General features: G+C 62.8%; 55 protein-coding genes, 1 tRNA gene and 1 pseudogene (2 of these 57 cut by a window edge). 27 read left to right on the top strand and 30 right to left on the bottom strand.

What is annotated here, in order from left to right; genetic code table 11:
• The 5 genes from AC1DOG_RS08320 to AC1DOG_RS08300 all read right to left on the bottom strand — a co-directional run.
• Positions 1-286, bottom strand: partial view of a tellurite resistance TerB family protein gene (locus tag AC1DOG_RS08320; RefSeq protein ID WP_018898321.1) — the 5' portion only. The gene continues 128 nt to the left of window position 1, outside the view; 286 of the gene's 414 nt are visible here — the first part of the coding sequence; the start codon lies at positions 284-286; the stop codon falls past the left edge of the window.
• A gap of 53 nt (positions 287-339) precedes the next feature.
• A complete protein-coding gene (locus AC1DOG_RS08315; RefSeq protein WP_477927344.1) occupies positions 340-1,080 on the bottom strand; it encodes a thermonuclease family protein in 741 nt (246 codons plus the stop codon).
• 11 nt (positions 1,081-1,091) lie between these two features.
• Positions 1,092-1,757, bottom strand: coding sequence for a S24 family peptidase (locus AC1DOG_RS08310; RefSeq protein ID WP_018898323.1), 666 nt, complete (start codon positions 1,755-1,757; stop codon positions 1,092-1,094).
• Between the two features lie 103 nt (positions 1,758-1,860).
• A complete protein-coding gene (locus tag AC1DOG_RS08305) occupies positions 1,861-2,508 on the bottom strand; it encodes a response regulator (RefSeq protein WP_477927343.1) in 648 nt (215 codons plus the stop codon).
• A gap of 91 nt (positions 2,509-2,599) precedes the next feature.
• Positions 2,600-2,998 (bottom strand): hypothetical protein, encoded by a 399-nt coding sequence (locus AC1DOG_RS08300; RefSeq protein ID WP_018898325.1) that lies wholly within the window; start codon positions 2,996-2,998, stop codon positions 2,600-2,602.
• Between the two features lie 110 nt (positions 2,999-3,108).
• Between AC1DOG_RS08300 and AC1DOG_RS08295 the strand changes: the two genes are divergently transcribed.
• Together AC1DOG_RS08295 and AC1DOG_RS08290 are read left to right on the top strand one after the other, a co-directional pair.
• On the top strand, positions 3,109-3,462 hold the full coding sequence (locus AC1DOG_RS08295; protein ID WP_477927342.1) for a DUF952 domain-containing protein: 354 nt from the start codon (positions 3,109-3,111) through the stop codon (positions 3,460-3,462).
• Positions 3,459-4,547: a quinone-dependent dihydroorotate dehydrogenase gene (locus tag AC1DOG_RS08290; protein ID WP_477927341.1), complete on the top strand. Its 1,089-nt coding sequence runs from the start codon at positions 3,459-3,461 to the stop codon at positions 4,545-4,547. The genes AC1DOG_RS08295 and AC1DOG_RS08290 overlap by 4 nt, the downstream gene beginning before the upstream one ends.
• Here AC1DOG_RS08290 and AC1DOG_RS08285 read toward each other — a convergent pair.
• The 3 genes and pseudogenes from AC1DOG_RS08285 to AC1DOG_RS08275 form a co-directional block, all read right to left on the bottom strand.
• Positions 4,523-5,817: pseudogene (locus tag AC1DOG_RS08285) on the bottom strand (MATE family efflux transporter). The gene AC1DOG_RS08290 and the pseudogene AC1DOG_RS08285 sit on opposite strands and share 25 nt — an antisense overlap.
• Positions 5,818-5,905: 88 nt before the next feature.
• On the bottom strand, positions 5,906-6,403 hold the full coding sequence (locus AC1DOG_RS08280; protein WP_047507248.1) for a CAP domain-containing protein: 498 nt from the start codon (positions 6,401-6,403) through the stop codon (positions 5,906-5,908).
• 1 nt (position 6,404) lies between these two features.
• Positions 6,405-6,671 carry a DUF6460 domain-containing protein gene (locus AC1DOG_RS08275; RefSeq protein ID WP_018898330.1) on the bottom strand — a complete coding sequence of 89 codons (267 nt, stop codon included), beginning with the start codon at positions 6,669-6,671 and terminating at the stop codon, positions 6,405-6,407.
• 143 nt (positions 6,672-6,814) lie between these two features.
• Here AC1DOG_RS08275 and AC1DOG_RS08270 point away from each other — a divergent pair, with 143 nt between their 5' ends.
• Both AC1DOG_RS08270 and AC1DOG_RS08265 read left to right on the top strand, forming a co-directional pair.
• Positions 6,815-7,747 (top strand): class I SAM-dependent methyltransferase, encoded by a 933-nt coding sequence (locus AC1DOG_RS08270; RefSeq protein WP_477927340.1) that lies wholly within the window; start codon positions 6,815-6,817, stop codon positions 7,745-7,747.
• 196 nt (positions 7,748-7,943) lie between these two features.
• A complete protein-coding gene (locus AC1DOG_RS08265) occupies positions 7,944-8,579 on the top strand; it encodes a YitT family protein (RefSeq protein ID WP_018898332.1) in 636 nt (211 codons plus the stop codon).
• Here the strand turns inward: AC1DOG_RS08265 and pdeM are convergent.
• Positions 8,576-9,301, bottom strand: coding sequence for a ligase-associated DNA damage response endonuclease PdeM (gene pdeM / locus AC1DOG_RS08260; RefSeq protein ID WP_477927339.1), 726 nt, complete (start codon positions 9,299-9,301; stop codon positions 8,576-8,578). The genes AC1DOG_RS08265 and pdeM overlap by 4 nt on opposite strands.
• Positions 9,302-9,482: 181 nt before the next feature.
• Positions 9,483-11,993: a ligase-associated DNA damage response DEXH box helicase gene (locus AC1DOG_RS08255; protein ID WP_477927460.1), complete on the bottom strand. Its 2,511-nt coding sequence runs from the start codon at positions 11,991-11,993 to the stop codon at positions 9,483-9,485.
• 127 nt (positions 11,994-12,120) lie between these two features.
• On the opposite strand from AC1DOG_RS08255, the gene AC1DOG_RS08250 reads away from it, so the two are divergent.
• Positions 12,121-13,095 carry an alpha/beta hydrolase gene (locus tag AC1DOG_RS08250; RefSeq protein ID WP_477927338.1) on the top strand — a complete coding sequence of 325 codons (975 nt, stop codon included), beginning with the start codon at positions 12,121-12,123 and terminating at the stop codon, positions 13,093-13,095.
• Here the strand turns inward: AC1DOG_RS08250 and AC1DOG_RS08245 are convergent.
• Positions 13,089-13,844, bottom strand: a complete 756-nt coding sequence (locus tag AC1DOG_RS08245; RefSeq protein WP_477927337.1) for an ABC transporter substrate-binding protein — start codon at positions 13,842-13,844, stop codon at positions 13,089-13,091. The two genes, AC1DOG_RS08250 and AC1DOG_RS08245, sit on opposite strands and share 7 nt — an antisense overlap.
• Positions 13,845-14,025: 181 nt before the next feature.
• Here AC1DOG_RS08245 and AC1DOG_RS08240 point away from each other — a divergent pair, with 181 nt between their 5' ends.
• Both AC1DOG_RS08240 and AC1DOG_RS08235 read left to right on the top strand, forming a co-directional pair.
• The gene (locus tag AC1DOG_RS08240; RefSeq protein WP_111561659.1) at positions 14,026-14,526 is read left to right on the top strand and encodes an RrF2 family transcriptional regulator; all 501 of its coding nucleotides are present in this window, start codon (positions 14,026-14,028) and stop codon (positions 14,524-14,526) included.
• 21 nt (positions 14,527-14,547) lie between these two features.
• On the top strand, positions 14,548-15,009 hold the full coding sequence (locus AC1DOG_RS08235; protein WP_477927336.1) for a carboxymuconolactone decarboxylase family protein: 462 nt from the start codon (positions 14,548-14,550) through the stop codon (positions 15,007-15,009).
• A gap of 59 nt (positions 15,010-15,068) precedes the next feature.
• Here the strand turns inward: AC1DOG_RS08235 and AC1DOG_RS08230 are convergent, their stop codons facing one another.
• The 3 genes from AC1DOG_RS08230 to AC1DOG_RS08220 form a co-directional block, all read right to left on the bottom strand.
• Positions 15,069-15,653, bottom strand: coding sequence for a transglycosylase SLT domain-containing protein (locus AC1DOG_RS08230; RefSeq protein WP_209232645.1), 585 nt, complete (start codon positions 15,651-15,653; stop codon positions 15,069-15,071).
• 130 nt (positions 15,654-15,783) lie between these two features.
• Positions 15,784-16,590 (bottom strand): TIGR02186 family protein, encoded by an 807-nt coding sequence (locus tag AC1DOG_RS08225; protein ID WP_113196525.1) that lies wholly within the window; start codon positions 16,588-16,590, stop codon positions 15,784-15,786.
• On the bottom strand, positions 16,590-17,510 hold the full coding sequence (locus AC1DOG_RS08220; protein WP_477927335.1) for a sulfite exporter TauE/SafE family protein: 921 nt from the start codon (positions 17,508-17,510) through the stop codon (positions 16,590-16,592). Before AC1DOG_RS08220 ends, AC1DOG_RS08225 begins: the two co-directional genes overlap by 1 nt.
• 277 nt (positions 17,511-17,787) lie before the next feature.
• Here AC1DOG_RS08220 and AC1DOG_RS08215 point away from each other — a divergent pair, with 277 nt between their 5' ends.
• Positions 17,788-18,390: a DUF922 domain-containing Zn-dependent protease gene (locus AC1DOG_RS08215; RefSeq protein ID WP_477927334.1), complete on the top strand. Its 603-nt coding sequence runs from the start codon at positions 17,788-17,790 to the stop codon at positions 18,388-18,390.
• Between the two features lie 23 nt (positions 18,391-18,413).
• Here the strand turns inward: AC1DOG_RS08215 and AC1DOG_RS08210 are convergent, their stop codons facing one another.
• On the bottom strand, positions 18,414-19,043 hold the full coding sequence (locus AC1DOG_RS08210) for a TerC family protein (RefSeq protein WP_113239571.1): 630 nt from the start codon (positions 19,041-19,043) through the stop codon (positions 18,414-18,416).
• Positions 19,044-19,168: 125 nt separating this feature from the next.
• Positions 19,169-19,645, bottom strand: a complete 477-nt coding sequence (locus AC1DOG_RS08205; RefSeq protein ID WP_477927333.1) for an RrF2 family transcriptional regulator — start codon at positions 19,643-19,645, stop codon at positions 19,169-19,171.
• A gap of 118 nt (positions 19,646-19,763) precedes the next feature.
• Here AC1DOG_RS08205 and AC1DOG_RS08200 point away from each other — a divergent pair, with 118 nt between their 5' ends.
• Complete coding sequence (locus AC1DOG_RS08200; protein WP_477927332.1) at positions 19,764-20,663, top strand: NAD(P)/FAD-dependent oxidoreductase; 900 nt, start codon at positions 19,764-19,766, stop codon at positions 20,661-20,663.
• A 95-nt stretch (positions 20,664-20,758) separates the two neighbouring features.
• Here AC1DOG_RS08200 and AC1DOG_RS08195 read toward each other — a convergent pair whose 3' ends face one another.
• Entirely contained in the window at positions 20,759-24,586 is a 3,828-nt protein-coding gene (locus tag AC1DOG_RS08195; protein WP_477927331.1) for a peptidoglycan-binding protein, read from the bottom strand.
• A 372-nt stretch (positions 24,587-24,958) separates the two neighbouring features.
• Positions 24,959-25,393 carry an Lrp/AsnC family transcriptional regulator gene (locus AC1DOG_RS08190; RefSeq protein WP_477927458.1) on the bottom strand — a complete coding sequence of 145 codons (435 nt, stop codon included), beginning with the start codon at positions 25,391-25,393 and terminating at the stop codon, positions 24,959-24,961.
• Between the two features lie 147 nt (positions 25,394-25,540).
• Between AC1DOG_RS08190 and AC1DOG_RS08185 the strand changes: the two genes are divergently transcribed.
• Positions 25,541-26,824: a cystathionine gamma-synthase family protein gene (locus AC1DOG_RS08185; RefSeq protein ID WP_477927330.1), complete on the top strand. Its 1,284-nt coding sequence runs from the start codon at positions 25,541-25,543 to the stop codon at positions 26,822-26,824.
• A gap of 28 nt (positions 26,825-26,852) precedes the next feature.
• On the opposite strand, the gene AC1DOG_RS08180 is transcribed toward AC1DOG_RS08185, so the two are convergent.
• From AC1DOG_RS08180 to AC1DOG_RS08165, 4 genes are all read right to left on the bottom strand, one after another.
• Positions 26,853-27,224, bottom strand: a complete 372-nt coding sequence (locus tag AC1DOG_RS08180) for a hypothetical protein (RefSeq protein WP_081619891.1) — start codon at positions 27,222-27,224, stop codon at positions 26,853-26,855.
• 130 nt (positions 27,225-27,354) lie between these two features.
• Positions 27,355-28,377 carry a sensor histidine kinase gene (locus AC1DOG_RS08175; RefSeq protein ID WP_477927329.1) on the bottom strand — a complete coding sequence of 341 codons (1,023 nt, stop codon included), beginning with the start codon at positions 28,375-28,377 and terminating at the stop codon, positions 27,355-27,357.
• Positions 28,378-28,393: 16 nt separating this feature from the next.
• Positions 28,394-28,831, bottom strand: a complete 438-nt coding sequence (locus AC1DOG_RS08170; RefSeq protein WP_018898351.1) for a response regulator — start codon at positions 28,829-28,831, stop codon at positions 28,394-28,396.
• The gene (locus AC1DOG_RS08165; RefSeq protein ID WP_477927328.1) at positions 28,828-30,321 is read right to left on the bottom strand and encodes a sensor histidine kinase; all 1,494 of its coding nucleotides are present in this window, start codon (positions 30,319-30,321) and stop codon (positions 28,828-28,830) included. The genes AC1DOG_RS08170 and AC1DOG_RS08165 overlap by 4 nt, the downstream gene beginning before the upstream one ends.
• A gap of 234 nt (positions 30,322-30,555) precedes the next feature.
• Between AC1DOG_RS08165 and AC1DOG_RS08160 the strand changes: the two genes are divergently transcribed.
• From AC1DOG_RS08160 to AC1DOG_RS08145, 4 genes are all read left to right on the top strand, one after another.
• Positions 30,556-32,352 (top strand): acyl-CoA dehydrogenase C-terminal domain-containing protein, encoded by a 1,797-nt coding sequence (locus tag AC1DOG_RS08160; RefSeq protein WP_477927327.1) that lies wholly within the window; start codon positions 30,556-30,558, stop codon positions 32,350-32,352.
• A gap of 38 nt (positions 32,353-32,390) precedes the next feature.
• The gene (locus AC1DOG_RS08155; RefSeq protein WP_111561671.1) at positions 32,391-33,599 is read left to right on the top strand and encodes an acetyl-CoA C-acetyltransferase; all 1,209 of its coding nucleotides are present in this window, start codon (positions 32,391-32,393) and stop codon (positions 33,597-33,599) included.
• A 171-nt stretch (positions 33,600-33,770) separates the two neighbouring features.
• A complete protein-coding gene (locus AC1DOG_RS08150) occupies positions 33,771-35,987 on the top strand; it encodes an FAD-dependent oxidoreductase (RefSeq protein WP_477927326.1) in 2,217 nt (738 codons plus the stop codon).
• A gap of 278 nt (positions 35,988-36,265) precedes the next feature.
• Positions 36,266-36,475, top strand: coding sequence for a cold-shock protein (locus AC1DOG_RS08145; RefSeq protein ID WP_018898356.1), 210 nt, complete (start codon positions 36,266-36,268; stop codon positions 36,473-36,475).
• 84 nt (positions 36,476-36,559) lie between these two features.
• On the opposite strand, the gene AC1DOG_RS08140 is transcribed toward AC1DOG_RS08145, so the two are convergent.
• On the bottom strand, positions 36,560-37,759 hold the full coding sequence (locus AC1DOG_RS08140) for an MFS transporter (protein WP_477927325.1): 1,200 nt from the start codon (positions 37,757-37,759) through the stop codon (positions 36,560-36,562).
• Positions 37,760-37,898: 139 nt separating this feature from the next.
• Here AC1DOG_RS08140 and AC1DOG_RS08135 point away from each other — a divergent pair, with 139 nt between their 5' ends.
• Entirely contained in the window at positions 37,899-38,495 is a 597-nt protein-coding gene (locus tag AC1DOG_RS08135) for a TetR/AcrR family transcriptional regulator (RefSeq protein WP_477927324.1), read from the top strand.
• Here the strand turns inward: AC1DOG_RS08135 and AC1DOG_RS08130 are convergent.
• A complete protein-coding gene (locus AC1DOG_RS08130; protein WP_477927323.1) occupies positions 38,452-41,955 on the bottom strand; it encodes a PAS domain-containing hybrid sensor histidine kinase/response regulator in 3,504 nt (1,167 codons plus the stop codon). The genes AC1DOG_RS08135 and AC1DOG_RS08130 overlap by 44 nt on opposite strands.
• Before the next feature lie 214 nt (positions 41,956-42,169).
• Between AC1DOG_RS08130 and mscL the strand changes: the two genes are divergently transcribed.
• The 5 genes from mscL to AC1DOG_RS08105 all read left to right on the top strand — a co-directional run bounded on the left by mscL (position 42,170) and on the right by AC1DOG_RS08105 (position 47,030).
• A complete protein-coding gene (gene mscL / locus AC1DOG_RS08125; protein ID WP_018898360.1) occupies positions 42,170-42,607 on the top strand; it encodes a large conductance mechanosensitive channel protein MscL in 438 nt (145 codons plus the stop codon).
• Positions 42,608-42,729: 122 nt separating this feature from the next.
• Positions 42,730-43,896: a pyridoxal phosphate-dependent aminotransferase gene (locus tag AC1DOG_RS08120; protein ID WP_477927322.1), complete on the top strand. Its 1,167-nt coding sequence runs from the start codon at positions 42,730-42,732 to the stop codon at positions 43,894-43,896.
• A 15-nt stretch (positions 43,897-43,911) separates the two neighbouring features.
• Positions 43,912-44,553 carry an HD domain-containing protein gene (locus AC1DOG_RS08115; RefSeq protein ID WP_477927321.1) on the top strand — a complete coding sequence of 214 codons (642 nt, stop codon included), beginning with the start codon at positions 43,912-43,914 and terminating at the stop codon, positions 44,551-44,553.
• A gap of 189 nt (positions 44,554-44,742) precedes the next feature.
• Complete coding sequence (gene galE, locus AC1DOG_RS08110) at positions 44,743-45,777, top strand: UDP-glucose 4-epimerase GalE (RefSeq protein ID WP_477927320.1); 1,035 nt, start codon at positions 44,743-44,745, stop codon at positions 45,775-45,777.
• A gap of 188 nt (positions 45,778-45,965) precedes the next feature.
• Positions 45,966-47,030, top strand: coding sequence for an enoyl-CoA hydratase/isomerase family protein (locus tag AC1DOG_RS08105; protein ID WP_477927319.1), 1,065 nt, complete (start codon positions 45,966-45,968; stop codon positions 47,028-47,030).
• A 6-nt stretch (positions 47,031-47,036) separates the two neighbouring features.
• Here AC1DOG_RS08105 and AC1DOG_RS08100 read toward each other — a convergent pair whose 3' ends face one another.
• Positions 47,037-47,315: a hypothetical protein gene (locus AC1DOG_RS08100; protein ID WP_196809328.1), complete on the bottom strand. Its 279-nt coding sequence runs from the start codon at positions 47,313-47,315 to the stop codon at positions 47,037-47,039.
• Between the two features lie 165 nt (positions 47,316-47,480).
• On the opposite strand from AC1DOG_RS08100, the gene AC1DOG_RS08095 reads away from it, so the two are divergent.
• Both AC1DOG_RS08095 and AC1DOG_RS08090 read left to right on the top strand, forming a co-directional pair.
• The gene (locus AC1DOG_RS08095) at positions 47,481-47,744 is read left to right on the top strand and encodes a BON domain-containing protein (RefSeq protein ID WP_477927318.1); all 264 of its coding nucleotides are present in this window, start codon (positions 47,481-47,483) and stop codon (positions 47,742-47,744) included.
• A gap of 149 nt (positions 47,745-47,893) precedes the next feature.
• Complete coding sequence (locus tag AC1DOG_RS08090) at positions 47,894-48,154, top strand: hypothetical protein (RefSeq protein ID WP_477927317.1); 261 nt, start codon at positions 47,894-47,896, stop codon at positions 48,152-48,154.
• Positions 48,155-48,483: 329 nt separating this feature from the next.
• Here AC1DOG_RS08090 and AC1DOG_RS08085 read toward each other — a convergent pair whose 3' ends face one another.
• From AC1DOG_RS08085 to AC1DOG_RS08075, 3 genes are all read right to left on the bottom strand, one after another.
• The gene (locus AC1DOG_RS08085) at positions 48,484-48,726 is read right to left on the bottom strand and encodes a DUF982 domain-containing protein (RefSeq protein WP_018898368.1); all 243 of its coding nucleotides are present in this window, start codon (positions 48,724-48,726) and stop codon (positions 48,484-48,486) included.
• A gap of 210 nt (positions 48,727-48,936) precedes the next feature.
• Complete coding sequence (locus AC1DOG_RS08080) at positions 48,937-49,191, bottom strand: hypothetical protein (protein ID WP_047507308.1); 255 nt, start codon at positions 49,189-49,191, stop codon at positions 48,937-48,939.
• Between the two features lie 134 nt (positions 49,192-49,325).
• A complete protein-coding gene (locus AC1DOG_RS08075) occupies positions 49,326-49,469 on the bottom strand; it encodes a hypothetical protein (protein ID WP_156144778.1) in 144 nt (47 codons plus the stop codon).
• A 235-nt stretch (positions 49,470-49,704) separates the two neighbouring features.
• Here AC1DOG_RS08075 and AC1DOG_RS08070 point away from each other — a divergent pair, with 235 nt between their 5' ends.
• Positions 49,705-50,034 carry a hypothetical protein gene (locus AC1DOG_RS08070; protein ID WP_477927316.1) on the top strand — a complete coding sequence of 110 codons (330 nt, stop codon included), beginning with the start codon at positions 49,705-49,707 and terminating at the stop codon, positions 50,032-50,034.
• Between the two features lie 276 nt (positions 50,035-50,310).
• On the opposite strand, the gene AC1DOG_RS08065 is transcribed toward AC1DOG_RS08070, so the two are convergent.
• Together AC1DOG_RS08065 and AC1DOG_RS08060 are read right to left on the bottom strand one after the other, a co-directional pair.
• Complete coding sequence (locus AC1DOG_RS08065; protein WP_477927315.1) at positions 50,311-50,898, bottom strand: hypothetical protein; 588 nt, start codon at positions 50,896-50,898, stop codon at positions 50,311-50,313.
• A 202-nt stretch (positions 50,899-51,100) separates the two neighbouring features.
• A tRNA-Thr gene (locus AC1DOG_RS08060) sits at positions 51,101-51,175 on the bottom strand.
• A gap of 153 nt (positions 51,176-51,328) precedes the next feature.
• Between AC1DOG_RS08060 and AC1DOG_RS08055 the strand changes: the two genes are divergently transcribed.
• From AC1DOG_RS08055 to hisD, 4 genes are all read left to right on the top strand, one after another.
• Positions 51,329-51,523, top strand: coding sequence for a hypothetical protein (locus AC1DOG_RS08055; protein ID WP_018898373.1), 195 nt, complete (start codon positions 51,329-51,331; stop codon positions 51,521-51,523).
• Between the two features lie 104 nt (positions 51,524-51,627).
• Positions 51,628-52,920: a UDP-N-acetylglucosamine 1-carboxyvinyltransferase gene (gene murA, locus AC1DOG_RS08050; protein WP_112429160.1), complete on the top strand. Its 1,293-nt coding sequence runs from the start codon at positions 51,628-51,630 to the stop codon at positions 52,918-52,920.
• A 162-nt stretch (positions 52,921-53,082) separates the two neighbouring features.
• A complete protein-coding gene (locus AC1DOG_RS08045; RefSeq protein WP_112942809.1) occupies positions 53,083-53,520 on the top strand; it encodes a DUF2948 family protein in 438 nt (145 codons plus the stop codon).
• A gap of 38 nt (positions 53,521-53,558) precedes the next feature.
• On the top strand, positions 53,559-54,772 hold the 5' portion of the coding sequence (gene hisD / locus AC1DOG_RS08040) for a histidinol dehydrogenase (protein WP_477927314.1). 85 nt of this gene lie beyond the right edge of the window; 1,214 of the gene's 1,299 nt are visible here — the first part of the coding sequence; its start codon is at positions 53,559-53,561; its stop codon lies beyond the right edge, outside the window.

The following is a 54,772-nucleotide window of genomic DNA, read 5'->3' as shown; positions in this document are numbered from 1 at the left end:
ACGCGACCTCGACCGCCAGCGCATAGGCGGTGTCGTAAAGCTTCGGTGACAGCGTGTCCTTGACCGTTTCAAGAACGACATCGAGCCCCTCGGGACCGGACAGAAGTGCCGCGCAGTCGCGAGCAACCGAGATCAGCTTGTCGTCGTCGAAGCCGCGAAACACCGGAAGAAAGCCGATCAGCTGTCCGATACGTTCCAGCTCCCGATCATTCATCGTGCTGTCGACGGCGGATGCCATGACCATCACGTAGATCAACGCGTCGTGGGCGGAAAGCGGCTTGTTCATGTCTGCATGGTTCCTCTGCGATGTCAGCAGAGTTTAGGAACTGGCCACGCCCATTACAAGGGATCGCTCATATCTTGAGGCTGCGTCAGGTCGGGTGCATCCGTTGCGCCGGCTTGTCGGGGATCCTGCCCGTAGATACCGTTCCCGTCTCGCTTGGCCTTGGCTCCGGCATCCGCGAAATCGGAGCCCGCCGCTGCCTCGGCCCAGCCATTTTCGACCAGCCACTCGGAAAGATCCTGCCCGCCGATCTTGCAACTCGCTGTCGCGGTGCCGCTCCAATTGGCGTCGCTAAGATCGCAGTTGACGGTGCGAAGCCGCAGGAAGAGCCGGAAATTGGTCTTCGCCAGCATCCCGCAGGGCCACTCCGTGCCCCCGGCGCCGGCGCAGCTCTTATCCACCGGCGTCGGTGTCAGTCCGGCCAATTGCAGCCGCCGTTCGCCGAAGCCGAGGACGCCGGCGCTTTCGGCCACCGGGCGCGGCAGGTCGATACCCTTCTCAGCCACCACGACAGGCTTTTTCTCGGGCTCCGGCGCCTGCTCGCGCTCCAATGGCTTGCCGTCGACCGAGGCCGGGTAGAATTGGCTGGCGTCATCCACCGGCCGCGCCATCATGCTGGCATCGGGGTTCGTCGTCGGCTGCGCGGGCGAGGGCGTTTGCTGCGCGGCCGCCGCTTGTGCCGATGCCGCGATCTCGACCGCATCAGACGCAGCGCTCAACCGATGCTCGCCGGCGGCGATCAGGCCTATGACGATCGCTATTCCCGCAGTCGCTGTCAGAAGTGCCGCAGGCTTCATGGAAGATTTTCCTACTGGCTGGCCCAGATGATCCGGGCGATCCAATCCACGTCGGTGAGTTCGATCGTCCGGTTCGGGTGCTCGGGATTGAGCGACATGAGTTCGATCGAGCGCGGGCTCTGACGCATCAGCACCTTGGCCATCACCTCGCCCTCGCGGGTCTTCACCACGACGCGGTCGTTGCGGCGCACCTGCGCGCCCGGCTCGACGATCAAGACGTCGCCGTCGCGATAGAGCGGCATCATGCTTTCGCCCTGCACCTCGAGCGCATAGACGCCGGCCTTCTGAGACGGTGCGGCCGGAAATTCCACGACATCCCAGCCCTGTCCGGCCGGAAAGCCGCCATCATCGAAAAAGCCGCCAGCGCCCGCCTGCGCGAAGCCGAGCAGTGGAATGGAGCTCCCTTGCGGCGGAAACGCGCCATCCGGCAGCGTCGAGAAACTGCCCTGCGGCCGCATGAAGGAGAGGAACTCCTCCATGCTGGAGCGTGTCGCCTCCAGCACCTTGGCGATCGATTCCGTCGATGGCCAGCGCAGCCGTCCATCGGCGGAAAGGCGTTTGGATTTGTTGAACGAGGTCGGGTCGAGGCCGGCGCGGCGGGCAAGCCCCGAGGGTGTCAGGTCGTGCCGTTCGGCAAGCCTGTCGAGCGCTCCCCAGATCTGCTCGTGTGACAGCATGTCGCCTGATCCCGTGCGCGCAACGGCGCTCCTTATTCGGCTGAAAGATTAACCGCAAGGCGAACAGGAGTAAAGAGACAAGAGGAATAAAATCCTCTCTCCGTCAGGCGACCATCGCCATGTTGATCTTGCCGAGCTGGATCACCGCCTGCGTGCGGCTGTCGACGTTGAGTTTGAGAAGAATGGCCGAGACATGCGCCTTGATTGTCGCCTCGGAGACGCCGAGTTCATAGGCGATCTGCTTGTTGAGCAGACCCTCGGCGAGCATCGTCAGCACCCGGCTTTGTTGCGGCGTCAGCGTGTGCAGCCGGTGGATGATGTCGGCCACATCGGGGTCCTGTTCCTGCCCGTCGCGGTAGCTGTCAGGCGTTGCGATATCGCCCGCAAGCACGGTCTGTATGCCGTGGCGGATATCGTCGATCCCCGCGGATTTGGAGATGAAGCCGGAGGCGCCGAGCTCCAGCGAGCGGCGGATCGTCGTCGCATCGTCGGACGCCGAAACGATGACGATCGGCAGGCTTGCAAATTCCGAGCGCAACGCCATCAGCCCGGAGAAACCGCTCACCCCGGGCATGGCAAGGTCGAGGAGCATCAGATCGGCATCCGGATGCTCGCCAACCGACTTTCGCGCGGCGGCGAAATCGCCGGCCTCGACGATATCGGGATGTCCCTCCATCCCGGTCACGGCCTGGCGAAGCGCATCGCGAAACAGCGGATGATCGTCGGCAATAATGATTGTCTGCTCATGCATCGAAAACTCCCTCCCAAGAGCCCGATCATGAAGTCCATGCACCGCCTTCCTCTACGGTTCATGCCTTCCTGCTAAAGCAGACTATAGCAAATCATGTCTTTTGCGGAAGGGCGTTGCCCTGGTCCTCGCTCTGGAATTCCTTGACGATCCCCATGAAGCTGCGCATCCAGCGCTCCATGATGCCGATCGAGCGGTCGATCTCGGCGTCGGATGGCAGTGCCTTGTTGACGACACTCTTGTTCTCCAGCGCGGTCACCCGGTCCGACAGCCGGTCGAGTTCGCTTTCGTAAGCCGCGCGTTCGTCGGCGGCCATGCGGCAGACGAGCGCTCCGTCCTTCTCCTCGCAGAGCGACATGGCCCCGGTCTGGCGATCGAGCCGCACGAAATGGTCGCCGCTGCGCTCCAGCTGGAAGCGACTTGCGTCCGGCTCGGCAGCGGAAGCGGCAAGCGGAATGAGGATGGCGACGAGGCTGAGCGTGATATTTTTCATGGTTTCCTCCGGAAATCTCGATGGCCACCGCATTTTTTGCGGTGAGCGCGTGGACATCGCCGCTCAACTGCGGCAAAGCCCGGGAAAGACCAGCCATTCATGAGGCCATCATGACCCTGACACCCACGCTTTACAAGATCGTGACGGAAACGCTCTGGCAGGACGCCCGGGCCACCGGTGTTTTCCGCGGCGCCGCCATCGATCTGACGGATGGATTCATCCACTTCTCGACGGCAAGCCAGGCGGTGCAAACCGCGGCCCTGCACTTCGCCGGCCAGCCCGGCCTGCTGCTGGTCGCCGTCGATGCTTCAGCCCTTGGCGACAAGCTGATCTTCGAGCCGTCGCGCGGCGGCGATCTCTTCCCGCATCTCTATGCGGACCTCCCGCTTTCGGCCGTGCTCTGGGAAAAGCCATTGCCGCTTGATGCCGAAGGCAAACACATCTTTCCGGACCTGCAGCCATGATCGATCTCTTCAAGCACGCCGCCCGCAAGGGTCTCTTCCTCTTCGATCCGGAAACGGCGCACGGCATGTCGATCGCGGCGTTGAAGTCCGGCCTCGTTCCGGCATGCGCGGCACCCGCAGATGCGCGCCTGCGCCAGACGATCGCCGGGCTTGAGTTTGCCAATCCGATCGGTATGGCCGCCGGCTACGACAAGAACGCCGAGGTGCCGGAGGCGCTGCTGAAGATCGGCTTCGGCTTCACCGAGATCGGCACGGTCACACCCAAGCCGCAATCCGGCAATCCGCGCCCGCGCATCTTCCGCCTTGTCGAGGACGAAGGCGTGATCAACCGCCTCGGCTTCAACAATGAGGGCCACGACGCGGCCTTCGCACGCCTGTCGTCCGTCCGGGGCAAGGGCATCATCGGCGTCAATATCGGCGCCAACAAAGATAGCGCCGATCGCATAGACGACTATGTGAAGGGCATCCGCCGCTTCTATTCGCTGGCGGGCTATTTCACCGCCAACATCTCCTCGCCCAACACGCCGGGCCTGCGTGATCTGCAGGCGCGCGAGAGCCTGTCGGCGCTGCTGTCGGCCGTGCTTGCCGCGCGCGACGAGGAAGCCGAAAAATCCGGTCGCAAGATCCCAGTCTTCCTCAAGGTCGCACCAGATCTGACGGAAGAAGGCATCGACGACATCGCCGCCGAAGCGCTGTCGCATGCGCTGGATGGCCTGATCGTCTCCAACACCACGCTGTCGCGCGATGGTCTGAAGGATCAGCGCCAGGCGAAAGAGCAGGGCGGTCTCTCCGGCAAGCCGCTCTTCGAAAAGTCGACCGTGGTTCTGGCGAAGATGCGCAAGCGCGTCGGCCCCGACCTGCCGATCATCGGCGCCGGCGGTGTCTCGTCAGCCGAGACCGCGCTGGAGAAGATCAAGGCGGGCGCCGATCTGGTGCAGCTCTACTCCTGCATGGTCTATGAAGGCCCGGGACTAGCGGGTGATATCGTTCGCGGCCTGTCGAAGCTGATGGATCGCGAGAAGGTCGCGTCTATCCGCGAACTGCGCGACAGCAAAACGGACTATTGGGCCGGGCGGAACGTCTGATCGGCGCGCGCTCGCACCCTGAGTGCCAGGAAGACGCCACGAGAAAGCAGGAACAGGTTGATCGCCAGCCACAGGCCGTGGTTGGCGAAGACGGCACGAAGATCGCCAGCGCCGCGAGATAGACGACGAACGACATCAGCATGCGGTTACGCATGTCGCTCGACCATGTGGCGCCGATGAAGACGCCGTCCATCAGAAAGGCGAGCGCGCCCGTCAGGCCCGTGATCGCCGCCCAGGGCAGATAGAGGCTTGCGGCCTCACGCACGTCAGATGACGTCGTCAGCGCCGCGATCAGCCGCTCTCCGGCCACCAGGAAAAACAGCGAGATGATGCCGGCAAGCCCGAACGACCAGATCGTCGTCAGCTTCAAGCCGCGATCGAAGGCCGGGCGGTAGCGCGCCCCGACGGCGCGCCCAGTGATCTGCTCGGCCGCATTGGCCAGCCCGTCGAGATAGAAGCTCGACAGCATCAGGAAGTTCATCAGCACGGCGTTTGCCGCCAGCGTCACGGCGCCGAAGCTGGTACCGATGCGCGTCATCAGCGCGAAGGCGCCAAGCAATACGAAGGTGCGGATCAGAATGTCACGGTTGAGCGTGAAGAGCTCCGCGAGAGGCTTCCGAGCAAAGACTTCGCCGCGCGTCGGCCGGTCGGCGCGGTCGAAGCCTCGGAGCACGATGAACAGACCGGCGAGCGCCCCGATCGTCTCGCCGACGGTGGTCGCCCAGGCAACGCCTGATATCCCCCAGTCGAGCCAGAGCCCAAGCGCGATCGCCAGCACGATGTTGATGCCGTTGATGATCGTCTGCAGCAGCAGGCCGACGCTTCCCTGGCCGCGCCCGAGCACGAAGCCGAGGATCGCGTAATTGGCAAGCGCTGCCGGCCCGGCGAGAATGCGGATGGAGAAGTAGGTGCTGGTCGCCTGCGCCACCGCGTTGTCCGGCCCCATCAGCGTCAGACCCGCTGCAAGCAGCAGCGGTGACAGACAGAGCAGCGCCACGCCGCAGCCAAACGCCGAAATGATCGCCCGCCAGAACACGCCCTGCTCAGCATGCCGGTCGCGGCGGCCATAGGCCTGCGCTGTCAGCCCGGTGGTCGAGGCGCGTAGGAAGTTGAAGCTGCCGAGAATGAGATCGAAGAGCATCGCCCCGATCGCCAGGCCCGCAAGCGCATCGGGATTGCCCATATGGCCGACGACGCCGGCGCCGACAAGGCCGAGCAGCGGCGTGGTGATGAAGCCAAGCGTCATCGGAATGGCGATCGACAGCACCATCCGGTGCGTGACCTCGAAGGCGAGGCCGCCGCCGCTGTTGTGTACGCTCGCTTCCAAGGTCTGCTCCTCACAAAGAGGCGGAATCACCTCAGTTGGAAAGCACCATGGCCCAATAGGGCACGTTGCGGGAAGCGGGATTATAGGCAACGGCCACGCCAAGCCCGCTATAGCGGCCGAGCATGTTTTCCAGATGATGCGGCGAGTTGATCCAGGCGGTGACGACGGCCGGAACCGTCTGCTGCCCGGTCGCGATGTTTTCCGCCGCCGGCAGCTGCACGCCGCTTGCCTTCACGCGCGGGCCGAAACCGTCGGCGATGCCCATCACGTGCTTCATCTTGCCGGCCGCCGCCATGCGCTTGGCCTGGAAGAGGGCAGCCGCCGTCGCGGCCGGATCGACCGTCAATGGAGGCAGGCCGTTCTTGGCGCGCAGCTGGTTGACGAGCGGCAGCGAGGCGGCCGTCTGGTCTTCGCCGTTGGAGGGCGTGGAGGGCTCTTTCGGCCCGGTGGCGCAGCTGGCGACGCCGGCTGCAAGCGCAAGCGCGGAAAAGCGCAGCAGGCTGCGCCGTGAGAGATCAATGGAGGTCATGTTACCGGCGATAGCTGAAGAGACGGATGATGAGGAAGATCGGAATGACGATGGTGGCGCCAAGCATCAGATAGTCGCCGACGCGGCCGAGCGCGGAGAAGCCGCGATGCCAGACCTCGAGGATGAAATTGCGGATGCCGTAGATGAAATCCAGCGGTGCCAGCCCGAAGACGGCCATGATGAAGCCGACGATCAGCGACACCACCAAAAGCTTGATCAATGTACGGCCGAGCGAGTCGCCCAGAAACTTGTTCACCTGATCGGACATGCATCATCTCCTGTTCACCCCTGAGATACGGGCGCGAATCGTTGCCCGCAAGCTTTTTCAGGGCTGTCGCGTCAGCCTCTGAAATAGGACTTGAGTTTTTTTGTGGCCATCGCCAAATGCGGGCCGCGCAACAGGTCACCATCATGCCGCCCCATCTCCAGACATCAGGCGATGCCATCGCCGACCGCCGTGCCGACTATGCCAGGATGCTGGACAAGGGCGGCGAGCCGGATGCCGCCGCCGAGCTGATGGAGCAGGCGCTGGAGCTGGTGCCGGATTGGGCGGTCGGCTGGTATTGGCTCGCCACCTACCGCGAGAAATCAGGCAATGTCGCCGGCGCGATCGAGGCCTATCGGCGAACCCGCGAGCTCACCGAGGACGATATCTTCGGCGCCACGCTGAAGCTCGCCTTCCTGGGCGACATCGCCGTCCCCGATCAGCCGCCGAGTATCTATGTCGAGCGGCTGTTCGACGATTATGCCGCCCGCTTCGAGACCTCGCTGGTGGACAAGCTCGGCTACGACGTGCCGGCAAAGCTCGCCCGCATGATCGCCGCGACCGGCCGGCATTACGCGTTAGCCGCCGATCTCGGCTGTGGCACCGGGCTGATGGGGCCGCAAATCCGCGCCATGGTCGATCGGCTCGAAGGTTTCGACCTCTCGCAGAACATGCTGGCGAAGGCTGAGGAAAAGCAGGTCTACGACCATCTCGCCCAGGCGGATTTGTCGCTGCCCGCAGACGAGTCCGGCCTGTTTGCGGATGGTAGCCCGCGTCGCGCCGATCTCGTCACGGCCGCCGATGTTCTGATCTATCTAGGCAACCTCGAGATCGCTTTTGCATCGGTCGCGGCCCTTTGTGTCGATGGCGCCGACTTCGGCTTTTCCGTCGAGGAAACCGAGGACGAGGAGGGCGTTCACCTCGCCCATTCCCTGCGCTATGCCCACTCGGAAGACTACATCCGCTCGCTCTGTGCCCGCCATGGCTTCGAGGTGATCGCGATCAGCCGCACCACCATTCGCAAAGATGGCGCGAACATCATTCCCGGCATTCTGTTCCTTGCACGCAAGACCGCCTGACGGAATGATTCTTGCGAAGTTTGAATAGGTCAGCATTGCTTACGTATTTCGCTTGAAAACGTGGCGAATGAACCGGATAATTCCACTCAGAAGCCGAAGAGCGCGAATGCCGCCCGGCGACCAATCATTCACATCCCCTGCCGCCTGGGGCCTGCCCGGGCGTTCTTGAACTCGTCTGCCGTTGGAGATTAGCGACATGACTCAGCTCATCAATGCCCTTGGCTTCTGGAACACGAGCGCCACGCGCCACACGCCTGTCGAAGACGTGCAGGGCATCTTCTCCGGCAGCCTCGTCGCGGCCCTTGGCCTTTATGTGCTCGCAAGCGCCGGCTTGCTCACCGGCAGCACGGCGGGTATCGCCTTCCTCGTGCACTATGCCTTCGGCATCAATTTCGGCCTGGCCTTTTTCCTGCTCAACCTGCCGTTCTTCTATCTCTCGTGGAAGCGCCTCGGCGTGTCCTTCACCATCAAGACCTTCATCGCCATCGGCCTGACCTCGCTGCTGACCAGCCTGCAGCCGAACGTGATGAGCATTGCGACGATCCATCCGGCCTGGGCAGCGCTTCTCGGCGGTCTTCTTCTCGGCTTCGGCCTATTGGCGCTCTATCGCCACCGCGCCAGCCTCGGCGGCGTCGGCATTCTCGGCATCTACATGCAGGAGCGCTTCGGCATCCGCGCCGGCCTCGTGCAGATGGCCGTCGATCTCTGCGTGCTGGCGGCAGCCTTCTTCGTCACAACGCCGCCCGTCGTGTTCTACTCGGTGCTTGGCGCCGTGGTGCTCAACCTCTTCCTCACGATCAACCACCGCGCCGACCGCTACGTCGCGCTCTAACCGAGCAGATTGCCGAACCGGACCGAATAGATCCGGTCGCGCCCGAGCAAGTGCGCGATCAGCGACGGCTGGTCGAACAGCCCTTTCATCGCCTTGTGGCGCAGATCGAGCCCGCCGCTCATTACCCCGAAAGCCGGCATCAGCAGCCTTGCGCCATCGGTCGCAAAGCACGGCCGGCGTATGGATTTTTCGCGCCGGCGTACGGTGGCGGAAGGATGCAGGTGCCCCGCGATCTCGCCGCTCTGCAACCCTTCTTTCGGCTCGTGCCGGAAGGTGAGGCCACCGTAAGTCAACTCATCGGCACAGGCACCGGGGAGATCGACGGTGCCGTCAGGGTCATGATTGCCGTTGATCCAGATCCACTCGCGCCCGCGCGCCATATCCGCAATCAGCGTGCGGAATGTCTCCGGCATATGCGCCGAACCGAGCCGGTCGTGAAAATTGTCGCCGAGCGAGATAACCAGCTTGGGATCGTAGCGGGTGATGACGGCGGAGAGCACCGTCAGCGTTGCCAGCGTGTCATAGGGCGGCAGCATCATGCCGCGCCGGGCAAAGGCAGCGCCTTTTTCCAGATGCAGGTCGGAGACGACGAGAACGCCGGTGTCCGGCAGATAAAGCCCGCCCAGCGGATCGCACACGGCAGCGATCCCATGCACGGAGGTCTCCACGCCCGGCATCGCCGCAATCCCGTTCAATTCCCGCGCCAGCGCCAGCCGGTTCATCACCTTTGTTTCTTTCCAGTGTCTAGGCGGGGGAGGAAGGCCAAAAAGGCCCTCTCTGCCCTGCCGGGCATCTCCCCCACAAGGGGGGAGAAAACTTGTGGCGCCGCTTTGCCTCGATCATGACCTCGGCGGTGCGGCCATTGAGCCCCTCCCCTTGTGGGGAGGGGTTGGGGAGGGGACTTTACTCCAAAGCCTCGGCAATCAGATTGTCCGCGGCTTCCGCCAGCAGAACATCCTGCGCCTCGCCATGCACATGCTCCTTGCCGATCTCCAGCATCACGGGCACGGCGAGCGGCGAGATGTGCTCCAGCGGGCGGTGGGTGATGTGCCCCTTGATTCGCTTCAGCATATCGCCAAGACGGCCGATGTCCAAAAGCCCGGTCGCCGCATCCTGCCGCGTCGCCTGCAGCAGGATATGGTCGGGCTCGTGGGTACGCAGCACGTCGTAGATCAGATCGGCGGAAACCGTCACCTGCCGGCCGCTCTTTTCCTTGCCCGGATGCCGGCGCTCGATCAAGCCTGCAATCACGGCGCAATTGCGGAAGGTGCGCTTCAAAAGGAAGGATTCGTCGAGCCAGCTTTCGAGATCGTCGCCCAGCATGTCCTCGTCAAAGAGTTCGGCGAGGCTGAGCCGGCCGCTTGCTATCATCCGGCCCATATCCTCCAGCCCCCAGATGCCGAGCGAATAGTCTGTGGCGACGAAGCCCAGCGGCTTGGCGCCGGCGCGTTCCAGCCTCCGGGTCAAAAGCATGCCCAGCGTCTGGTGCGCCAGCCGCCCTTCGAACGGGTAGGCCACCATGTAGCAGCGGCTGCCGCGCGGGAAGGTCTCGATCAGCAGCTCGTCGCGTTTCGGCAGGATCGATTTCTCCTTCTGGATCGCCAGCCAGTCGCGCACCTGGTCCGGCAGCCGGTGCCAGCGGTCGGGGTCGTCGAGCATCGAGCGCACCTGGTCGGCGAGATAGGTGGAGAGTGGAAACTTGCCGCCGGCATAGGATGGTATCTTCGGGTCGTTGGAATAGGCCTGGCTCGCCAGCGCCTCGTTCTCGCGGATGCCCTCGAAGCGCAGCACCTTGCCGGAGAAGATGAAGGTGTCGCCGGGCGAAAGCTGCTCGAAGAAATACTCCTCCATCTTGCCGAGCGTCGCACCGCCGCGCCCGATGCGACCGCCTTCGCCGCGCTTCACCATCTTCAGGTTCAGCATCGGGCTCTCGACGATGGTGCCGAGGTTCAACCTGTATTGCTGCGCCACCTGCGGATTGGAAACGCGCCAGCGCCCCTCCTTCGTCTTGCGGATACGGGCATAGCGCTCATAGGTGCGCAGCGCGTAGCCACCGGTGGCGACGAAGTCGACGATCCGCTCGAAGGTCTCCCAGGAAAGATCCGCATAGGGCGAGGCGCTGATGATCTCGTCGTAAAGCTCGAGCATGTCGAATGGCTCGGCGCAGGCCATGCCGAGAACATGCTGGGCGAGCACATCGAGCGCGCCGCGCCCGACCGGCGGCGTGTCCTGCGCGCCGATATAGTTGGCGTCGAGCGCTGCCTGGCACTCCATCACCTCGAAACGGTTGGCGGGTACGAGGATCGCCTTGGAGGGCTCGTCCATCCGGTGGTTGGCGCGGCCGATGCGCTGCGCCAGCCGCGAGGCGCCCTTCGGCGCGCCCACATGGATGACCAGATCGACATCGCCCCAGTCGATGCCGAGGTCGAGCGTCGAGGTGGCGACCACGGCGCGCAGCCGGTTCGCCGCCATCGCCGCCTCCACCTTGCGGCGCTGACCGACATCGAGCGAGCCGTGATGCAGCGCGATCGGCAGATTGTCGTCGTTGGCGGTCCAGAGCTCCTGAAACAGCATCTCCGCCTGGCTGCGGGTATTGACGAAGAGCAGCGTCGTCTGGTGCTCGAGCAGCTGCTTGTAGACATCGGGGATCGCGTACTTCGCGGAGTGGCCGGACCAGGGAATGCGCTCTTCCGTGGAAAGGATCGAGATATCGGGCTTGGCCCCGCCCTCGACGGTGACGATGCCTGAATGGCGCTCGCCACCCTCCGGCTGCGCCACCAGCCACTTCTGCAGCTCCAGCGGCTCGGCAACGGTGGCCGACAGCCCGATCGTCTGCAGCTTCGGCGCAAGCCGCCTGAGCCGCGCCAGCCCCAGCGACAGCATGTGGCCGCGCTTCGAGGTGACCAGCGAATGCAGTTCGTCGAAGATGATGTATCTGAGATCCTTGAAGAAGCGCTCGGCCTCGCCATTGGCAAGCAGCAGCGCCACCTGCTCCGGCGTCGTCAAGAGGATGTCGGGCGGGCTGAGCTTCTGGCGTTGGCGCTTCGAGACGGGGGTGTCGCCGGTGCGGTTCTCGACGGTAACGGGAAGCCCCATCTCCAGCACCGGCTTCATCAGATTGCGCTCGATATCGACCGCCAGCGCCTTCAGCGGCGAGACGTAGAGCGTGTGGATGCCGGTGAAGGCCGAGCCGGGCGGGATCTTGCCGCGGCGGGTGAGATCGGTGAGCGATGGCAGAAAGCCGGCGAGCGTCTTGCCGGCCCCGGTGGGAGCGATCAAAAGCGTGCTTTCGCCGGCCTCGGCGCGCGCCAGAAGCTCCAGCTGATGCCTGCGCGGCTGCCAACCCTTCTCCGCGAACCAACGGGTAAAGGGGGCAGGCAGGGATATCAGGCGCTCGCTATCGATCTGGTCCACCGCCTGAATGTAGTTCAAACCGCGCCGATGAGAAGGCGTCGTGTTAGCCGATCGTCGATGCAGCCGGTAATTCCGCCGCATTGCTGGTGCGCCTTGCAACAACCAAGGCAAATCGATGGAACGACAGATGCTGACGCGCCGATCCGTGCTGACCGCCCTGAGCGCCGCAACCGTGATGCCGAACATGTTGCTGCCGGGCAGGGCCCAGGCCGCCGGCAACCCGGCGGACGCGCCGAGCGAAATCCTGCCCCTGTGGCCGGCAGAGCCGCCGGGTGGCGGCGGCCCATCCGGCGCGATCGTCGAAAATGCCAGAGGCGCGATCAGCAATGTCGCCATGCCCAATATCGCGGTTTACGCACCGACAAAGCCGAACGGCATCGCCGTGCTGGTGGCCGGCGGTGGCGGATACCGGCGGATCTCGATGCGCAACGAGGCGCGGCCCGCGGCGCGCTGGCTGAACAGTCACGGCATCACCGCCTTCATACTGTCCTATCGATTGCCGGGCGAGGGCTGGGCGACCCGTCCGTTGGCGCCGTTGCAGGACGCGCAGCGCGCGATCCGGCTGATCCGCGCCAATGCCGCGCGTTTCGGTATCGATCCCGGCCATCTGGGCGTGCTGGGCTTTTCAGCCGGTGGACACCTGCTCGGCCTTGCCGCGACCCGCTCCGCCTTTGCTTCCTATCGAGAGGTCGATGCCGCGGACAAGCAATCGGCGCGACCGGATTTCGCGGCGCTCATCTATCCCGTCATCACGCTGAAGCCGCCCTACGACAATACCTGGACCCGCCGCATGCTGGTCGGCAGACATCCGAGCGCGGCCCTCAGCGCCGAATGGTCGGTCGAGGATCACGTCAGAGCCCGCTGCCCGCCGATGTTTCTGGTGCAGGCAAAGGACGATCCGATCTCCGATCCTGAGAACACTGTCATCATGCAGCAGGCCTGCCTGAAGGCCGGCGTGCCGGTGGAGTTGCACCAGCTGGAAAATGGCGGCCACGGCTTCGGCATGGGGCGAAGAGGCAAGGCGTCGGCGGACTGGCCGGATGATTTTGCGCCATGGCTGGCACGCATCAACCGGCCGATCCTGCTGTCATCAGGTCAGTAGATATCGAAGGGGAAATACTGCTTGGTGATCTTCTGGTAGGTGCCGTTGGCAACCAGCGCGTCGATCGCCTTGTTGAACCGCTCCTTCAGTTCCGTCTCGCCCTTGCGGATGCCGATGCCGGCCTGCGTCTCGCTTCCCGGGATATCGCCGAGCAACTTGCAGCAATCCTTGCCCGCCTTGTTCAGCCAGTCGACGACCACGAACTTGTCGGAGACCACCGCATCGGTGCGGCCGTTCTGCAGGTCGGCGACGGCCTCGTCCTGCGTCGGATAGAGCTTCGCCTCGGCGCCGCCCTTGGCGTAGACGTCGCTGGTGTAGTTTGCCTGCGTCGTCGATGCCTGCGCGCCGACCACCTTGCCCTTCATGTCCTCGACAGTAACGCCCTTGATCGGGCTGTCCTTGGGCACGGCGACGGCGAGTGGCGTCGTGTAGTATTTGTTGGTGAAGTCGATCTGCTGCTTGCGTTCCTCGGTGATGCTCATAGAGGCGATGATCGCGTCGTATTTCTTGGCGAGCAGACCGGGAATGATGCCGTCCCAATCCTGGGCGACGATCGTGCACTTCGCCTTCATTTCCTCGCAGAGCGCCTTGGCCATATCGACATCGAGCCCCTTCAGGCTGCCGTCCGATTCCACGTAGTTGAAGGGAGGGTAGGCGCCCTCGGTGGCGATCCGGATGGTGTCTTCGGCGGAGGCCAGATGCGCCATGGCGAGAAGCGTCGCGGCCGTCAGCAAGATCGTCTTTTTCATTGATGTTCCCTTTTGGAGTGTTTTGACACTGCAACCTTAGCTGATCCCAATCGCTTCACAAGCCTTTGCTGAATAAGCCGAAAGTCTACCGCCCCGGACGCAATCGCGGCGCCTCGGAAAGAAGATTGACAGGCGGCATAATCATGGATATATTTTATCCATGAATTGAGGAGCTGGTCACATGAAACTCGGAGACGGTGTCGAACAGGCCATTCACAGCGTGGCAATGCTCTCGGGTTTGTCCGAGGGTGGCGTGCTGTCGGCCGCAGCACTCGCGGAGTTTCACGGGGTCTCGACGAGCTATCTTCTGAAGCATCTGCAGGCGCTGTCGGGCGCCGGCATTCTTCACACCGTGCCGGGCCCGAAGGGTGGCTATCGCCTCGCAAGGCCCGCTGAGAAGATTACGCTGCTCGACATCGTGCTTGCCGTCGAAGGCCCGGCGCCTGCTTTTCGCTGCAACGAGATCCGCCAGCGCGGGCCGAACCCGGCGCCGGATCGTTTCTTTTTGAAGCCCTGCAACATCTCGGCGGCGATGCTGAAGGCCGAGCGCGTCTATCGCGCAGAGCTCGCCAAGACCACCATTGCCGATCTCGGCGCCGAACTGGCGGAGATCGACGACGGGACGATCGCAGCCAGAAGCTGCGCGTTCCTGGAACTGCATGAACGTCGAACGGCTCGCTGAGCCATCAAAGGAGAAAGTGCCATGCAACCGCGTTTCAATTTCGCCAAGGCCGCACCGGATGCCTACAAGGCCGTGCTCGCGCTTGAGGATTACGTCCAGAAATCCGGCCTCGAACTCCGCTTCATCCACCTGATCAAGCTGCGGGCGTCGCAGATCAACGGCTGTGCCTATTGCGTCGACATGCACGTCAAGGAAGCCCGCCACGATGGCTTGAGCGAGCAGTGGATCAACCTCATGTGCGTCTGGCATGAATCGCCCGTCTATGACGAACGCGAGCGCGCGCTTCTCGGCTGGGTCGATGCCGTCACCAAGGTCGCACAGACGGGCGCGCCCGATGCCGATTATGAAGCGCTCAAGGCGCATTTCAGCGAAGCCGAGATGATGAACATCACGGTTGCGATCGGCGCCATCAATGTCTGGAACCGCCTGGCCGTCGGCTTCCGCGCCCAGCACCCGATTGACAAGCCGGCCAAGGCCGCCTGATCTCATTGTGAGCGTTAGACCGGGCTGGCGGCGATACCGCCGGCCCGTTTTTGTTCAAGTCAGCTGCAGCCACCCTGCAACTGCTGCTGATAGGTCGCAGCCATGCCCGCAAACCGTTGCGCCGTCTTCTGCAACTGCGCGTTCGAGCGCCAGTCGCCGCGCATGTAGCCCTTCGGACCGGAATAATAGGCGAGGTAGAGGCTGTAGGCGTCGTTGAGCTGGATGCCCGTCGTCTGGCTGTTCTGCCAGTGATACCAGCCGATGAAATCGATCGCGTCGGAAAAGTTGGTGCGCCGCGCGCTCCAGTTTCCGGTTGCCGATTGGTAGTGATCCCAGGTGCCGTTGAGCGCCTGCGAATAGCCATAGGCCGTCGATTGCCGCTTCCAGGGGATGAAGCCGAACAGTTTGGTGCGGGGCGGCCGCGCATTCGGCTGGAAGCCCGATTCCGTGTACATCGTCGCCATCAGGATCGGCACCGGCACGCCGTATTTCTTCTCGGCCTTCTCCGCCGAGCGCTGCCAGCTGGTGAACATCCCGTCGCGCTGGTCGAACACCGCGCAGATGTTTCGGGTCTGTTTGGGAGCAGTCGCGCAGCCGGCAAGAACAGCCAGAACCACGACGGCAAGGAGAGTACGGATACGCATGACTAAACCTCTCGACGTCGGAGAGATTACTAACTGGTAAACGTTAATGGTCGGTTTTTAGACAATGACGATGCCGTGATCATCTCGTGGCGAGACCGGGGCAGGGCCATCCGGCCGAGGTGGCGATCGATCACTCCTTGCGGAACACCACGCTGGCGCCCCAACCGGTCACCACGGCAAGGAAAACGGCAAACAGGCCGTAGATGATCGGCTGCTCGTGCGCCGCATCGGTGATCGTCTGCTCGATGCCGGTCTTGATGACGCGCAGGGGCGCCGACTTCTCGGTCACGAACTTGCCGCTCTTGAAGAGATAAGCGCGAACAGTATGTACGCCGTTCGGAATGTTGGCCGGCAGCCGCAGGCTAGCCTTGAACAGGTTGGAGCTGACGAAGCGCACGCCGCTCGGATCGCGGACATAAAGGCCGCTGCGCTCCTGCAGCCGGCGATAGGCATCGCGGAATTCACCGACATTGCTGGCATTGCCGAGAAAGCCCATCGGCGTCAGCGGAATATGGTCGATGCCGATGCCGCGATCGGTGAGATCAAGCGGTGTCGTCACGTCGTCGAGCATGCGCGAGCTCGACATCGAATAGGAATGCGGCACGGTCTCGAAGGTCATCGAATGCGTGTTGACCCAGATCCCGAACACCCGCTCCTTCTTGCGCACGGTGGCATTGTCGCGCGGGCCTTCCAGCACCACGACGACATCATACTGGCCGATCGCGAGCAGCAGGCTGTCGGTGTTGGTCAAGGCTCCGAAGATCGTCAGGTCCGCGCCGTGAAAGTCGGAGGTGATGGCGATCTCACTGGTGGAGGTGCCGATCTCCAGCCCCTCTGCAACCGGCTGCGGCGTCTGGCCGGGCAAAAGCATCTGCGCGCCGGCCGCCGTCGGCAGCAGCATGAGAGAGACGAGCAAGGTCCTGAGCAGGTGACGCATCAGTTGGCACCCATCACGACCGAATAGATATCGCTCGGCGTGACCACCAGCGCCACGGCAAGGCGAAGACCGACGGCGAGAACGAGCAGCCCAAGCAGCGCGCGCAACTGCTCGCCACGCAGCTTCTGCCCGACGCGAACGCCATATTGCGCGCCGATGACGCCCGCGATCATCAGGATGAAGGCCAGCACGATGTCGACCGAGAAGTTGGTCGCAGCCTGAACGACCGTCGTATAGGCGGTCACGAAGATGATCTGGAACRGCGACGTCCCCACGACGACGTTGGTCGGGATGCGCAGCAGATAGATCATTGCCGGCACCATGATGAAGCCGCCGCCAACGCCCATGACCGACGTCAGAATGCCGATGCCGAAGCCGAGTGCCACGATCGGGATGACGCTGAGGAAGATCTTCGATTTCTTGAACCGCAGCTTCAGCGGCAGGCGGTGAACCCAGTGGTGGTGCCCTGGCCGGCGTGGTGCCGCCGGAATGTTCTTCGATGCCCGCCGCATCGCGTTGACGCTTTCAAGCAGCATCAGACCGCCGACCGTGCCGAGGAAGAGCACGTACATCAGGGAGATGATCAGATCGAGCTGACCGAGCCGGCGCAGCAGCGAAAACACCCAGATGCCGACAGTGGCCCCCGCAAGACCGCCCGCCAGAAGTACCGAGCCGAGCTTCACATCCAGCGTCCCGCGCCGGAAGTGGGTCAGCGCGCCCGAGATCGACGAGGCGACGACCTGGTTGGCGCCGGTGGCAACTGCGACGACGGGCGGGATGTTGTAGAAGATCAGAAGCGGTGTGATCAGAAAGCCACCGCCCACGCCGAACATCCCGGACAGGAAGCCGACGGCCGCACCCATGCCGAGGATGATGAAAATGTTCACCGACAATTCTGCGATGGGCAGATAGATTGTCACAGCCGACCCCGATTTGCGGACGACCCGGCGGGCCGTTGCGTTCCCCACGTTTTATGCGAATAAGACACCGTAGCTTGAAATCGTTGCGATAGGCTTTCGATCAGCGACACCGCGTCTCCTCAATACGCGAAGAATTCTGATTAATCAGGCTTTTTTCAGGTTTTGTGACAATCACGGTACACTCGTGCGCGGAAGCGATCGAACGCCCAGCAGTGCGATTGAACGCCAGGTGGCGGCGCCCTAGGTTGGCCGCGCGGAACAAAGCACGGGGAACGATGTGGGATCAGCCATTCGAATATTGACGCTGGGTGCGCTGATCACATCGGTGCCGGTCGCGGCGCTCGCGCAGTGGAAGCCGACCGAAGAGGTGCGCAATTACGCGATATCAGGCACAACGGGCGCTGAACTCTACGGCTCGATCGGCGAGCGCGGTCCCGAGGTCGGCGGCCAGTCCAGGGTGATCGCCCACACCACGTTCAAGCTGACATGGACGCGCAAGTACGAACGGCAGCCGGATAATGCCTGCAAGTTGACGGTCGCCAAGCCGAAGCTGACGATCATCTACACGCTGCCCAAACCGTCCGCCAAACTCTCGCCAGCAGTCCAGACCAGCTGGAACAGCTTCATCGAGGCGATCCGCAAGCATGAGCGGGTGCATGGCGACACCATCATCGACATGGTGCACGAGATCCAGACACTGAGCCTGGGCTTTTCTGCGCCCGATGATCCCGATTGCCGAAAGATCCGCGCCAATCTCACCGAAAAGCTCGGTGAGATATCCGGCAGGCAGCGCCAGCGCGGTCGTGATTTCGATCGGGTGGAGATGAGCGACGGCGGCAATGTGCAGGCGCTCATCCTGAAGCTCGTCAACGGCCCCTGACAGCGGGGCCGTCCGAGATTGCTTTAGCCGCCGGTTGCAGCCGCGACATGCGGCCAGACCTCCAGGCCGCCGCGGTAGATCATGTGCAGGGCGACATAGACGATGATCGCCAGGCCGATATAGGCGATCCAGTGATAGCGATTGAGCAGGCGCGCGATGAAGTTCGCGGCGATACCCATCATCGCGATTGAGAGAATCAGGCCGATGACAAGCACGGTCGGATGCTCGCGGGCGGCACCCGCCACCGCAAGCACGTTGTCGAGCGACATCGACACGTCGGCGATGACGATCTGCGTAGCCGCCTGGAAGAAGGTCTTGCGCGGCGCCTGCGCGCCCTCGGCATGCTCGCCTTCACCGTCCTGGGCATTGTTGGCGCGGATTTCCCGCCACATCTTCCAGCAGACCCAGAGCAGCAGGATGCCACCCGCGAGCAGCAGGCCGATGATCTCGAGCAATTGCACGGTGACGCTTGCGAGCGCGATGCGCAGCACGGTGGCGGCCAGAATGCCGACCAGAATGGCCTTCTTGCGCTGGTCTGGCGCAAGGCCCGCGGCCGCGAGCCCGATGACGACGGCATTGTCGCCGGCCAGAACCAGGTCGATGACAATGACCTGCAGAAGCGCCAGCAAGCCGGCGGATGTGAATATTTCCATGATGCAATTATCCCTGCGCTGCGCGAAGCCTCTCCCCGGCGTCGCCAAGGCTTAAAGGATCGGTCGGCAATGGATCAAGTGCTGTCGGCCAGCTTCGGCAAAAGATCCGCGCCTTTCGCGTAAATTCAGCCGGATGCCGATTGTTCCGCGTGAATGTTGCCGTGGGTGTTGCATTGTCCTTCGGGCATGCGCCGGTCGAAATCGGCCGCGATGTCGGCAATGGTCACCGTGCGGAAGCGTTCGAGGAGAAGCGCTTCGGCCTCCTTCAGCGCATCGCCGAGCTTGGCATCGACGGCCTGTTCCACGAGACAGTCCGGCTGGTCGACCGAAGGCCCGATCGCGAATAGAGGAGGCTTGCCGATTGCCTCGTAGATGTCGAGGAGCGTGATCTCGTCGAGACCGCGCGCCAGCTCCCAGCCGCCGCCATGCCCCTGTTCGGAGCGGACGTAGCCAAAGTCGCGCAGCCCCGCCATGGTGCGCCTCACGACCACGGCATTGGTGCCGAGCATTTTCGAAATGGTTTCCGATGTCGCGCGCTTGTAGTGCCGATCCATGTGGATCAGCACGTGCAGCATGCGCGAAAGGCGGCTGTCGCGTCTCATTCGCTTACTCCTGTTGCGAGCAATCTAGCGCCAGAGTTCATCTGTAACAAGATAGGTTACGTGTCTTGACGGCAAGCTTTCATGTAACATATGAAGATGCGAGAGATAGGAGAAAGTCATGACCTACGATGTGATCATTGTCGGCGGCAGCTTCGCCGGCCAATCCGCTGCCATGCAGCTTGCCCGCGCGCGCCGGAAGGTGCTGGTGATCGATGGCCGCAAGCCGCGCAACCGTTTCGCGGAAGCCTCTCACGGCTTCCTCGGCCAGGACGGCAAGGCGCCGGCCGCGATTATCGCCGAGGCATCTCGCCAGCTCGGCCTCTACAAGACGGTGACGCAGCTGCAGGGCGAGGCGACCGAGATCGGCAGGGAAGGCGACCTCTTCGCCCTCACGCTTGCTGACGGCACCACGCAGCGCGCCGCCCGCATCGTGCTCGCCACCGGTGTCCGCGACGAGCTGCCTGACATCGAGGGGCTGCAGCAGCGCTGGGGCAAGACGGTGATCCATTGCCCCTATTGCCATGGCTACGAAGTCGCCGACCGGCCGCTCGGCGTGCTCGCCGGCAATCCGATGTCGGTGCATCAGGCGCAGATGATCCCGGATTGGGGACCGACCACCTATTTTACGCAAGGCCAATGGGAGCCCGATCCCGAGCAGGCGGCCCTGCTCGATGCGCGCGGCGTCGTGATTGTTCGCAGCCCGGTCGTCGAATTGCTGGGGGAGGGGACCGACCTGGAAGCCGTTCGCCTGGCGGATGGCCGCGTCCTGCCGCTTGGCGGCCTGTTCGTCGCGCCGAAAACGCATCTGACGAGCCCGCTTGCCGAACAGCTCGGCTGCACGCTGGAGGCCGGTCCCACCGGCCCTTTTATCCGCGTCGACAATTTTAAGCAGACCACGGTCAAGGGCGTCTACGCCGCCGGCGATGCCGCGGTCGCGATGGCCAATGCGACGATGGCATCCGCTGCGGGCGTCATGGCCGGAGTTGCCGTCCACCGCTCTCTGATCATGCCGGACTGAGTTCGCTTCGGGCGAGGGCGCAGGCAAGTGCCGCTCAAACAAAAATCCCCCGAAAACGGCGGTTTGCGGGGGATTTTGTGTGAGCCTTCGCTCGATCAGGCCTTGGTCGATGGCGCCTTGTTGCGTTCCAGCAGCGCCTTGACCGTCGCGTCGTTGATCTTGCCGCTCGGCTCCTGGCCGATCGACTTCTGGAAGCTCTTGATCGCGGCAACCGTCTTGGTGCCGAGTTCGCCATCCGGCTGGCCGGCGTCGAAGCCGTTATTGTTCAGGATCGCCTGAATGTTGCGGATCGCCCGCTTCATGTCGACGCTGGAGGTCTTGGTGGCGGTGCCGGCCCATTCATCCGGAACCTCGATACCGTTCGACTTGTTGTCGAGCGGCTCGGCCTTCCAGAGATCCGCCTTGGCGCGGGCCTTCTCCAGCTGATCCGGCTTCATGGCATTGGCGACTTCGTCACGCTTCTGCGAAGCGTCCTTGTCGCCGCCCTTGGCCGCGATCGCGAACCACTTGTAGGATTCCGTCAGGTCCTGCGGCACGCCGTTGCCACGGGCGCACAGGATCGCCAGGTTGAACTGGCTGTCGGTGATGCCGAGATTGGCGGCCTTGGTGAACCAGTTGGCCGCTGCCGAATAATCCTGCTGTCCAAGCGCGCCGGAGGCGTAGAGCACGGCGAGATTGTGCATCGCGTTCGCGTTGCCCTGGTTGGCGGCCTGTTCGTAGAACTGCTTGGCCTTGTTGGCGTCGCGGGCAACGCCGGTGCCCTTTTCATACATGCTGCCGAGGCGGTACTGCGCCGGCGCGAAGCCCTTGTCGGCCGCCATTTGGTACCAGTTCAGCGCCTGGTTCGGGTCGGCTGTCACGCCGGCACGTCCATCGCTGTAGCGCGCGCCGATTTCAAATAGCGCCAGCGCATCGCCTGATTTCGCGGCATCCGCAAGCGACTTCGGCTGGATCGTGTCGGGAACGGCGATCTCGGGTGCCGCTGTGGCCGGTGCGGTTTCGGCCGCCGATGGTGCCGCGTTGTTGGCGGTGAAGGCGGACGTATCCTGCGGTGCGCCCGAAGGTGCGAGCGCGCCATTGCCGCCAAGCAGTTCGGCTTCGGTCAGCCGCTCAGGCGCTGCCGGCTCGGTTGGCGCTGGTGCGACATTGGCCGTCACCGGCGGGGCCGGCGTCGAGACAGCGGGTGCCTCAGGCGCTGCCGCGACGGGTGCGGACGTTTCGGGCGCGGTTTCGCTATCGGCGGGCAGCGTTGCGTTCTGTCCATCGGTGATCGTTGCCACTTCGGCGGTCGGGGCGGGCGCGCCCGAGGTCAGCGTGCGGGCCAGCGGGAAGGCCATGATCGCCAGAAGCACAGCGCCGACGGCAAGCAGGATCGGACGGCGGAAGCGCGAGAATGCGCTGCCCTTGCCTGCATCCTTGGCCGGATCCTTGATCTTCGCCTTCTTCTCACCCTTCACCGACCCGGCCTTGCCGCTGGGATCGACTTCGAGAGCCGCGGCCTGCGCCGCACGGCGGGCAGCCGCAATATAGTCGGCGCGATCCGTGTCGCTTGCCGGCTTGGGATTGGTGCGGGCTGCATTCTGGCTGGCGCGCACGCGCTCCAGGATCTTCTTGACGTCAGGCGCACCGGAGCCCGGCTCCAGCGGCTCGTTGGCGGCTTCCGGCGGCATCACGTCGACAGGGTCGATCGACGGCGACGGGTCGATGACGGCGCGTTCGCCGGTCTTGGCTTTCTTCGACGGCAGCAGGCGCTTGCCGAGGCTGACGAGCAGGCTTCCCTTTGCGGCGGCCGCGGCAGGCTTGCTGGCGGCCTCGATGGCAATGGCGCTGGTCTCGGATGCGGCGATCGCCGGTGCGGCCGGCTCAGGCGCGGTCTCGGCCTTGCGTACTGCTTCGGGTACGCGGGTGCCGAACACGGCGGGCTTCTCGATCTCCTCGGCGCCGGCATCAGCCATCGCGTAAGGATCGACGTTGAAATCGACGTCTGCGGTCGGCATCCGCGCCGGAGGGCGGGCGGTGCGGCTTTCCATGTCGTCGAGCCGGTCGGCGATATGCACCAGCGTTTCGTGCAGCGCTTGGAAGGTCTTGTGCGTGCGCTCTTCGCCGCTGCGGCTCAGATCCTCGAGATGGCGGAGATCGGCAGCAAGCGCATTGAGCGCCGACATATCGACGCCGGCGCCACCACCCTGCAGGGCGCCGTTGCGCGAATAGGCTTCGACGACCGCTTCGGCGGCCTGGCGGGCGGCTTCGACGATATATTCGTCGCTGGTCGCCATATAGTCTTCGATCGCGCCCATGCGGCGGTCGAAATCGATGGCGATCTCGGTGCTCGGGCGCGGCTCGCTCATCAGCGCGGAAAGATTGGCGATCTGGTCTTCCAGATTGCGCAGCGCGTTGGCGTCGGTCGCCGGTGCCGCCGAGCTCTCGTCGAGACGGGCGGCGATATCGCTCAGCCGGTCCTCGATGCGCAGGAAGGCTGCGTCGTCGACCGGGGTCTGCATCGCCTGCTGCGGCTGGAATTCCATCTCGTCGATACGGCGAGCGAGATAGTCGAGGCGCTGCGCCAGCGCGTCGTTGACGGCGCCATTCTCGAGCGCGTCGATCTTGCGCGAGATATCGGCAAGCGCGCCGGTCAGTTCGGGCTGCGGTGCCGCCCGCTGGCTCTTTTCGAGCAGGAAGGCCAGATGTTCGAGCCGCTCGTCGAGGCGCGACGTGGCCTCGGCATTGGCGACTTCCTCGACACGGGCCGTGAGCGCTTCGAGCCGTTCGGCAAGCCCGTCGGCCGGGTTGGCGCGGCTTGCCACGCTCTGGCCCATCAGCTCGATCTGGTCGGCAAGGCCGCTCAACCGTCCCTCGAGGCGGTGCATGGCAACCGGGTCGCCCGATGTCGCGGCGCGGCCGGTCGCGGCGATCGCGCGGCTGATTTCATCCAGACGGCTGTCCATCGACGCGAACTGCTCGGACATCGCCCGGTCATGCGGCTGGATCATGCTGCCGAACTGCTCCATCGCCGTTGCGATGGAGATGAGCTTGTCTTCGAGCGCCTTGACGGCCGGGCTCTCGCCCATGCCGCCGATATGGCGCTTGATATCGTCGAGGCGATAGGCGAGCGCCACCAGCTCTTCCTGCAGGCCGGATGTGTCGAGCGCGTGCAACTGGTTTTCGAAGCCGTCCCAGCGCTGGTCCATGTGGCGCAGCGAATCCTCGCGCGCCAGCCCGTCCATCAGCGAGCGCAGGTCTTCGAATTCGCTGCGCAGGCCATGGGCCTCCGACGTTTCGGAGCGAGCGGCCAGATGGTTGATGCTGTCGGCAAGCCGGCTCATGTCGGCATGAATGTCTTCGGCGAAGGGACGATCGGCGGCGGTTACCTTGATCTCGCGCAGTTCGCCGCGCAGCGCATCCATTTCGCGGGCGACGCCCTCGGAGATGTCGCGCTTCAGATCCTGGCGCAGGCTGACGAGCGTCTGGGCGATTTCCGTCATCGTGTCTTCGGCACCACGCGGATTGGCGACAGGAGCCTGTGGCTGCTGAACGGCCGCGCGCGGCTGCGGCGCCGGCGTATGTGCGGGAGCCGGCTGGGCCGCATAGGCCGTCGCCTGCTCGCGGGGTGCGTAAGTGGTGGTTTCACGGGCGGCACGCTCGCGGCTGGCGTCGAGCATGCGCTGGCGCTGGCGGATCTCGGCGAGCGGATCAGGACGCGGCTCGGCGGCAGCGTAAGGCGCTCGCGGCGTGTAAGTGGCGGGGGCGGGGGCGGGGGCGGGGGCGGGTTCGCGTTCGGGCGCCGGCGGGCGATTGCGCTGTTCGCGCACTCCGCTGCCGATCAGGCCTTCGATCCGTGCTTCCAATCCCTCGATCGTACGGTTCAGCGCGTCAAGCGACGCCCTGTCGGAAGGCCGGGGAGAATGTGATCGCGATCCGTTCATCTTCTTGCTCGCTTATCTGTTCGCACCCTCGTCAGGGCCGATCATTGGCTTTTCCGTCAGAGCCGCAACGAATGCGGATCAGAGAGCATCGTCCATGAGAGGATAATCAATTAGGCTTTCCTCAAGCTGTACGTGTGGCGCGCATCCCATAAAACGCGAGACTTGAAAGAAGGAATGCAGGACACCAATGCTCAAACGTCACCTTTCACGGAACGTGGTAAACAACCCGTTAACCGGTGTGGCGATTTTTTAACTTTTGTGGCTGTCGAGACGGATTTCGTGCCGAAATCGGCCTTCTAATGTACAAGCGGGTGCAAGTGGATACCGCCGCTGCAGCGATATAGCTGACGACAGGCAGGACGACGCGAAACGCTAGATCCGGCGCGCCTTGATTGTGTTCATCACGAAGCTCGTCTCGATCGTGTCGACGCATTTCAGCCGCGCGATCTTCTCCTTGATGAAGCGCTCGTAGTCATCGAGCCCGGAGCTCATCACCTTCAGCACGTAATCGCGCGATCCGGTGACGAGATGACATTCCAGCACCTCGTCCCACTCACGCACGGCATTCTCGAACATCTGGATCTCGTCTTCATGCTGGCGGCTGAGGCGGATCGAGGCGAGCGCCGTCATCGTCCAGCCGTTGACGGCGGGATCGATCAGCGCCGTATATCCCTGGATGATCTCGGCCTCCTCCAGCCGCCTCAGGCGACGCAGGCAGGCGGAAGCGGAGAGGCCCACACGCTCGGCGAGTTCGTTGTTGGCAAGCCGCGCGTCGCAGGCCAGCTCTTTCAGAATCCGCCGGTCCATCTCATCCGCAACTTTCTGCACGAAATCTTCCCCGCTCTCGCATGATCTTGCTTCCAACATCGCAGCCGCGCTCCAAATAGCAATAACATCAAGTGCATTTCGAGATAATTTGCCGCCATCAATCCATCTTTGAAGCAGGAGACGACCATGACCGCGCCGCATCCCTCCAAGACCCATATCGGCAATCACGCCCTGCATCCCGAAACGCAGATGCTGAACTATGGCTACGATCCCGAACTGTCGGAGGGCGCGGTCAAGCCGCCGGTGTTCCTGACCTCGACCTTCGTGTTCAAGTCCGCTGAGGATGGCCGCGATTTCTTCGATTATGTCTCCGGCCGCCGCGAGCCGCCGGCAGGGCAGGGCGCCGGCCTCGTCTATTCGCGCTTCAATCATCCCAATAGCGAGATCGTCGAGGACCGCCTCGCCGTCTACGAGCGCACGGAAAGCTGCGCGCTGTTCTCGTCGGGCATGTCGGCCATCGCCACGACGCTGCTCGCCTTCGTGCGCCCGGGGGATGCGGTGCTGCACTCGCAGCCGCTCTATGGCGGCACGGAAACGCTTCTTGCCAAGACCTTCCTCAATCTCGGCGTCGCGGCCGTCGGTTTCGCCGATGGCGTCGACGAGAGCTCGGTGCGCGCCGCCGCCGAACAGGCGATGGCAAAGGGCCGTGTGTCGATGATCCTCGTGGAAACGCCTGCGAACCCGACCAACAGCCTTGTCGACGTCGCGATGATGCGCCGGATTGCCGATGAGATCGGTCGGAAGCAGGGCCACACGCCGATCGTCGCCTGCGACAACACGCTGCTCGGCCCGGTGTTCCAGCGGCCGATCGAACACGGCGCCGATATTTCGCTCTATTCGCTGACCAAATATGTGGGCGGCCACTCCGACCTGATAGCAGGCGCGGCGTTGGGCAGCAAGGCTGTGATGAAGCAGGTCAAGGCGCTGAGAGGCGCGATCGGCACGCAGCTCGATCCGCACTCCTGCTGGATGCTCGGCCGCTCGCTGGAAACGCTGCAGATCCGCATGGAGCGCGCCAACAACAACGCGCTTGCGGTGGCCGACTTCCTGCGCGCGCATCCGAAGGTGAAGAAGATCCACTATCTTCCGTATCACGAGCCGTCATCGCCGCTCGGCCGCACCTTCGCCGCGCAGTGCACTGGTGCCGGATCGACCTTCTCCTTCGATATCGAAGGCGGCCAGCCGGCCTCGTTCAAGTTCCTCAACGCGCTGCAGATCTTCAAGCTCGCCGTCAGCCTGGGGGGCACGGAATCGCTCGCCAGCCATCCGGCGACAATGACGCACTCCGGCGTTCCGGCCGATGTGCGTCAAAGGATCGGCGTTCTGGATTCCACCATCCGCCTGTCGATCGGCATTGAGCATCCAGATGATCTCATTGCCGATCTGACCCAGGCTCTGGACGCGGCCTGATCGCCGCGAGCGAGGAAAGGGTGGCGGCTCAGGCCGCCGCCGTTTCCCTCACATCGTCGAGCAGGAAGTGCACGACGACATATTTGGTGGTGAAGTGGCGTCCGCCTTCGGTCACGTTGTCGACCGAGCCGCCATCCGCGGGGTGCCAGGCGTGATAATGCGGATTGGTGGTGATCAGCGTCACCGCCTTGCCGAGGTTTCTGCCGTCGAGCCGGTAGCGCGCTTCCGCCAGCGGCCAGATGCGCTCGTAATCCTCCATCGGAATGCGGACTTTCAACGCCTGCCGGCTGATTGCCTCGCTGCGCGAGCCGTCCTCATGTTCTATCGCGGGAAGATCGAGTGTTACTTCTTCTGCGTTGTCCAGAACGAAGTTGAACTCTTCGGGCCACATCCGTCTCATGAAATCGCTCCTCCTAAGCTTTTTCGTCGGTTAGCCAACGAAGTTTAGCGCGTCTTCGGCAGGAAGCAAACGATACCTGCAGCGCGCCGCTCGGACGGCAGGCCGCCAGCTATTTCAGGAGTGGAATGTCTTACTGCTGCCAGCGAACAGCGACATAGGTGCCATCAGCCTTACCGTCACGCCCGTAGCTTATCTCGGCGCCGAGCGTCGTGCCCATGGCGTTGATCAGCCTCGTGCCAAGTCCGGTTCCCTTCGGACCGACGCTGCGGTCATAGCCGATCCCGTCGTCCTCGACCGAGAGCACCGCGAAGCCATCGTCGGTGGCTTCAAGCACGACGCGCACCTCGCCGGTGCCGGCCGTATAAGCGTATTTCGTCGCATTGGTGACGAGTTCGATCAGGATGACACCCAGCGCGACGGCCTTGTCGGCCGTGGTCGAAATCCGACACAGCTGCGATTTCAGCGTGATGCCGCGGGCGATCGTGCTGCTGCCGTGCAGTTCGGCCAGCAGCGGCCCGAGATAGACGTCGAGCTCGACCTCGCCGATGATCTCCGAGGTGTAGAGGCTGCGGTGCACGCCGGCGATCGCCGTGATGCGGTTCTGCGTCTCGTTGAGCGCCGTCTTCGTCTCTTCGCTGCCGGCGATCTGCATCTGCATGCGGATCATCGCCGAAACCAGCGACAGGCTGTTGGCGATGCGGTGGTTCATCTCCGCAAGCAGCAGTTCGGCGCGCTCCTTGGCGACGACGAGCTGCCGGTCGGCCTCTTCCTTCTCGCTGCGCAGCCGGGAATTTTCCATCGCCTGGTTGAGCGCGCTGATCAGAAGCGGGAAGAAGTCATCCGTCGCCGTCTTCACGACGTAATCCGCCGCTCCGCCCTTCAGCGCCCGGATGGCGACGTCGGCGTCGCTCGATCCGGTCACGTAGAGCACCGGCGTCGGCTTGCCGATTTCGGCGATCGCCTCGAGAAAGTTCAGGCCCGTCTGGTTCTCGAAATAGTGGTCGAGAACCACGGCCTCGAAGGTCTCGGCCGCGAAAAGCTCAAGCCCGATCTCGATTGACGGAGCATGGACGACCGTGAAATCACTGCGCGCAAGCACCCGCGTTGCGAGGCGGGCTAGGGCCGGATCATCATCGACATAAAGGATGCGCACAGATTTTGGCTACTCGTTAGGGGACTTGGATGACGGAGAAGAACAGACCGAGATTGCGGATCGCGGTGGAGAAGCCGTCATAGTCCACCGGCTTGGTAATATAGACGTTGGCGCCCAGATCGTAGCACTTCTGAATTTCGCGCTCGTCGTCGGTCGTGGTCAGGACGACAACGGGCATGCGGCGCGTGTATTCGTTGGTCTTGATCTTCTCGAGAATGTCGAGGCCGGACATGTCAGGCAGGTTGAGATCGAGCAGGATCAGCAGATAGCGATCCTTGCTGACCAACCCGTCGCGATCCGGTCCGAGAATGTAATCGAGCGCGCCCTTGCCGAGCGTGAACGGCACGATCTCGTTGTTGACGCCGGCGCGGCGCACGTTCTTTTCGATGAGACGGGCATGGCCCTCGTCATCCTCGATCATCACGATCGTGACTTCCTGACCGGTCGCTTTCATAGTTCCATACTCCGTACGATTTTGGTGAGGTCCGCGGGCAGCGTCAGAATGAACGTGCTGCCCTGTCCCAGTTCGGATTGGACCGTAATGTCTCCGCCCAAATTTCGGATTAACGAACGCACATGCGCAAGGCCGATACCTTCGCCGCGCTGATCCTGCTCGCCGGCCCGGCGAAACAGCTCGAAAACCCGTTCGAGATCGTTGCTGGCGATGCCGCGGCCATTGTCCTTGACGTCGATCCTGACACGCCCGGGGCCATCGGGATAGGCGTCGACATCGATTTTAAGCGGCCGTCCCGGCATTTGATACTTCACCGCATTGTCGAACAGGTTGCCGAAGATCTGGTCCAGCGAGAAGCGGTCGTTGACGATGTTGCCGATGCGAACACGGGTTTCCGTGGTCCCGCCCGTTTCCACCAGCTGGTGGTGAACGTTGGCGGCAACGGTGTCGATCATCGCCTTCAGGTCGATTCTCTCAGGCTGCAGCTTGCGGCGCCCGTCGCGGGAGATCTTCAGGATCGCGTTGATCAGCGCGTCCATCTTGCGGGTTGACGAGCGGATGAAGCCGAGCGCTTCCGGCAGGTCTTCTTCCACCGCCAGCCGCGCATCCTGGATGTCTTGCTCGCTCAGCGTCTTGTTATCGGCGAGCACATAGGTCGAGACCGACTTCATCGCGGTATCGAGCTCGCTGAGAAAACCCATGATATTGACCAGCGGCGCTCTCAGATCGTGAGTCACGATGTAGGCGAAGCGCTGGATTTCCTGGTTGGCGCGCATCAGGTCCTCGGTGCGCTCGTCGACGCGGGCCTCGAGCCCGACGTTCAATAGCTCGACTTCCTTGGTGGCGAGCGACAGGTCGCGCACGTGCTGTACGATGATCAGGATCGCGCCGCCGAGAACCACCAGAATGGCGACCGCGCCTCCAATCGTGACCAGCTGCAGGGTATTGGCCGCTGAAAGCTGCTTCTCCACTATAACCCGCAGGCGGTTGTCGGTCAGGTCAAGGAAGTCGCCGATGATCGCGCGGATCTTGTCCATGTAGACGAGGCCCGCATCGTCACGAACGATAGCGACGGCTTCCGCCGTCTTGCCTTCGTTCGTCAACGCGACTGTCTTGGCGAGTTCGTTCATCTTGCCGTCGATCGCTTCGTTCAGCGCGTCGAGTTGCATCGCATAGCTCGGCAGCGATTTGACGTTATCGGCCAAGGTCTGGCGGCGCTTCGGCAGGTTTTCCAGCGCTGATGTATAGGGCGCGAGATAAACGATATCGTTCGCCAGCAGATAGCCGCGCTGGCCGGTTTCCGCGTCCTGCACGGTTGTCAGAACGCCGACGATGGCGCTGCGCACGCGGCGCAGCGATGCCGTCTCGTCGGAATATTCGCGGTTCGCCTGGACAAGCCAGAGCGACGAGCCGACGATGCCGAGCAGGATGAGGACACCCACGGCAAGCATGATCAGGCTGGAGCGGAAGAAAGCGGCTGTGGAGGTCATGCGGCATCCGTTTGGATCAGATTTTAGACATGTACACACAGCTGTGTGCGAAAGATAGCACCCTTACAGTGTGTTCCTGCGGCGGTTCCCGTGGCGCACAGGCCTCGTGTGGCCGCCCCTTCGGCTCACAAATTTGCGATGCAATAAAATTTGACGTTTACGCAAACGTCAATATTTTGTAAGACACATGCATAGGCCGGTCCGCCCGGCTGACGAATTGGAGGAATTCGAACGATGCCAGTCTACAAGGCCCCGGTAAACGACACGCTTTTCGTGCTGAACGATGTGCTGGGTCTGGAGCGCTACAACAACCTGCCGGGCTTCGCCGACGCCACGCCTGACATGATCGAGGCGATCTTGGGTGAATCCGCCAAGGTGGCCGAGGAAGTGCTTTTCCCGCTGAACTATTCCGGCGACCAGGAAGGCTGCACGCGCAAGGAAGATGGCTCCGTTTCCACGCCGAAGGGTTTTAAGCAGGCTTACGACGCCTATTGCGAGGGCGGCTGGACGGGGCTTGCCGTGCCGGAGGAGTTCGGCGGCCAGGGGCTTCCCTACACGCTGCACGCCGCCGTTGGCGAATACACCTCGGCCGCCAACATGTCGCTGATGATGTATCCGGGCCTGACACAGGGCGCCATCGCCGCCATCATCGTTCACGGCTCCGACGAGCAGAAGAAGACCTATCTGCCGAAGATGGCCTCCGGCGAATGGTCCGGCACCATGAACCTGACCGAGCCGCACTGCGGCACCGATCTCGGCCTGCTGCGCACCAAGGCCGTTCCGCAAGCCGATGGCAGCTACAAGATCTCGGGCCAGAAGATATTCATCTCTGCCGGCGAACACGACATGTCCGGCAACATCGTCCATCTCGTTCTCGCCCGCATCGAGGGCGCGCCCGAGGGCACCAAGGGCATCTCGCTCTTCATCGTGCCGAAGTTCATGGTCGGTGCCGATGGTGCGGCCGGAGAGCGCAACGGCGTTTCCTGCGGCGCGCTCGAACACAAGATGGGCATCCACGGCAACGCCACCTGCGTGATGAACTACGACGAGGCGACCGGCTTCCTGATCGGCGCCGAAAACAAAGGCCTCGCGGCCATGTTCGTGATGATGAACGAGGCCCGCCTCAGCGTCGGCCTGCAGGGGCTGGCGATCGCCGAGATCGCCTATCAGAACGCCGCCGAATATGCCCGCGAGCGCATTCAGGGTCGGGCGCTGTCAGGCGCCAAGGCGCCGGACAAAAAGGCCGATCCGATCATCGTTCATCCCGATGTTCGCCGCACGCTGATGACCATCCGCTCGTTCAATGAAGCCGGCCGCGCCTTCCTGCTCTGGACCGCGCTGAAATCCGACATCGCCCACCGCGCGACGGACGAGACGGAACGGCAGACCGCCGACGATATCCTCGGCCTCGTCACTCCGATCCTGAAGGGCGTGATGACCGACAAGGGCTTCGACCATGCCGTCATGGCCCAGCAGGTCTTCGGCGGCCATGGCTATATCGAAGAGCAGGGCATGAGCCAGTATGTCCGCGATGCCCGTATCGCCATGATCTACGAAGGAGCCAACGGCATCCAGGCGCTCGACCTCGTCGGCCGCAAGCTTGGCCAGAATGGCGGCCGCGCGGTCATGGCGCTGTTCAAGGAGATCGGCGATTTCTGTGAGGAAAACCGCAGCGACGAGCAGATGTCCTTCTTCACCAAGAACCTGAAGAAGGGCTTGAACGACGTGCAGGCGTCGACCATGTGGTTCATGCAGCATGCGATGGCAAAGCCCGACAATGCCGGCGCCGGCTCGACCGACTACATGCATCTCTTCGGCCTCGTCATTCTCGGCTATATGTGGGCGAAGATGGCCAAGGCCGCCAATGACGGACTGGCCGCGGGAGAGACCGATCGCGAGGCTTTCCTGCGCAACAAGCTGATCACCGCCCGCTTCTTCATGGAGCGGATCATGCCGGAAACGACGCTGCGCAAGGCGCGCATCGAGACCGGCGCGGAAACGATGATGGCATTGAGCGCCGAGGCGTTTTGAGGTTCACGGCCTAACCGCCGCCAGGGAGACGAGACAGGATGACCGAAGTTTTCATTTACGATCACGTCCGCACGCCGCGCGGTCGCGGCAAGAAGGATGGCTCGCTGCACGAGGTGCCGTCGGTGCGTCTGGCGGCGAAAACGCTGGAAGCGCTGCGCGACCGCAACGGGCTGAACACAGAGACCGTCGATGACATCATCATGGGCTGCGTCGATCCTGTCATGGAAGCCGGCGCCGTCATCCCGCGTGGCGCGGCTTTCGAGGCGGGCTATTCCATCAAGGCGCCGGGCATGCAGATCTCCCGTTTCTGCGCGTCCGGCCTCGATGCGGTGAATTTCGCTGCCGCCAAGATCGCCCAAGGCGCCGATGACATCGTGATTGCCGGCGGTGTCGAGAGCATGTCGCGCGTCGGTCTCGGCATGTCGGGCGGTGCATGGTTCATGGATCCGTCGGTCAACTTCCCGGCCTATTTCATGCCGCAGGGCGTCTCGGCCGATCTGATCGCCACCAAATACGGCTTCAGCCGCGACGACGTCGACGCCTATGCCGTCGAGAGCCAGAAGCGCGCCGCCAATTCCTGGGATAAGGGCTACTTCAAGAATTCGGTCATACCGGTAAAGGACCAGAATGGCCTCGTGATCCTCGACCGCGACGAGCACATGCGACCCGGCACCGACATGCAGGCGCTGGCATCGCTGAACCCGTCCTTCCAGATGCCCGGCGAGATGGGCGGCTTCGAGGCTGTCGGCATCCAGGCGCATCCGGAGATCGAGCGGATCAACTACGTCCACCACGCCGGCAATTCGTCGGGCATCGTCGATGGCGCCGCCGCTGTACTGCTCGGCTCCAAGGCCGGCGGCGAGAGCATGGGGCTGAAACCGCGCGGCCGCATCAAGGCCTTCGCCAATATCGGCTCCGACCCGGCGCTGATGCTGACCGGCCCTGTCGACGTCACCGAGAAGCTCTTGAAGCGCTCGGGCATGACGCTCGCCGATATCGACCTCTTCGAGCTCAACGAAGCCTTCGCCGCCGTCGTGCTGCGCTACATGCAGGCCTTCGACATCAACCACGACAAGATTAACGTCAATGGCGGCGCGATCGCCATGGGCCACCCGCTCGGCGCCACCGGCGCGATGATCCTCGGCACAGTGCTGGACGAGCTGGAACGCCGCGATCTCAACACCGCGCTGGTGACGCTCTGCATCGGCGCCGGCATGGGCACGGCGACTGTGATCGAGAGGGTGTAGCCCCCTCATCCGACCCTTCGGGCCACCTTCTCCCCGTGGGGGAGAAGGGAAGGAGCCGCAACGTGGATGATCCTCCTCTCCCCTCGGGGAGAGGGTGGCCGAGCGCAGCGGAGGCCGGGTGAGGGGGCGGTCTGGCACAACAGAGAATTCCACGGGAAGAGGAATCCCATCATGACCACCTACACCAATTTCACCGTCGAGATCGACGCCGATGGCATTGCCCTTGTCACCTGGGATATGCCCGGCAAGTCGATGAACGTCTTCACCTCGGAGGTGATGGACGAGCTGAATGCGATCATCGACCAGACGGTGGCAGACAGCGCCGTCAAGGGCGTGGTCATCACCTCGGGCAAGTCGAGCTTCTCCGGCGGTGCCGACCTCTCGATGATCAAGGCGATGTTCACCTTCTACAACGAGGAGAAGGTCAAGGACCCGTCGACCGCCGCGCAAAAACTCTTCGATCTCGTCGGCCGCATGACCGGTCTGTTCCGCAAGCTGGAAACCTGCGGCAAGCCCTGGGTCTCGGCCATCAACGGCACCTGCATGGGCGGCGCGCTGGAGATGTCGCTCGCCTGCCACGGTCGCGTCGCCTCCAATGCCAAGTCGGTCAAGATCGCGCTTCCCGAAGTCAAGGTCGGCATCTTCCCGGGTGCCGGCGGCACGCAGCGCGTCGCGCGTCTGGCTGATGCCCAGTCGGCTCTGCAGATGATGACGACCGGCCAGTCGCTGACGGCTTCGCGCGCCAAGGCGATGAACCTGATCCATCAGGTGGTCGAGCCGGATCAGCTGATTTCAGCAGCCAAGCAGATGATCAAGGACGGCCTGAAGCCGATCGCTCCCTGGGACGAAAAGGGCTTCAAGGCGCCGGGCGGCGGCATCTGGACACCGGCGGCAGCCCAGCTCTGGCCGGCCGCACCCGCGATCCTGCGTCGCGAAACCGCGGGCAACTATCCCGGCGCGCTCGCGATCCTGAAATCCGTCTATGAAGGCCTGCAGGTTCCCTTCGATACGGCACTCAAGATCGAGCAGCGCTATTTCACTCAGGTGCTGCAGACCACCGAAGCATTCTCGATGATCCGTTCCCTCTTCATCTCCATGCAGGAGCTCGGCAAAGGGGCCCGCCGCCCCGCCGGCATCGCAAAGACGGAGCTGAAGAAGGTGGGTGTCGTCGGCGCCGGTTTCATGGGGGCGTCGATCGCCTACGTGACCGCCGCCGCCGGCATTCCCGTCACCCTCATCGACCGCGACATGGAAGCCGCGACCAAGGGCAAGTCGGTCTCCGAAGGCCTGGTCAAGGACTCGGTCGGTAAGGGCCGCCTGACGCAGGATGAGGGCGCGGCGCTCCTCTCGCGCATCACGCCGTCGGCCGATTATACCGATCTCGCGGACGTAAACCTCGTCATCGAGGCGGTGTTCGAAGATCGCGACGTCAAGAAGGCCGTGATCGAGGCTGTCGAAGCCGTGCTGCCCGAAGGCGCGATCTTCGCCTCCAACACCTCGACGCTGCCGATCTCGGGCCTCGCGAAAAACTCGAAGCGGCCGGTCGATTTCATCGGCGTGCATTTCTTCTCGCCGGTCGAAAAGATGATGCTGACCGAAGTTATCCTCGGCAAGGAGACCGGCGACAAGGCGCTGGCAGTCGCACTCGACTATGTTGCCGCCATCAGGAAAACGCCGATCGTGGTCAACGACACGCGCGGCTTCTTCGTCAACCGCTGCGTCTTCCGCTACATCCACGAAGCCTATGACATGCTGATCGAAGGCGTGCCGCCGGCGATGATCGAAAACGCCGCCAAGATGGCCGGCATGCCGGTTGGTCCGCTGTCGCTCAACGACGAGGTGGCGATCGATCTCAGCCAGAAGATCCTGAAGGCAACCGTTGCCGATCTCGGCGAAGCCGCCGTCGACCCGAGGCACCTTGCGCTGATCAACAAGATGGTCGACGAACTCGATCGCCGCGGCCGCAAGAACGGCAAGGGGTTCTACGATTATCCCGCCAAGCCCGCGAAGAAGTCGCTGTGGCCGGAGCTGAAGACCTTCTATCCGCAGAAGAAGGCCGACGAGATCGATGTCGAGGTGCTGAAACAGCGCTTCCTCGTCACCATCGCGCTTGAAGCCGCGCGCACCATGGAAGAGGGAATCGTTACCGATCCGCGCGAGGCTGATGTCGGCTCCATCCTCGGCTTCGGCTTCGCGCCTTATACCGGCGGCGTGCTCTCCTACATCGACGGCATGGGGCCGAAGAATTTCGTGGCGCTCTGCGAGAGGTTAGCGGCCTCTTACGGACAGCACTTCGCGCCGACCGCGCTGCTCAAGGACATGGCGGCCAAGGGCGAGACTTTCTACAGCCGATTCGACCCTTATGCCGGCGCAAAGGCTGCAGCCTGACCGGCCTTTCCATGCGTATGATCGGGCTGGCTTTTAAGCCTGCCCGGTCGCCCCCAGAATTCATCGATGAATTCATCGATCCGGGCATCTCTGGTCGCTAAAGTTGCCTTGCCAGAGACACAATTACCACGTAAAAGCCTCGCATCGATCTTGCTAGATGAACTTTGTTACGGCCGCTCGTGCTGTTGCTCGCGAACTTCCTCCAAAATCGGTTTCCATCGCATGCTGGCTTTGTTCGGTGTGCACCATCTATGTACGATTTATAAAAGGATATCGTCATGAGCACAGGTACTGTTAAGTGGTTCAACGCAACCAAGGGCTACGGCTTCATTCAGCCGGACGACGGTTCTGCCGACGTTTTCGTTCACATCTCTGCTGTTGAGCGCGCCGGCATGCGCGAACTCAAGGACGGCCAGAAGCTGTCTTACGAGCTCGTTGCCGACAAGCGTTCGGGCAAGATGTCCGCAGACCGTCTGCAGGCTGCTTAAGTTTTCGAATATATCGTCTCCGGTTCGCCGGGACGAATGAAAGGCCGGGTTCGCCCGGCCTTTTTTGTTGCCCGCTTTTCTGGTTCAGGCGGCGATCCGCTGCGCCTTCGCACGATCCGCCCGCAGGCCGAGAAAGCCGATCCAGGTGACGAGAATGATCGCCGTCGCGTAGATATCCGTAGTCAGCTGGTAGCCCAGCGACTTCGCCAGGAACCCGGCGAGAATGGCCGGCAGACTGAAGGCGAGATAGCTCTGGATATAGAAGGCCGACAAGAGTTCGGCGCGCTCGTCCGGCTTGGCAAGCGGCATGATCGTGCCCATCGCGCCCAGGAAGTTCGTGCCGAAGCCGACGCCGGTCAGCAAGGTCCCGAGAAGCAGCAGCGGCACGCTGGCAAGGTGCACGCCCGCAACCACCGTGAGTACGCCGAGCGTTGTCGCCATCGTGCCGAAGGCAAGGTTGCCGTTGGCCGATTTGGTGCGTCTCAGATAGACGGCGACCGCTCCAGAGACCATCAGCGCCGTCACCACCGAGCCGCCCGTCAGCGGCGCATGGCTGCCTGTCGTGCTCACCACCAGCGACGGCACGAGCGAGAGATAGAAGCCACCGAGCGTCCAGTTGGCGATGTTGATCGGCGTGACGAGCGCCAGCGGCCGCCGCACCTGCGGCGGGATGGCGACACGCGGCTTCAGCGACGCCCAGACACCCGGCCGCGTGGATGCGGTCTCGCTGGTTGCCCAGATCGCGCCGGCCTGGATGACGAAGGCGGCGAGCAGGATCGCGTAGACGAGATGTAGCGGAAACGGCGCATACTGGATCAGCGCGCTGGTTCCGAACGCGCCGATCGCCATGCCGGATAGCGGCGCGATCGAGTTCACCAGCTGCCCCTTGGCCTTGTCGACATCGACGAGCGCAGCGCCGATCGAAGCGCCGGCGATCCCCGTCGCCAGCCCCTGCATGATGCGCGCCGCGATCAGCCACGCCGGCCCGCTGGCAACGGCAAACAGCGCCATGGCGATGACCTCGAGCACCAGCGCCGAAAAGATCACCGGCTTGCGGCCGAGATGGTCGGAGATCGAGCCGGCGATCAATAGCGCAAGCAGCAGCGCGAAGGCATAGACCGCGAAGATGACGGTGATCAGCACGGGAGAAACGGCGAAGTTCTCCTGGTAGATCCGGTAAAGCGGCGTCGGCGCCGCCGAGGCGCCGAAGAAGGTGGCGAGCGTCACCGCGTGAAAACGAATGGGGTTTGACTTCGTCTCTATGGATTTGCCGGGCGCGGGCATATATAAGCTCCTTAAAGCTAAGTCTTCGCGTTAGTCCGATGTAGGGCAGGTGCGCGCTAAAAGCAAATAATTTGCGTTTATGGATCGCTCAAAGTTTTTGAACCATGGCGCGCTCGGGAGGCCGAAGGTCGGTTAGTCAATGCCAGCAAAAGAAAATCTCCGCCCCGGCGGGCGCAGCGCCCGCGTTCAGGCCTCCGTCCACAATGCCGTCCGGGCGCTTCTGAAGACGATGGACCGCGCCGACGTCACCATTCCGCTGATCGCGGCCGAGGCAGGCGTGACGCCGTCTACGATTTACCGCCGCTGGGGCGAGCTGCAGGAATTGCTGGCCGATGTCGCCGTCGAGCGCCTTCGCCCGGATATGCTGCCGATTGACACCGGCAGCGCCCGCGGCGATCTGGAGGTATGGACGGAGCAATATTGCGAGGAGATGTCGTCCGGCATCGGCCGCGACATGATGTGCGACGTGCTGGCCGCTCAGGACAACGCCAAGGCCTGCAAGTGCGATGCGTTCACCCGCGAACAGATCGCGCTGATCGCGGAGCGCGCGCATGCCCGTGGCGAGGCGTTTCCCGATATCGATGCGGTCATGGACGGCGTCGTCGCCCCCATCATCTACCGCATCCTCTTTGGCGATCAGCCCTCGATCGAGCGCGTGCGCAACCTCGTGACGGACGTTCTGGCAGGCGCCTCTACTCGGCCGCGGCAGCCCGTTTCTGCGCCGATATCTGGGTGATGTAAGCGCGCAGCGCGGCGGGGCGCACCGGCTTGTGCTGGATGCCGATCGCGTGTCGCTCCGCGTCGGCGCGCACCTCCAGCGTCCGGTCGGCGGTGATGCAGAGACCCGGAACATAGGTGGCGAAGCGCTCGCGGACGGAGAGGATCGCAGCCACGCCGGTGCCGTCTCCGAGATGGTAGTCGGCGATGACGAGATCGGGCGCACCCTCCCGCGCGTCGAGCGCTGCAACACCCAAAAGCGAATCCGCCGACTGCACCGCGCAGCCCCAGCCGCTCAGCAGCAGCTGCATCCCCTCGAGTATATGCGGCTCGTTGTCGATGCAAAGCACCTTCAGCCCTTCCAGATTCCGCGCCGAGCGCTCGGCTGGCGCAGTCGTAATCGGCGCTTCGGCCACCGGTGAGATATCGCGCGGCATGACGATACGGAAATCCGTGCCCTTTCCATGCGTCGAATGCAGTTCCACCGGGTGGCTCAGCACGCGCGCGATGCGATCGACGATCGATAGCCCAAGCCCGAGGCCCGACGCCGTCTTGGCGCCTTCGTCCAGCCGCGCGAACTCCTTGAACACGGTGCGGAATTTCGATGGCGGAATGCCGATGCCCGAATCCATCACCTGGATGACCACCTGGTTGCCGCGCCGGCGCGCACCCACCAGCACCTTGCCGGTCAGCGTATACTTGATCGCGTTCGACACCAGGTTCTGCACCAGCCGGCGCAGCAGATTGGGGTCGGACCGCACGCGCAGAGACGTCGGCATCACCACCAGCTTCAGCCTCTTCTCGCGCGCGATCGGCGCGAAGTCGGTCTGGATACGCTCCAGCAGATCGGCAAGCGGAACGGAAGCGAGGCGAGGGCGCATCGCCCCGGTGTCGAGCCTGGAAATATCGAGCACGGCACCCAGAATGCTCTCCACCGATTCCAGCGCCGAATCGATATTGCGCACGATGGCGCTGCTCTCCGATTGTCCCATGCGCTCGACCAGCGCCGAGGAATAGAGCCTGGCGGCGTTGAGCGGCTGCAGGATGTCGTGCCCGGCGGCGGCGAAGAAGCGCGTCTTGCCAAGGTTCGCTTCGTCGGCCGAGGCGCGCGCTTCGCCGAGTTCGTGGTTGACGCGGGTAAGCTCCGCCGTGCGCTCGGCCACGCGTTGCTCCAGCGTCTCGTTGGCCTGCTTCAACGCCTGGTCGGCGGCCACGCGCTGGGTGATATCGGTGAAGGTCGCGACGATGCCCTTGTCGGGCATCGCGTTGGAGCGCACCTCGATGATGCGTTCCCCGCGCCCGAGCACCAGCGCGAAGGGCTTGTCGAGCGTCAGGAAATGCCGAACCGTCTGGCTGACTTCGGAGACGGGGATATCGCCGCGCTGGCTGAGAATGGCCACGATATCGGCAAGCGGAAACCCGACCTGTCCCGATGTCTCCGGCAGATCCAGCAGCTGCCGGAAGCGCCGGTTCCAGATCGTCAGATGGTTCGAGCTGTCGAACACGGCGATGCCCTGGTCCATTTGCGAAAGCGCCGTCTGCAGCATGTCCTGATTATATTGCAGCGCCTCGCTCGCCTGGTCGAGCAGCCATGCGGTGTCGGCCGATGCATCCTCCACCTTCTGCAGGATCAGCGACAGCACCAGCCGCGCCGAAGACGAGCCGATGGCGCTGCCGAGCAGCTGCTCGGTGAAATGGATGAGCGCCATGTCGGCCGGCTGGTCGTCCTCCAGCTTGCGGCCGGAATTCTGCTGGTAGGTCTGGAACGACCGCTCCATCCGCTCTTCGCCGAGATAGCGCGAGATCGTCGCCTTCAGGTCCCCGACGCTGATCCGCGTTTTCCAGCCGCGCGTGGCAAATTGCGAGCGCGCCTGCCGCTTGACGAAAATGCCGGCCTGGATGCGCTCGAGCGGCCGGGCATTGCGCGTCATCGAGCCGATTACGAAGAAGCCGGTGTTGACGAGCAGGCTCATGACCGTGGCGTTGACCAGCGGATCGGCATTGTCGGTAAAGACGGTGACCCCGGGAAAGACGAAGCCCAGCACGGCGCTCGCCACCGCCGAATAATCCGGCCCGCCAAGCGAGGGCAGGAACAGCAGATAGATCCAAATCACGAAGCCGGAAGAGAGGCCGAGGATCGCGCCGCGCGCATTCGCCCGCCGCCAGATCAGTCCGCCCAGCAGCGACGGCGCCATCTGCGCAATGGCGGCAAACGACAAGAGACCGATCGAGGCCAGGCCCGTGGTGCTATCAGTCGAGCGGTAATAGGCATAGCCGAGCAGCAGCACGGCGAAGATGGCGCTGCGGCGGATGTTGAGCAGCGTCTTGGCGAAATCGTCGCGCTGGCCGCCGCGCCCGGCAAGCCGTCGGCGCAGGAAGATCGGCATGACGATGTCGTTGGAAACCATGATCGACAGCGCCACCGAGGCGACAATCACCATCGCCGTCGCCGCCGAAAAACCGCCGATGAAGGTGATCAGCGACATCACGGGCATCTGCCCGACGATCGGCAGCGACAGCATGTAGAGATCGGCATTGCCGTTGCCGCCAAAGGTCAGCAGGCCCGCGATCGCCATCGGCAATACGAAGAGATTGATGGCGATGAGGTAGAGCGGGAACAGGAACCCGGCCAGCCGCAACTCCTTTGCCGTCCGGTTCTCGACCACGGTCACATGAAACTGCCGCGGCAGCATGACGATTGCGAAGGCCGAAAGCACGGTCAGCGTCAGCCAGCGGCTGATCGGCGTCTGGTAATGCAGTGCCGACAGCACCAACTCGTTCTCCGCCGCCTTCCGCCAGAGATCGGCTGGCCCGTCGAACAGAAACCAGACGACGCAAACGCCTGCCGTCAGAAACGCAAACAGCTTCACCACCGATTCCATCGCAACCGCGAGGATCAACCCGTCCTGATGCTCGGTCGCATCCGTGTGTCGGGTGCCGAACATGATGGCGAAGCAGGCAAGCACCAGCGTGACGAGCAGCGGCAGGTCGAGGAAATAGAGATTGCCGCTTCCAATGCCGTAATCCGACGGATTGAGCATCGCCGTCACGGTGCTTGACACCGATTTCAGCTGCAGCGCGATATAGGGGATGGCGCCGACCAGCGAGATCAGCGCCACGATCGTCCCCACCGCCGAGTTCTTGCCGTAGCGCGCCGAAATGAAGTCGGCGACGGAGGTAAGCTTCTCCGTCTTGGCGAGATCGATGATCCGCCGCAGCACAGGCATCCCCAGCGTGAAGACCAGGATCGGGCCGATATAGATGCCGGTGAATTCCAGCCCGCGCTGTGAGGCAAGGCCGACGCCGCCGAAATAGGTCCATGAGGTGCAGTAGATCGCGAGGCTGAGCGCATAGACGACGGGCCGTCCGCTGTCGGGCGCGCCGAAGCGCCTGCGCTGCCGGTCGCCATGGCTTGCCACGGCAAACAGCAGGAACAGGTAGCCGAACGCCGATGCGAGTATCACCCAGCCTGGCAGCATTTCTCCTCCGCCGGCGTCCCATGCGCCGGTCCTCCCGGAGCTCGAAGCCTACGGCAAATCGGAGCCTTTGAAAATTCCCGCCGTCTAGGTCTTAAGTCAAAGACGGATGGAGCAATTGAATAATTCGTAATTTGTAATTGAATAATCGCAACGAAGATGTAGCTAATAAAAACAACAGCCTGCAATCAAACTGCATCAGAGGGAGACAGATCGCATGCTCAACGAGTTCAAAGCGTTTATTGCTCGCGGCAACGTCATGGACCTTGCCGTCGGTGTCATCATCGGTGGTGCGTTCGGCGGCATCGTCAAATCCTTGGTCGACGACGTCATCATGCCGATCGTCGGCGCCATCTTCGGCGGCTTCGATTTCTCCAATTACTTCATCGGCCTCTCGTCCAACGTCAATGCGCCGACGCTGGCCGCGGCCCGCGCACAGGGCGCCGTGCTCGCTTACGGCAGCTTCATCACCGTTCTCATCAACTTCCTGATTCTTGCCTGGATCATCTTCCTGATGGTCAAGGGTGTGAACACGCTGCAGAAGCAGGTCGAGCGCCAGAAGAAGGTTGCTCCGGAAGACGCACCGCCGCCACCAGCCGACGTCGCGCTTCTCACCGAAATCCGCGACCTGCTGGCCAAGCGCCCGACGGTCTGATGTCTTAAGAGCCCTGCCGGATGAGGCAGGGCTCACCCATCACGGAAATCGATCGGCCATCACCGATTGTCATGGGATTCGCCCGCGCATTTGTTTTATGTAGGCGAAAACCGGAGTGATGCATGTCGATCGTCAATAGCCTCAGCCCGCGCGCCATCCAGGCGCCTGAAAGCGGGATCGTCGAAGTCGTAAATTATGCCCGTGGCCGCGATGGCCTATTGCCGCTTTGGGTCGGCGAAGGCGATCTTCCCACCCCCGATTTCGTCAATCAGGCGGCCATGACGGCGCTGTCGGCCGGCGAGACCTTCTACACCTACCAGCGGGGCATTCCCGAACTGCGCCAGGCGCTCTCCGATTATTACGCCCGCCACTTCGGCATCAATCTTCCCGTCGAGCATTTCTTCGTCACCGGCTCCGGCATGCAGGCGATCCAGATCGCGGTGCAGGCGATGACCTCGCCCGGCGACGAACTGGTCTATCTGACGCCGGCTTGGCCGAATATCGCAGCCGCGCTCGAAATTGCCGGCGCCCGTTCCGTCGGCGTGCAGCTCGACTTCGAAGGCGGCAAGTGGGCCGTCGATCTCGATCGTATCGCCGCCGCGATCACGCCGAAGACAAAAGCGCTCTTCATCAACACACCCTCCAACCCGACCGGCTGGACCGCGACGCGCGAGGATCTGGCCGCCATCCTCGGCCTTGCCCGCAAGCATGGTCTCTGGATCATGGCGGACGAAATCTACGCCCGCTACTATTTCCCCGGCGACCGTGCGGCCTCGTTCCTCGATGTAATGGAAACGGGCGACAAGGTGATGTTCGTCAATTCCTTCTCGAAGAACTGGTCGATGACCGGCTGGCGCGTCGGCTGGATCGTGGCGCCGCCGGAGACGGGGCAGGTGCTTGAGAACCTCATTCAGTATTCGACCTCGGGCGTCGCCCAGTTCATGCAGCGGGGCGCGGTCGCGGCCTTGAACCAAGGCGACGCCTTCGTGCAGGCCAATATCGACAAGGCAAGGCGCTCGCGCGATATCCTCTGCGACGCGCTGATTGCGACCAACCGGGTGCAGACGCTGAAACCCGATGGCGCGCTCTATGCCTTCCTGAAGATCGACGGCGTTACCGACAGCCGCAAGGCGGCGATCGATATCGTCGACAAGACCGGCGTCGGCCTGGCGCCTGGAACTGCCTTCGGTCCCGGCGGCGAGCTCTTCCTGCGCGCCTGCTTCCTGCGCGATCCCGCCCAGATTGAGACCGCGGCCGACCGGCTCTGCGACTATATCCTGAAGCTCTGAACCGGGAGCAACCGCATGTCCGAAAAGATCACCGCCGACCATCTGGAAGGCTTTCTCGGCAATCGCCGCCTGATGGAGCAGCTGGCCTTCATTCTCGAGGTCGAGAAGCTGAAGACGATCCTGCGCCGCACGTCGCTGCTCGATCGCTCGCGCGTCGAGACCGACGCCGAGCACACCTGGCAGATTGCGCTGATGGCGGCGGTGCTTGCCGAACATTCGAGCGAGCCGATCGATCTGCTGCGCGTCTTGAAGATGCTCCTGATCCACGACATCGTCGAAATCGATGCCGGCGATACCTTCGCCTATGACGCGGTTGCCCGCACCAGCCAGGCCGAGCGCGAGCTGCGCGCCGCCGACCGCATCTTCGCCCTGCTTCCCGCCGATCAGGCTGTCGAGTTCCGCGCGCTCTGGGATGAGTTCGAGGAAAAGCGCACCAGCGATGCGCGCTTCGCCAACGCCATGGACCGCTTCCAGCCGCTGCTCCACAATTTCTTCACCGGCGGCGGCACCTGGCACACGGCCGGTGTTACCGAGCCGGATGTCGTCAGGCGCATGGAGCCGATCGCCAACGCCTCGGGCACGCTCGGAGACCTCACCGAACGGCTGATCGCGCTCGCCGTCGAGCAGGGCTTCCTGGCTCCCCGGGCCGGACTCTAACCAGGTGCCTGAACCCTCGATGCGACCGAAACGGCCACATCGATAAAATTCTAGCGAACCCGCAAATCAGCCCGTAACCACACCGGCAAACTTCGCCCCGGCGCACGCCTCGCCGGGGCCGTTTATTCGAATTTCGGAAAGGAAAGCCGGGTCAGATGCCTCCGTGAGATGAAACGGGAGTGCGAGGACATGGCAATTCTGGTGACGGGTGGCGCCGGCTATATCGGCAGTCATATGGTCTGGACATTGCTGGATGCGGGCGAGCAGGTTGTCGTCCTCGATCGCCTCTCCACGGGCTTCCGCTGGGCCGTGGCGCCGGAAGCGCGCTTCTATCTCGGCGATGTCGCCGATGCCGAATTGCTCAAGACCATCTTCATCGAAAACGACATCGAGGCGATCATCCATTTCGCCGGCTCCGCCGTCGTGCCCGCCTCGGTGGCCGACCCGCTGTCCTATTACGACAACAACTCCGGCAAGACCCGCGCGCTGATGAGTACCGCGGTCAGCGCCGGCATCCGCCATTTCGTCTTCTCCTCCACCGCCGCTGTCTATGGTCCGCAGAAGACGTCTGATCCGGTCAAGGAAGATGCATCGCTGAACCCGGAAAACCCGTACGGCCAGTCGAAGCTGATGACCGAGTTCATGCTGCGCGATGCCGCCGCCGCTTATGACTTCAACTATGTGGCCCTGCGCTATTTCAACGTCGCCGGCGCCGACCCGCTCGGCCGCGCCGGGCAGTCGACCTCAGGCGCGACACATCTGATCAAGGTCGCCTGCGAGGCCGCCCTTGGCCGCCGCGACAGCGTCAGCGTCTATGGTCTGGATTATCCCACCCACGACGGCACCGGCGTGCGGGACTACATCCACGTGAGCGATCTGGCCGAGGCGCACCTCAGAGCCCTGCAGCACCTGCGCGGCGAGCGCGGCTCGCTCGTTGCCAATTGCGGCTATGGCGCCGGCTACTCTGTGCTCGACGTGCTGAACATGGTGACGCGCCTGCACGGCCACGCCTTCAAGATCCACATGGCCCCGCGTCGCCCAGGTGATTCCGCCAGTGTCGTGGCCGACGCCACTTTGGCGAACCGCGTGCTCGGCTGGACGCCGCGATACGATTCGCTCGAGACGATCGTGCGCAGCGCGCTCGATTGGGAGCTTTCCCTCATGAACCGCAATGTCGACGATCTGCAAGGCCTGCACCGCGTGCTCGCCGCCGCCTCCTTCTAAGCGTCGAAACTGTTGCAGTCTTGCGACCGGATGAGGTCGCGAGCATCTTCCTCGCATACGAACCATCGACTATCCGGCCGAGCGCGATAAGTTTGTGTACAAGCAGCGCAATTCGCTGATGGCATGAACTTGGAATCGCAATTTGGCGCGGCCGCATCGATCGCGGCTCAAGCCGCAAGGAGGCCCGGATGCACGACAAAGTCGATCAGCGCGAGGTTATTGCCGAGCGACAGGGGTCCGCAGGCATCATTCGCCTCAACAGGCCGAGAGCGCTGAACAGCCTGACCCTCGACATGGTCCGTTCGATCGACGCGGCGCTCAGCGAATTTGCCACCGATGCTGATGTAGCGACCGTGATCATCATGGGCGAGGGCGAGCGTGGCTTCTGCGCCGGCGGCGATATCCGCGCGCTGCACGAAAGCGGCCGTGCCGGCACATCGCTGGCGGAAGACTTCTGGCGCCAGGAGTTCCACCTCAATCACCGCATCGCCGCCTATCCCAAGCCCTATGTCGCGCTGATGGATGGCATCACCATGGGGGGCGGTGTCGGTCTTTCCTCGCATGGCCGCCACCGCGTGGTCACCGAGCGCACCCGCTTCGCCATGCCCGAGACGGGGATCGGCTATTTCCCCGATGTCGGCGCCACCTGGCTGCTGCCGCATGCCTTGGGCGAGGTCGGCATCTGGATGGGCCTGACAGGCCTGGAGGTCGGGGCGGCCGACGTGATCCACGCCGGGCTCGCCGACGTCCAGGTCGCAGCCTTCCAGCTGCCGGAGCTTGTCGACACGCTGGCCGGCCTGTCGCGTGGCGCAAGCTCGCGCGATGTCGATGTCGTCCTGAAGAACCTGTCGACCGATCCGGGCAAAGGGCCGCTGAGGCTCAATAGCAGCCTGATTGAGCGCACCTTCCGCTTCGGCACGGTCGGCGACATCATTGCGGCGTTGAAAGCGGAGCCATCGGATTTCGCGGCAGAAACGCTGCGCGCCATCCAGCTACGCTCGCCAACCAGCCTGGCGCTGACGCTGCGCCTGCTGCATGAGGGCAAGCAGAGCCGCAGCTTGGCCGAGTGCCTGCGCCGCGAGTTCAGCGCCTGCCTGGGCATCCTGCAAAGCCCCGATTTCTACGAGGGCATCCGCGCCGCCGTCATCGACAAGGACCGCAAGCCGAAATGGACACCGGCCACGATCGAAGCGGTGGAACCCGCCGCGATCGATCGCTTTCTGCGCCCGGCGGAGCCGCCGCTCGCGCTTTAGGCGTGCTTACATCGGGAAATCTGGAATGGCTTCGCGCCGGGTCAGCTTCAGCGTCCGGTCGGGCTGCAGGATATAGGTTTCCAGCTGCTTCGTGCCGGTCGAATCGTAGAAGGTATTATGGACAACGCTGCCCGGCGGAGACTTGGTGAGCTTGGTGCGCGGCTGCCCGCCATAGGTGATGCTTCCGGGCACGGGTTTCACCTCCGCAGTCTCGCTGGTGGTGCAGCCAGCCAGAAGACCAGCCATAACGAATGTTGCCGCAACGGCCGATATCACGCGTTTCATCGCGATCACCCCACATGTCTATGCTGTTGATATGGCTCGCTTCGCTTGAAGCGCCAAGAGGCATTTGTATTTTCTTCTCGAAAATACTCCAACGATAGCGCCCGCACTGCAACGAAATGCGGCGCTGCAGCGTTAAGCAGCAGAACAATTCGCTTGGAGGCGAAGATGGTACAGCTGTTCCAGATTTTGACGGGGCACGAGGATCAGTGCGAACGAGGCCACAGCCAGTCGTCGATGCGGGCTGCGGTCGAAAGCGCGCTGAGCGCCGATCCGGACCTCGATTGCACCGAGATCACGGTCACCATGATTGGCCAATACGCCGTGCTCGAAGGCTTTGCGCACAGTGCGGGTGACATCGTTCGCGCCATGATGATTGCCGAGGACGTCGTGGGCCAAGGCAACGTGCAGAGCCGGATGCTGCGCCGCTGATGCTCTCCTTTTGTCGCCGCTGCGCTGTTTCGGTCAATACTGTAAGATGAAAGTAGAAAAGCGTTAACGCATTTGAAAGTGGCGGCGGTTTCGCGGAACTAAACTAGCGGCTGTTCCGTTACTGGCATAATCAAACATGGGAGAACGGCATGACGCGCTTTCTTCGACTTGGGATGCCCGTTTTAGCGCTGATGACCGGCGCGTTTGCCCTGCCGGCCGCAGCTTCGCTGGAGATCGACAGCAACTATTCAGCGCTTCAGCGCGATGACGTCGTGCTCGCCCAATATGGCGATGCTACCGCCTGCGTTCCCGCCGCCGCACACTACGTCCCGTCCTTCATCCGCGCCAATGACGGCACGATCATCGGTGTGGGATATGTGGAAGTGGCAAGCGCCGATACCGGATGCTGATATCAGGTAACGCTCAATTAACCAGACCGCAGAACGCGCGCGCTCACGATGCGTGAGGGAGAGATAGTGTGTGCCGAGCATCGCCACCTTGCATCGTCTAACCGATTGTTTTGGAGAAGTTTATACGAGGCCCGCCTGTGCTTTTCACACAGAGGGTGACGAGCCTCTGACCATCATCATGATGGCTGCCAGTGTTCTAGTAAGCGTTGAGCACTTGAGACAACCGCTTCGTCCGGCTACCCCCGACAAGCTCCGGTGAGGGTTAAGCAAAAATCAACCTTGCTTTATTTCGAGCCACTTGTGGACTGTTTTAGCCCGCTTCGACGTGGCTAATGGACGTGAAGCCTTGCTTCCTCGGCCGCCGCGACGAACTCGGCGCGCGCTTCTTCCACGCTCTTGCGGCCGTCAAGGGCGGCTCGGCATGTGCTGCGGGCTTTCAGGTAGCGGAGGCCGCGAACATTGGGCCAGAGCTCGGTCAGGCATGTCAGCGCGTCGAACGGGCCGGATATCGTCCGTGCACCGGTGGTCTCGAAGCCGACCTGGATAGGATCATTCCACTTTTCGCTTGCCATTTGCGCACTCCTCCATTGCTCACGCCAGGTACTCTGCAGCGTTCTGCCTGCTCCTCCCGCAAAGCAGTGTGCGGAAGCATTTTAGCGATAATTCACAAACCCGCAAATGGGAAAAGACATACGCGTTCGGCGTAACGAACCAAAGACGTATGAAAGACAAGCACCCGGCCATCCGACCGAGTGCTTGAAACATCCAGCAAACCTGCGCGTTTAGCTGCAGACGCGGGTGGTCTTTGTCACGATCCGGCCGTGGCTGTGGTACTTCACGGTCTTCATGCGGCAATTGTAGCGCACCGGATGATGGCGGTTGGAATGGCCGTAATAGGGGCGGTGGTTGTAGCGATCGTGGTAGCCGTGATAGCCCGGCTGACCGATTCTCACCGTCACGCTATCGGCAAAGGATGGCATTGCGGTTGCGCTGAGCGATGCGATGGCCACGGCGGCAGCGATAATAAGCTTCTTCATGCTAGTCTCCATTCATAACAGCGTTGACGAAACGTTCGTATCGAGAATTTGTTCAATACGAATAATAAGCGCAGCATGAATGTGAGCTGAGAGGCGTGTTCATGTCCGGGTCATCCCCGGCAGACGGCCAAGCCTTACGGTGCGATGGTGTAGACGAACACGGCCTTATAGACGGCGAGCGCGCCGAAAACGGCGGTGATGGCAGCCAGAACCATGGCGATCAAAATGATCGCTTTCGTGCCTTTGCCGTTCTGCTGATCGTTGTCGTCGGTGCTCATGGTCGTCTCCTGCGGGCTCGCCCGGCTCACTGGTGGTCTCGGCCGGCGAAGCCCTTATCGCCACGTCTTAACCAGTCGGCCGCTCTTTCGCAAACCGGGATATCTGATGCCGAATGTCGCAGCGGAAAGCGTGGCCACAATTCACGATTGCCGCAAATCGCGGAACAAACCGATTGCGGCCGGGTTGTCCACACGTAACCCGATAGTGAAAACCGACGAGGAAGAGGAAATTCCGATGCGAACGTCTGTCATCACGGCGGCAATTTTTGCCGCGGGCCTGGCCACATCCGCCTTCGCGCAATCCAACCCCGATTCGATCGGCCCCACCAATGGCGGCTCGACCGGCTCGAGCTCCGGAACATTTTCCAGCGATTACACGAGCAGCGACAACGGTACCCATCCCGTAACAGTCACGCCCGTCGACCCGACGACGACACAGTCGATCACGACGCAGCCGAAGACGCTCGACTGCCCATCCATGCCCCGCGCCAACTCGGGCGTCGACACCCGCGGCGGCGAAAGCGGCGCCTCGATCAGCGACGCCTGCCGCGAGTACGACAATTAAGGCGGATGGATATCCGCGATCAAAAAGGGGCCGAGTTGTTCGGCCCTTTTTGCTGAGTAGGCGCGGACTTGCTTCGGCCAGTCTTATCATCTTGGCGGATTTCTTACCGGGGAGAAAACTGGTGCTGCCGCGCGGGATTGAACTGTCGAGCTCGCCGCATACGAAGGGTTTTCGCTAGATCGCGTAAAGCCTCGTCGATGATGTGAAATCCCCCATATGAAATTTGTGCACGGATTTGCACATTTGCCACCTGAGCCGTTTTGGTAGCGAGGGCGACTAAATGGTGGGCTTCGGGGCCTCGAACCGTTGGTCGAAGGTGAAATCCGTCCTCACTGAGAAGTAGCGTTCGGCAATGTCGTTGAGGCTCAACGTCAAAGTCTTGAATAGTTCGTAGAATTGCTCGTTCGAAAGGTCGACGACGTCTCCCCGCTGAACGAACTTCATTGCCTCCAAATTTTTATCAACTCTTCCGCTGACATGCACGACAGCCTGGCGAAGCTTATTGAGGTCGCCAAAGACAGGATGAAGAATGTCGTTCTTCTCCTTACCGCACGCGCTTGCGATTTGTTGTCGAGCTTCGACATCCCACTGCGTATATGCAAAGACGATGGCCATCCTTCTCAGTCGGCGCGAGTTTTCACCGTCGCGAGCCGACTTAGTAGACAGGTCGGATATAAGTGCCCAATATTGGAAAGAGGAGCTCTGATCGTTCGGGTCTCCTCGTCCAAAGAACATGTGCTTGTCCGGTTGACAGGTAGCCAGATAGTCGTGCCACTGCCGTAGCGAGGCATCAATCTCGCACTGAAGGCCATAGATGCGGCGAAGCTCTGTCGCGTAGTCGATAAGTGGCTGCAGAAGGTCCATCATATGCCTCCAATTCCTCGCCCACACATCAGCTCGGACGGAAGATTTATCAGAGTGGAAAGATAAAATTCGAGAACGCTGAGTAAGCATGCTGCACGAATTGTCTGCACAATTCGCGGTATGTTCTGGTGTTTGAAGCGGTTTCTCGCAGCGATGCTGTCTTGCGATCCGCAGTTTTCTGTTTGATTTTATTTAAGAAAACTGGTGCTGCCGAGTGGGATTGAACCACCGACCTCACCCTTACCAAGGGTGTGCTCTACCACTGAGCTACGGCAGCGAGGACCAGACGCTGGCAACCGAAGCGGCTGCGTTGCGGGAACGGGGCGGCTATTGCCACAGCTTCGGGACGAGCGCAAGACGCAATTTCAAACTTATGTCAGTTTCACGTCGCCACTTTTGGATTGCCGCGAATTCGGGTAAGCCATGAAACATGACCGAAGACACTGAAAATGCCCGCAAGGGCCGCAAAGACGCGATCGAACAGCAGGCGAAATTGCGCCGCGATCGGGCCGCGGAAAAATTGCGGGAAAATCTTTCCCGCCGCAAACAACAGACGCGTGCGCGCCGTTCCGGCCAGGCCGACGAGACAAATGGACTGCCTGCCGCAAAAATGGACGAATCGTAATGTTCCGTCCGCTTCGAATTGAAGCCTTCGCGGATTTCGTCTAAAGACCCGCATCCTTTTAAAAGACAGAGTTTCAGAAAGGCGGGCGTGGCCCGTAAGCGCTTATGGATCGTATCAGAATTGTCGGCGGTAATGAGCTTAATGGCATCATTCCCATTTCCGGCGCCAAGAATGCCGCCCTGCCGCTGATGATCGCCTCGCTTTTGACCAGCGATACGCTGACGCTCGAAAACGTGCCGCACCTGGCCGATGTCGAGCAGCTGCTGCGCATCCTCGGCAATCATGGCGTCGACGTTTCGGTCAACGGCCGCCGTGAGCGCCAGGAAGACAGCTACTCGCGCACGATCCACTTCACCTGCCGCACCATCGTCGACACAACCGCTCCCTACGAGCTGGTCTCGAAGATGCGCGCCTCCTTCTGGGTCATCGGCCCGCTTCTGGCGCGTGAAGGCCAGTGCCGCGTTTCGCTGCCCGGCGGTTGCGCCATCGGCACGCGCCCGGTCGATCTCTTCCTCGACGGCCTGACGGCACTCGGCGCGACGCTCGATATCGACAGCGGCTATGTCAACGCCACCGCCCCCAAGGGTGGCCTGATCGGCGCCAAGTACACCTTCCCGAAGGTCTCCGTCGGCGCGACCCACGTCATGATGATGGCCGCCACGCTTGCCCGCGGCACCACCGTCATCGGCAATGCCGCCCGCGAGCCTGAGGTCGTCGACCTCGCCAACTGCCTGATCGCCATGGGCGCCAAGATCACTGGCGCCGGCACCTCCACCATCACCATCGAAGGCGTCACCTCGCTGTCGGGCGCGCGCCACCGCGTTCTGCCTGACCGTATCGAGACCGGTACCTACGCCATGGCCGTTGCCATGGCCGGCGGCGATGTCGTGCTTGAAAACACCGATGTGGCGCTGCTCGACACCGCGCTTGAGACGCTTCGCCGCGCCGGCGCTGAAATCTCCGCCACCAACAACGGCATGCGCGTCCGCCGCAATGGCGCCGGCATCCGCCCGGTCGATATCGTCACCGATCCGTTCCCGGGCTTCCCGACCGACCTGCAAGCGCAGTTCATGGCGCTGATGACCCGCTCCACCGGCGTGTCGCATGTCACTGAGACCATCTTCGAAAACCGCTTCATGCACGTGCAGGAACTTGCCCGCCTCGGCGCCAAGATTTCGCTGTCGGGGCAGACGGCGAAGATCGAAGGTGTGCCGCGCCTGAAGGGTGCACCGGTCATGGCAACCGATCTGCGCGCTTCCGTGTCGCTCGTCATCGCCGGTCTTGCGGCCGAAGGCGAGACCATGGTGTCGCGCGTCTATCACCTCGATCGCGGCTTCGAGCGCCTGGAAGAAAAGCTCACCCGCTGCGGCGCGATCGTCGAACGCGTCAGCGAATAAGCGCAACTGTAGACGTAACGAGACAAAGGGCGGTCATTCGCCCTTTATCCCCGTTGCGCAATGGGCCTCAGCGCCTTATGTCCCTTGTCCTACGGCACCGCCATTCCGCGGCGCCGGGTATCGCCATCCCGGCGATACCAGAGACAATGGGGTGCTGCCTGAATGACCGACCTGAAGCTTGTTGCGCTGGATAGCGAAGACCTTGCCGTCGTCTCCGCGCATACGCAGGATAGCGTCTTCAAGGTCGCGGATCTTTCCTGGTCGCCGCGCGACCAGCAGTTCTCCATCGCCGCCAATCGTTTCGTCTGGGAAGAAGCCGGCGCCAAGCGCAAGGGCTTCGAGCGCCGCCGCGCCGCCATCGTCTTCAAGCGCGTGCTGGCCGTCCGCTCCGTTGGAATCAATCAGAAGAACCGCGAGGACGTCCTGTCGCTGCTCGCCATCCGCTTCGAGCAGAAAGGCGAGGGGCCTGAGGGCACCATCCAGATCGATCTCGCCGCCGGCGCCACCATCGCGCTCGATGTCGAATGCATCGAGGTTCAGCTTGCGGATATCGGCGGCGCATGGGAAACCGCTTCCAAGCCGCGCCATCCCGGCGCCTGAATACGCATTTATCGAAGCATACCGAGAGGAATTGACGCGTGGCAATCTGGTTGGATCAGGCATCGGACGATTTCGGGCAGCGTTTCGCGGCGTTTCTGACGACCAAGCGCGAAATGTCCGAGGACGTGAACATCACCGTCCGCGCCATCATCGATGATGTCCGCGCCCGCGGCGATGCGGCGCTGGCCGAATATTCGCGGAAGTTCGAGGGCATCGATTTCGCCGAGACGCCGATGCGTGTCACCGAAGCGGAAATCGACGCGGCCGTCGAGGCCGTGCCCGCCGAAGTGCTGGGCGCGCTGAAGGTCGCAGCCGTCCGCATCGAATCCCACCACGCCCGCCAGCTCCCCAAGGACGATATCTACGAAGACGCCATGGGCGTGACGCTCGGCTCGCGCTGGACGGCGATCGAGGCAGTTGGCCTTTACGTTCCCGGCGGCACGGCAAGCTATCCGAGCTCGGTGCTGATGAACGCCATTCCGGCCAAGGTCGCCGGTGTTGATCGCGTTGTCATCGTCGTTCCCGCAACAGGCGGCCAAGTCAATCCCGCCGTACTTGCCGCCGCCAAGCTTGCCGGCGTGAGCGAGATCTACCGGATCGGCGGCGCCCAGGCCGTGGCGGCGCTCGCCTATGGCACCGATAGCATCGCGCCGGTCGACAAGATCACCGGCCCCGGCAATGCCTATGTCGCCGCTGCCAAGCGCCACGTCTTCGGCACTGTCGGCATCGACATGATCGCCGGTCCGTCGGAAGTCCTCGTCATCGCCGACAGGGATAACAATCCGGATTGGATCGCAGCCGACCTGCTCGCCCAGGCTGAGCATGATGTCAGCGCCCAGTCGATCCTAATCACCGACGACGCGGCCTTCGGCAAGGCGGTCGAGGCAGCCGTCGAGCGCCAGCTGAAGACGCTGAACCGCGCCGAGACGGCTGCCGCCAGCTGGCGTGATTTCGGCGCTGTCATCCTGGTCAAGGAGATCAGCGACGCCATTCCGCTCGCAAACCGCATCGCCGCCGAGCATCTGGAGATCGCCGTCGCCGATCCGGATGCGCTGGTCGACAAGATCCGCAATGCCGGCGCAATCTTCATCGGCGCGCATACGCCCGAAGTGATCGGCGATTATGTCGGCGGCTCCAACCACGTACTGCCGACAGCCCGTTCCGCGCGCTTCTCGTCCGGCCTCTCGGTTCTCGATTTCGTCAAGCGCACCTCGATCCTGCGCCTCGGTTCGGAACAGCTGCGCACGCTGGG

The organism is Rhizobium sp. 01N48 (assembly GCF_056399145.1).
The sequence above is the reverse complement of the archived record's forward strand: the minus strand, read 5'-3'. Positions and strand labels throughout refer to the sequence as shown.

What these genes read in the sequence shown, in the direction of transcription:
- AC1DOG_RS08315 (WP_477927344.1), bottom strand. Translation starts at nt 1,080, where the DNA reads ATGAAGCCTGCGGCACTTCTGACAGCGACTGCGGGAATAGCGATCGTC.
- AC1DOG_RS08310 (WP_018898323.1), bottom strand. Translation starts at nt 1,757, where the DNA reads ATGCTGTCACACGAGCAGATCTGGGGAGCGCTCGACAGGCTTGCCGAA.
- AC1DOG_RS08305 (WP_477927343.1), bottom strand. Translation starts at nt 2,508, where the DNA reads ATGCATGAGCAGACAATCATTATTGCCGACGATCATCCGCTGTTTCGC.
- AC1DOG_RS08300 (WP_018898325.1), bottom strand. Translation starts at nt 2,998, where the DNA reads ATGAAAAATATCACGCTCAGCCTCGTCGCCATCCTCATTCCGCTTGCC.
- AC1DOG_RS08295 (WP_477927342.1), top strand. Translation starts at nt 3,109, where the DNA reads ATGACCCTGACACCCACGCTTTACAAGATCGTGACGGAAACGCTCTGG.
- AC1DOG_RS08290 (WP_477927341.1), top strand. Translation starts at nt 3,459, where the DNA reads ATGATCGATCTCTTCAAGCACGCCGCCCGCAAGGGTCTCTTCCTCTTC.
- AC1DOG_RS08280 (WP_047507248.1), bottom strand. Translation starts at nt 6,403, where the DNA reads ATGACCTCCATTGATCTCTCACGGCGCAGCCTGCTGCGCTTTTCCGCG.
- AC1DOG_RS08275 (WP_018898330.1), bottom strand. Translation starts at nt 6,671, where the DNA reads ATGTCCGATCAGGTGAACAAGTTTCTGGGCGACTCGCTCGGCCGTACA.
- AC1DOG_RS08270 (WP_477927340.1), top strand. Translation starts at nt 6,815, where the DNA reads ATGCCGCCCCATCTCCAGACATCAGGCGATGCCATCGCCGACCGCCGT.
- AC1DOG_RS08265 (WP_018898332.1), top strand. Translation starts at nt 7,944, where the DNA reads ATGACTCAGCTCATCAATGCCCTTGGCTTCTGGAACACGAGCGCCACG.
- pdeM (WP_477927339.1), bottom strand. Translation starts at nt 9,301, where the DNA reads ATGAACCGGCTGGCGCTGGCGCGGGAATTGAACGGGATTGCGGCGATG.
- AC1DOG_RS08250 (WP_477927338.1), top strand. Translation starts at nt 12,121, where the DNA reads ATGCTGACGCGCCGATCCGTGCTGACCGCCCTGAGCGCCGCAACCGTG.
- AC1DOG_RS08245 (WP_477927337.1), bottom strand. Translation starts at nt 13,844, where the DNA reads ATGAAAAAGACGATCTTGCTGACGGCCGCGACGCTTCTCGCCATGGCG.
- AC1DOG_RS08240 (WP_111561659.1), top strand. Translation starts at nt 14,026, where the DNA reads ATGAAACTCGGAGACGGTGTCGAACAGGCCATTCACAGCGTGGCAATG.
- AC1DOG_RS08235 (WP_477927336.1), top strand. Translation starts at nt 14,548, where the DNA reads ATGCAACCGCGTTTCAATTTCGCCAAGGCCGCACCGGATGCCTACAAG.
- AC1DOG_RS08230 (WP_209232645.1), bottom strand. Translation starts at nt 15,653, where the DNA reads ATGCGTATCCGTACTCTCCTTGCCGTCGTGGTTCTGGCTGTTCTTGCC.
- AC1DOG_RS08225 (WP_113196525.1), bottom strand. Translation starts at nt 16,590, where the DNA reads ATGCGTCACCTGCTCAGGACCTTGCTCGTCTCTCTCATGCTGCTGCCG.
- AC1DOG_RS08210 (WP_113239571.1), bottom strand. Translation starts at nt 19,043, where the DNA reads ATGGAAATATTCACATCCGCCGGCTTGCTGGCGCTTCTGCAGGTCATT.
- AC1DOG_RS08205 (WP_477927333.1), bottom strand. Translation starts at nt 19,645, where the DNA reads ATGAGACGCGACAGCCGCCTTTCGCGCATGCTGCACGTGCTGATCCAC.
- AC1DOG_RS08200 (WP_477927332.1), top strand. Translation starts at nt 19,764, where the DNA reads ATGACCTACGATGTGATCATTGTCGGCGGCAGCTTCGCCGGCCAATCC.
- AC1DOG_RS08195 (WP_477927331.1), bottom strand. Translation starts at nt 24,586, where the DNA reads ATGAACGGATCGCGATCACATTCTCCCCGGCCTTCCGACAGGGCGTCG.
- AC1DOG_RS08190 (WP_477927458.1), bottom strand. Translation starts at nt 25,393, where the DNA reads ATGGACCGGCGGATTCTGAAAGAGCTGGCCTGCGACGCGCGGCTTGCC.
- AC1DOG_RS08185 (WP_477927330.1), top strand. Translation starts at nt 25,541, where the DNA reads ATGACCGCGCCGCATCCCTCCAAGACCCATATCGGCAATCACGCCCTG.
- AC1DOG_RS08180 (WP_081619891.1), bottom strand. Translation starts at nt 27,224, where the DNA reads ATGAGACGGATGTGGCCCGAAGAGTTCAACTTCGTTCTGGACAACGCA.
- AC1DOG_RS08170 (WP_018898351.1), bottom strand. Translation starts at nt 28,831, where the DNA reads ATGAAAGCGACCGGTCAGGAAGTCACGATCGTGATGATCGAGGATGAC.
- AC1DOG_RS08165 (WP_477927328.1), bottom strand. Translation starts at nt 30,321, where the DNA reads ATGACCTCCACAGCCGCTTTCTTCCGCTCCAGCCTGATCATGCTTGCC.
- AC1DOG_RS08160 (WP_477927327.1), top strand. Translation starts at nt 30,556, where the DNA reads ATGCCAGTCTACAAGGCCCCGGTAAACGACACGCTTTTCGTGCTGAAC.
- AC1DOG_RS08155 (WP_111561671.1), top strand. Translation starts at nt 32,391, where the DNA reads ATGACCGAAGTTTTCATTTACGATCACGTCCGCACGCCGCGCGGTCGC.
- AC1DOG_RS08150 (WP_477927326.1), top strand. Translation starts at nt 33,771, where the DNA reads ATGACCACCTACACCAATTTCACCGTCGAGATCGACGCCGATGGCATT.
- AC1DOG_RS08145 (WP_018898356.1), top strand. Translation starts at nt 36,266, where the DNA reads ATGAGCACAGGTACTGTTAAGTGGTTCAACGCAACCAAGGGCTACGGC.
- AC1DOG_RS08140 (WP_477927325.1), bottom strand. Translation starts at nt 37,759, where the DNA reads ATGCCCGCGCCCGGCAAATCCATAGAGACGAAGTCAAACCCCATTCGT.
- AC1DOG_RS08135 (WP_477927324.1), top strand. Translation starts at nt 37,899, where the DNA reads ATGCCAGCAAAAGAAAATCTCCGCCCCGGCGGGCGCAGCGCCCGCGTT.
- AC1DOG_RS08130 (WP_477927323.1), bottom strand. Translation starts at nt 41,955, where the DNA reads ATGCTGCCAGGCTGGGTGATACTCGCATCGGCGTTCGGCTACCTGTTC.
- mscL (WP_018898360.1), top strand. Translation starts at nt 42,170, where the DNA reads ATGCTCAACGAGTTCAAAGCGTTTATTGCTCGCGGCAACGTCATGGAC.
- AC1DOG_RS08120 (WP_477927322.1), top strand. Translation starts at nt 42,730, where the DNA reads ATGTCGATCGTCAATAGCCTCAGCCCGCGCGCCATCCAGGCGCCTGAA.
- AC1DOG_RS08115 (WP_477927321.1), top strand. Translation starts at nt 43,912, where the DNA reads ATGTCCGAAAAGATCACCGCCGACCATCTGGAAGGCTTTCTCGGCAAT.
- galE (WP_477927320.1), top strand. Translation starts at nt 44,743, where the DNA reads ATGGCAATTCTGGTGACGGGTGGCGCCGGCTATATCGGCAGTCATATG.
- AC1DOG_RS08105 (WP_477927319.1), top strand. Translation starts at nt 45,966, where the DNA reads ATGCACGACAAAGTCGATCAGCGCGAGGTTATTGCCGAGCGACAGGGG.
- AC1DOG_RS08100 (WP_196809328.1), bottom strand. Translation starts at nt 47,315, where the DNA reads ATGAAACGCGTGATATCGGCCGTTGCGGCAACATTCGTTATGGCTGGT.
- AC1DOG_RS08095 (WP_477927318.1), top strand. Translation starts at nt 47,481, where the DNA reads ATGGTACAGCTGTTCCAGATTTTGACGGGGCACGAGGATCAGTGCGAA.
- AC1DOG_RS08090 (WP_477927317.1), top strand. Translation starts at nt 47,894, where the DNA reads ATGACGCGCTTTCTTCGACTTGGGATGCCCGTTTTAGCGCTGATGACC.
- AC1DOG_RS08085 (WP_018898368.1), bottom strand. Translation starts at nt 48,726, where the DNA reads ATGGCAAGCGAAAAGTGGAATGATCCTATCCAGGTCGGCTTCGAGACC.
- AC1DOG_RS08080 (WP_047507308.1), bottom strand. Translation starts at nt 49,191, where the DNA reads ATGAAGAAGCTTATTATCGCTGCCGCCGTGGCCATCGCATCGCTCAGC.
- AC1DOG_RS08075 (WP_156144778.1), bottom strand. Translation starts at nt 49,469, where the DNA reads ATGAGCACCGACGACAACGATCAGCAGAACGGCAAAGGCACGAAAGCG.
- AC1DOG_RS08070 (WP_477927316.1), top strand. Translation starts at nt 49,705, where the DNA reads ATGCGAACGTCTGTCATCACGGCGGCAATTTTTGCCGCGGGCCTGGCC.
- AC1DOG_RS08065 (WP_477927315.1), bottom strand. Translation starts at nt 50,898, where the DNA reads ATGGACCTTCTGCAGCCACTTATCGACTACGCGACAGAGCTTCGCCGC.
- AC1DOG_RS08055 (WP_018898373.1), top strand. Translation starts at nt 51,329, where the DNA reads ATGACCGAAGACACTGAAAATGCCCGCAAGGGCCGCAAAGACGCGATC.
- murA (WP_112429160.1), top strand. Translation starts at nt 51,628, where the DNA reads ATGGATCGTATCAGAATTGTCGGCGGTAATGAGCTTAATGGCATCATT.
- AC1DOG_RS08045 (WP_112942809.1), top strand. Translation starts at nt 53,083, where the DNA reads ATGACCGACCTGAAGCTTGTTGCGCTGGATAGCGAAGACCTTGCCGTC.